Here is a 42,614-nt window from a genome sequence, read left to right as displayed (position 1 = left end):
ATACAAGGTCAGTACCAAGTCGAGCGTTTTACATTTAATTAGGTTGAGCTACTTATCAAGAATTATCTTTACCTAACCAACGTTTGTGGTTAGAAGAGATACAGCAAGGTTTGGGAGTGTGGCAAGGTTCTTACGAGAATATCACAGGTATATGGCTACGTTGGTACGATGCAAACAATCAATGGATACTAACATCTACACAACAAGTTGAACAAGAACGCCTACGAGCCGAGAGACTAGCTGAGTATTTGCGTAGTCAGGGAATTGATCCGGATAACTTGCCTCAAATGTGAAACAATGACTTGTTGGATCTTCAGCATCACAAACATAATTAATTAATAATGCTGGAACAGTTCCGATTTAAGGTAAGCGAGCCACAAGAGTTTAATTGAGTTCTTTTTAGCTGAAATAACAGACAACATATGCTGCAAAATATTCAATTAATCGTATAATTTACAAGGTAAATTCACAGCATTTTGACAAAAAACTTATTCTTCCAATACGAAGTACAGCGGGAACTTTAGTAGCTGTTGGGCTTCATTGAGAGAAATCTGGTGTGTCGGTAGTGAGCAAGGAGCAGCAATTGTTGCGAACAATGCGAGGAGTTGTCCGAAAGGCGGGGAAGCTAAAGCGTATCTTGCCGTTTCATGAACAGTGGTTGGCAAAGTTTGATTTGTTGAGAACTTTGGTGCGACGGGATTTAGAAGCACGCTACAAAGGTTCTGTTTTAGGGAATTTATGGCCTTTGTTGAATCAGCTATCCCAGTTACTGATTTATACTTATGTGTTCTCAATTGTACTAAAAGCAAAGCTAAGTCTCAAAGGTTTTCCAGAAAACAATTTTACCTTTGGTTTGTGGCTATTTGCAGGGTTACTGCCTTGGATTGCTTTTAGTGGTGGTTTGATGCAAGCCTCTACTTCGGTGATAGGACAGCCTAACTTAGTAAAAAAAGTTGTGTTTCCCTTATCTTTGTTACCCCTGGTGCCAATTTTATCAACGTTTATTGAGAGTTCCTTTGGTTTAATGGCGTTGATTTTTTTTGTGGCGGTACAAACTCAGACTTTACATACAACTTTGGCGCTCTTACCGTTGGTTTGGCTACCACAGTTGTTGTTGACAGCAGGATTAGGTTATTTGACAGCAGGACTAACGGTATTTCTGCGAGATATACCGCAGACTTTGGCAGTTATTTTACAGCTTTGGTTGTATCTAACACCAATTGTTTATCCAGCATCGTCCATACCACCAGAATTCCGGGAGTGGGTATTTTGGTTAAATCCTCTGACAGCTATTGCTGAAATTTATCGTGACTTAATTTTAGTCGGACAAGTTAAACATTGGGGCGAGTGGGGAGTTGCTTTTGTGACTTCTACAGTTATATTTTGTTGCGGTTTTTGGGTGTATAAGCGGTTGCGTCCAGCGTTTGCTGACGTGTTATAGCAAAATGCGGCCACTTAACGTTATTATTTTCGCCAGAGTTTACTAAGTTTTATAGCTTAATTGATGATTTCTGATTCAAAATCTTATAAGAGTTTCAGATGTCGTAGGAATATGCGTGTGTGCTATGGGTGAGGAAATTGCAATATCTCTCAAGAATGTCTCAAAGTGCTACAGGCGCTATGCTCGCCCGGTAGATAGGCTCAAAGAAGTTTTACTACCAGGTAAAAACCATGCACAAGAGTTTTGGGCATTGCAGGATATTAACCTCAAGGTTTCTAAGGGAGAAACTGTGGGGATTATAGGTCAAAATGGCTCTGGCAAAAGTACGCTGTTACAAATTATTGCCAAAACGCTGACACCCACTACAGGAGAAGTACACGTCAATGGTCGTGTTTCTGCACTATTAGAGCTTGGTAGTGGGTTTAATCCTGAGTTTACAGGACGGCAGAATGTATTTTTCAACGGGCAAATTCTAGGGTTAACCCGAGAAGAGATAGAAACTAAGTTTGACAATATTGCTACTTTTGCTGAAATTGGCGATTTCATGGAGGAGCCAGTAAAAACCTATTCAAGTGGGATGTTTGTCCGCCTAGCGTTTTCAGTAGCAATCAATGTTAATCCTGAAATCTTGATTGTAGATGAATCATTAGCTGTAGGTGATGGTGTTTTCGTGCATCGCTGCATGGCAAAAATTCGAGATTTTCAAGATGCAGGAGGGACAATTTTATTTGTATCCCATGATGTAGGTGCTGTTTCCCGGCTTTGCACAGAAGCACTCTGGATGAATCAAGGTGTAATAGTAGATACCGGAAAGCCAGCAGAAGTATGCAAACACTATCAAGCTTGGATACATGAAGAAGTCAATAAAAGAACTGCAATACATAATATAGAGTCACAACAACAAGTTTTACAAAATACCACAGAAGAAAAAATTGATATCAATAAAATCACTCATAAAGAATTCAACCCTTTTACAGGAAAGGCATATATTGCATTTAATGGATTTGAAAGATTTGGTACAGGGCGTGCGGAAATTGAAAGTGTGTATTTAATAGATGCAGATAATCAGCCAATTAATTTAGTTTATCCAGGAGATATAGTAAGAGTCAGAATAACCACATTAAGACATGATCAAATTAGAAAACCTAATGTAGGTATAGCTCTTCTCGATAGACTGCGGACTGTTTTATCTGGATGGAGTACTGAATTGATAGATAAAAGCTTTGCCAATTACTGGTTATCTCAATCAGAAATAGGAAGATCTGTAGTTGAATTTGAGTTTGTTTGGCCTCATCTTGTAGGAGGAAGCTATGCTTTCGACATAGCTTTTGGTGATGGACCACACGAAAATTTGGAAATGTTGGATTGGATTCAAAATGCAACTGTAATACAAGCAGCTGTCAAGGATTTTGTAGATGGTATTTTTCAAGTTTCTGGAAGGAAAGTCAGATTATGTGAGGAATCATCATTATGTATAAAAGGATAAACAGTTTTTTCAAATCAAGGCTAGAAATAATGATAAAAAGAACTGTGGATAATTATCTCGTTCAATATTTAGCTCAAGGCTATTTTGATGAACGTATTAAAGAGGTTATGCTAAACCAACATTTAGTTTTTGGTGACCCAAAAAAACTAAACTTATCAGAAACTTGCATTGTTAATAATGCTACATTTAACTTATCTTCTGGAAATATAGTGATTGAGGACTATGTTTTTTTTGGTCATAATGTGAGTTTAATAACCGGAACTCATAATTATAATAAATTTGGTATTGATAGAAGAAATGATTTTCCGAAGCAAGGGAATGATATTATCGTTGAGGAAGGTGCATGGATAGCAAGTAATGCAACAGTACTTGGTCCATGCAGGATTGGAAAGCATTCTGTAATTGGTGCAGGTGCTGTAGTCAAGGGTGATATTCCTAGCTATCACATTGTGGCAGGTATTCCTGCTAAAACAATAAAGGATATCAAACCATTGACTGAGAAAAATTAAAAAAAATTAAATCTTAAATAATAGATAAGTAGATAAGAATGATGGATGCAAATAATCCGAAAATTAACGTCAATGAATTAATGGATAAAATTCGCGAGGAAGTCGCTAGTCGTCCCAGACAACCTCAACAAAGGAACGTAACGACATACAAACCAGAAAATTCCAATGGCACAGGAACACTTCATCATATATTCAATCATCTTAACAATTTGCTTTCTAATGCTGAGTCTAGAGCTATTATCCGCACTCAATGGCCTGAAAACCTTAAAAAATTTCCTTTTAATTTAAGTCAACCTTTACAAAAACTTGCTTTAAAAATACTAAATTTTATCTTCAAAGATCAACGAGAAGTCAATTTTAATGTCATCCGCGCTTTGAAAGAATCTGTGGCACTGAATCAACAGATGACAGAGCAAATAAGAAATTTAAAAATTCAGATGGATGAGCGCTATGATGCTGTGAATACTCGATTCAATGGTATAGAAACTCGTTTACAAGAGATAGATGAGCGTTTAGATATTGTTTGTAACTGTGTTTCAATTATAAATGATGGTTGGGATGATACTAATACCAAGGTAAATAGTTGGAGAACTAGTATACAAGAGCATTTTGATGCTGTAAATAGTCAAAAACAGTTAATAGATGAGCATCTCAAAACTCTAGAAACACAAGTCCAAGGAGGAGATGAGCGTTTGCGTAGTGTGGATACTCGCCTGCAAGGAATCAATGAACAGCTAAATGCTGTAAGTACTCGTGTAGAAAACCTGGATACGCATCATCAAACAAACGATAACTATCTGAAAAATGATTTTATGCAGCAAAAGCGTATAATAAGCATGTTTTTGGAAGAAGCACACAAACGATTACCAGAACCTTTTAACCAAGAACAGTTGAAAGCTTTTGCTAATGAAGAACAACATTCACTTGATGCTTTTTATGTAGCTTTTGAAGACCAGTTTCGAGGTAGCCGTGAAGATATTTTTAACAAGTTAAAAGTTTACTTACCCTTAATTCAAGAAGCAAAGGTTGGTACACCAGACTTACCTATTTTGGATGTGGGTTGTGGACGCGGCGAATGGTTGGAGTTGCTGGGTGACTCTGGATACACAGCAAGGGGTATTGACATCAATCGAGTCATGATAGAACAGTCTAAAGCCAGAGGACTGGAAGTAATGGAATCAGACGTCATTGCATATCTGCACTCTTTACCAGATAGAAGTTTAGGTGCAGTCACTGGGTTCCACATTATAGAGCATTTGCCATTTGAAGTCTTGATTAAATTGTTTGATGAAACTGTCAGGGTTCTTAGTCCTGGAGGTCTTGCTATTTTTGAAACACCCAACCCGGAGAATATATTAGTAGCTACTCATACATTTTATGTAGATCCAACTCATCGCAATCCCTTGCCCAGTACCATGATAAAGTTTACAGCCCAGGCTCGCGGTCTGTCCAAAGTCACAATTATGAAGCTTAATTCTTATCCAGAAGATCAAAAATTGAGTGGTTCTCCCATAGTTGAACGCTTAAATAGTTTCTTTTATGGTTCACAAGACTATGCTGTGATTGGGTACAAAAATGAGTAGGAACAAAATATTTTTGTAATACAACGGAATAGCATAACTCAAGTACTAAACTCGGCTGAAATGTTCATATAAAATAATACATTCTCGCAATTCCCTATTATTAGGATATTAACTGTGACTAGGATTGCTATTTTAACCCCGTGTCTTGTAGATGGAGATGCAGTCGGTAATGATGTTATAGCAATGCAGAAATCTCTCATGAAAAATGGGTATGAAGCCCAGATATTTGTAGAGGGAGGAAGCTTTGATAAACATCAAATCAAACATATAAAAGATATCAGAAACTTTTTACAGAAAAAATCTGATGTCTTAATTTATCACTATTCTGTAGGTTGGGAGTTTGCTCTTAATCTTTTAAGAGAAATAAATTGTAAAAAGGTGGTAAGATACCACAATGTGACGCCAGCAAAATTTTATGAAAATATTAACGCAGAATATACAGTTGTTTGTAGAGACGGACGAGAACAACTGAAATATATTGCTGCTATACAAGACATATTTTACCTACCGGCTTCCGAATATAATGCTTCTGAATTATATTCCCTAAAAATTCCTCAAGAAAATGTTGTGGTATTGCCTCCTTTCCATCATATTCAAGATTTGCAATATATAGATGCAGACCTTAGTGTTTTAGATAGATACATAGATGGCACAGTCAATATTTTAATGGTTGGTCGTTTAGCACCAAATAAAGGACACGCTACACTGATTGACGCTTTTGATATTTACCACAATACCTACAATCCACACAGTCGTCTTTTCATCGTTGGAAAAGAAGATGAACGCTTAAAAGACTATAGTAATTTGATTCATCAAAAAGTAAACGATGTCGGTTTACAAGATTCAGTCGTCTTTACAGGAGGAGTTTCTAATGAAGCTCTAAAAGCCTACTATCTTGTCTCCAATGTTTTTCTGATGACAAGTGAACATGAGGGGTTTTGTGTACCACTGGTAGAAGCTATGGCAATGAAACTGCCAATAGTAGCTTATGGTTCAACTGCTATTCCTTACACGGTAGGAAAAGCAGGTTTGGTTTGGGATCAGCCAGATCCTTATTTATTAGCTGGATCGATAGACTGTATCGCTCGGGACGAAGTCGTTAGTGCCAATCTAGGTGAACTAGGATGGCTGCGATACAATGAAGCTTTTACAAATGAACGGATCGAAACAAAGTTTATAGAAATTATCAAAAACATAGAATGAAAAAGGTTGCAATTGTTGTTCAACGATGGCATGAAAGCATAGTAGGCGGGTCAGAAGCTTTAGCATGGCAATATGCCACTTTATTGAGTGATGAATACAAAGTTGATGTCCTGACAACAACAGCATTAGAGTATACAAGCTGGGCTAATGTCCTACCTGCGGGTTCTGAGGCAAAGCAAGATATCAACATTTATCGCTTCCCAGTAACTATAGGACGAAGTAACTACTGGCACAATTTACATGCAAGACTTTTACGAGAGTTTCATTACCGCAAGCATATTCAATTAAAGAATAGCAAACTCATACCTTGGAATATTGCACTTCAAGAAGAGTTTATTCGCCGTCAAGGTCCCTACTCAGAACCCCTGCTATCTTTTTTAAAAGAGCGGTGTCATGACTACGAAGCTATTATATTTACAACTTATCTTTATCCAACCACTTACTTTGGAGTCACTCAGGTTCCCTTAGCCAAGGTTCTACTAGTACCAACACTTCATGATGAACCACTGGCATACTTAACCGCTTATAAGCATATGTATGAAAATGTTCGCGGTTGGATATGGTTGACAAATGCTGAAAAAGTACTTGGAGAAAAGTTATGGGGAGAATTGCCAGGTAGTGTTGTATCTATGGCAGTTGAAACATTACCTTGTAGTCCTTTTCAAGCTGAATATCCATATTTACTTTACTGTGGTCGTATTGATCCAAGTAAAGGATGTAGCGACTTAATAAATTTCTTCATTGAATTTAAGAAAAGTTACCCATCGAACCTGCGTTTAATTTTGACAGGTAAAGCTGAAATAGAAATACCATCTCGTCCAGATATTGAATTTCGTGGATTTGTTTCAGCCGAAGAAAAATTCCAACTCATGGCTGGGGCTTCTATTTTTGTTATGCCTTCACCTTATGAAAGTTTTAGCATAGTCACTTTGGAGGCTATGGCTCAACGTACACCAGTATTAGTCAATGGCTGTTGTCAAGTTTTAGTTGAACATGTTGTACGTAGTGGGTGTGGTCAAATTTACCACGATTACGCGGGCTTTAGTGAAGGAATACAACAAATCATGGCACAGGAACATAAGTCAAGTAAAATGGGTCACATAGCCAGGAAATATGTGGTAGAAAATTATGCTTTTGGCAGTGTGAAAAAGAATCTTTCAGAAACTATTAAAAAATATATCTAACAGAGTCACATATAGGACTCTTATTTGATTTTTGCGAAGCTTCGTGCATCTTTATTGCCTGTTCCCTGTTGGCTCTTTTTACAAGTCATTCAGGGATAAAATCGGATTGCTATATTTATTTTTGTCAATTTTTTTCAAAAAGAGTCTAGTTTTCGGGAAAAGGCTAGTTTTCTAGTGGTTTTATAAACCAGTTGCTTTTTCTCTATTAATAATGAGTTCCAGAATAAATTGACATTCTAATTTTTTTTGGTATAACTATATACTTAAACACGGCTGAAAAAATATTGGTTAGAGTTACTGCCTTTCAGCAGTTTCCTCATAACTTCAGATTTGACTGAACGGTTTCTATTTGTGGTGTAGGAGGCTTTGTCATGAAACTTTCTGTAGTTATACCTTGCTATAACGAAATCGGAACAATTGGACAGGTTGTTAAGGCTGTTCAAGCATCTCCAGTTACAGATTGTGAAATCATCATTGTTGATGATTGTTCAACAGATGGTACACAAGAACTTTTAAGAACAAAATTAGAATCGCAGGTTAACCAAGTTATTTATCACTCAAAAAATCGAGGTAAAGGAGCTGCCTTGCGTACTGGATTTACTGCTGCAACTGGTGATATTGTCATTGTTCAAGATGCTGATTTGGAGTATGACCCTCAAGAATATCCTATAATGATTCGACCTATTTTACACAACAAGGCTGATGTCGTATTCGGCTCTCGTTTTCAAAGTGGTAGGCCTCATAGAGTTGTGTACTATTGGCATAGGATAGGAAATGGATTTCTGACAATGTTGTCTAATATGTTTACAAATATCAACATAACAGATATGGAAACATGTTATAAAGCGTTTCGACGGGAAGTGATTCAATCTATCAAAATAGAAGAAAATCGTTCAAGGGCTAAGTGGGATCATCAAACAAGTGACAGACGAAAAAGGTCAACCTCTCAATTCAATAATAAGTAGAACGGCGCAAAAAAACCGAAGTATGTAACGGAAAGTAAAGTTGCCCAAAAAGCTCTTCTCTTCTGCCTTCTGCCCTCTGCCTCCTGCCTTGTCATAACGACAATTTTCAACACCGACCTACTTATCAGTTCAACCTGGTTATGAAAAAGTTCTTAAAACTTATTTAGAAAATACAGGTATATCAAGCTGGTATGGTTACCAGTCTGCACTTGAAAAAGGCGAAACGCGTGTAAGAGGAATATTCTACAACAGCAATAATCAGGCATTTCAAGAGGTGCGTCTTGATGTTTCTGGTATCACAAAAAAATATGAAATCGCTAATGTAATTAGTTCTATTTCATTTCCTAAAGAAATAGGTACGTACAAACTTACATTTGATTTGATAGCTGAAGGAGTCGGTGAGTTTCCAAAAAACAATAATATCAACAGTTCTTATACAATCACGGTAATAGTTGGAGAAAAACGCCACTTTTATCAAGAAATACAAGTCTTAAAACCATTCAAATCTGGTAAGGTTAGGGAGATAGTAAAAATTCCAGTAATAGTAAAAAATATTAGTGATTTTACATGGCAGAACGCAAGTGCTCATCCTGTGAATCTTGCCTATCACTGGTTAGATGCTAATGGTAAAGTTATTGTTTTTAAAGGTGAGCGTACTCCTTTAGCAAAAAGTGTGGCTGTACAAAGCTTCCAAAAGTTCAACGCAACTATCAAATTTCCTGATCAGCCTGGAAAATATTACTTAGCTTTGACAATGGTTCAAGAGGGTGTGGCTTGGTTTAGTGATCAAAATACAACTTTTCTAAAAATTCCTATAGAAGTTGTCGCTCAGTAGTGTAAAAAAATAAAACAAGCTCCTCAAAAAACTTATTTTTAAAAAGTCTTTATTACTGTAAGAACTGACTCACTTAATCATGTAAAATTTTTTACATATTATACGTATACAGCAAGGAAATATTTGTGACACTACAAGAATTGAGTTTATTACTGATGTCAGTCATCGCTAGTGTAGCAGGTCAATTTTTTTTAAAAACAGGAGCACTCAAATTAGGCAAAGTTCATGTAGGGAATGTAGTTGCTCATATTCTCAGCATCTTGACAACGCCTGAACTTTTAGTAGGGCTAAGTTGCTACGCTTTAGGTGCTCTGGCTTATATTTTACTTTTAACCAGAGTCAACCTGAGCGTTGCCGGTCCATCTGTTTCTCTGGTTTATGTTTTTTCCGTTATACTGGGTTATTTCATATTAAAAGAACCCATTCCTCTAACTCGTCTTATGGGTTTGAGCTTGATTATAGGTGGAGTTATTTTGGTAGTCTGGAAAAAATAAAACCATTTTACTTCTGTTAGTACAGCATTTCATAAATTTACAACGTATTGAGTAACATACTGCTTAAGCCTAGAAGAACTCAATAACGCTATAAACTTCTTGTGAAATCTTGTACTTGGTTTTTCCAAACACATCCTCTGCTTTCACAAGCACAATGGTAAATCAATGACTAAAAAAGCCCTGATTACTGGACTCACTGGACAAGACGGTTCTTATCTTGCGGAACTTCTTTTATCCAAAGGCTACCAAGTCTTTGGTTTAGTCCGTCGTTCTAGCACAAGTAACTTGGAACGTGTCAGCCATCTGTTCAACCAGATTCAAATTGTCTCTGGCGATCTGCTGGATCAAACTTCGCTAATGGATGTCGTCGCCGAAACTCAACCAGACGAAATTTACAACCTCGCCTCCCAAAGCTACGTCCCCCTTTCTTGGACACAACCAGCTCTGACTGCTGAATATACTGCTCTCGGTGTCTCTCGCCTGCTAGAATCGATCCGTCGCTGCAAACCAGATGCTAAATTCTACCAAGCCTCTAGTAGCGAAGTTTTTGGTCAACCTGACGAATCACCCCAAACCGAACGCACCGCCTTTCGCCCTCGTAATCCCTACGGTGTCGCCAAAGCATACGCCCACTGGATGACTATCAACTATCGCCAACAATATAACCTTTACGCCTGCTGTGGTATAACTTATACCCATGAATCACCGCGACGTGGTACTGAATTTGTGTTTCGGAAAATTACTCAAGCAGCTGCCACTGTAAAACTTGGTCTAGCTAATGAACTAAAATTAGGCAACCTTGATGCTCGTCGTGACTGGTGCTACTCCAAAGATGCTGTTTATGCTATGTGGCTAATGTTGCAGCAAGAACAACCTGATGACTATATCATAGCAAGTGGTGAAACGCACTCGGTTAGACAACTCGTTGAATGTGCTTTTAGCTGTGTTGGACTCAATTGGGAAGATTACATTTGCGTTGATCCAGCATTCTACCGCCCTGATGAACCAGTGCAGTTGGTTGGTTGCATTGATAAAATTAAGAGCAGACTTGGTTGGGAACTTCAGTCCTCTTTTAAGGAATTGGTGGAGTTAATGGTTGATTATGACCTGAAACAACTAAACGAAAATAAGTAATTGCATAATATGAATTCAGAACCAGAAATTTCACCATTTGCTGCAAGTTTTTTACCTGGTGTTAACATCGCAGGTTATGTAAACAGTGAATTTGGTTTGGGCGAAGGGGTGCGTTCAACTATTAGAGCACTCGAAGCAGTTGATATTCCTTTCGTACTTAACAACTGCACTTTCAATACGTTTCATAGAAAATTAGATGATACTTATACAAATTTCTCAGACGATAATCCCCATCCAATTAATATTGTTCATGTGAATGGGGATATGATAAATTTGTTTATGAACTCTGTAGGGATTGAATATTTTAAAAATAAGTACAATATTGGATTGTGGGCATGGGAGCTTCCTGATTTTCCCAAAGAATGGCTAAGAGCATTCAATCTTTTTGATGAAATATGGACTCCCAGCAGTTACAGTGTGGAGGCAATCAGCGAAGCTTACTGCCAAGGGCAGATCGCACCACTATCACCTGTGCCAGTCCTTAAAGTCATGCACAGTATCTCGTTACCACAACCTACAGTAAGTAAACAATCGCTGGGGCTACCAGATAATAAGTTTATTTTTCTGTTGATATTTGATTTTTACAGTGTTTTTGAACGCAAAAATCCTATAGCAGTGATTGAAGCTTTTCAGCGAGCCTTTGGTAAAAATGATCAAGTATTGCTTGTTATTAAATTTTCTAATGCTCACAAGTTCCCTGATAAATATAAACAGTTAAAAGATTTAGTACAAGATTTTAAAAATATAAAAATTATTGATAAATATTTGCTCAAAAATGATGTCAATGCTCTGATTTACCATTGTGATTGTTATGTATCTCTACATCGCTCAGAAGGGTTTGGCTTAACTATTGCTGAGGCTATGTTCTATGGAAAACCAGTCATAGCCACTGCTTACTCTGGAAATACTGACTTTATGAATGTTAATAACAGTTTTCCTGTCAAGTATTCTTTAACTACCTTAACAGAAGATTATGCACATTATAAGAAGGGAAGTACATGGGCAGAACCAGATGTTGAGCATGCAGCATATTTAATGCAACATGTGTTTAAAAATTATGAAGAAGCAAAGCAGATAGGTGCAAAAGCATCTGAAGACATTAGGTCTTGCTTAAGCCCAAAAGTGATTGGTCAAAAGATGAAAAATAGATTGGAATATATAATCCAGAGAAGTAAGAACTTGATAGAAATTTCTCAATTACACACAGAATTTAAACACAAAGATGCAGAAATTGAACGATTAAAAGCTTTAGTTGACTACATGGAAAGAAGCAGTTTTTGGCAACTGAGAAATCAGTGGTTTAAGCTAAAAGGAATATTAAAATCAAAATTCAATTGATGCGTGAATTAGAAAACATAAAACGTCCACACCTACTCATTGTCAGTAATGATGTGGTAGACACTAAAATGGCAGGTCCAGGGATGCGTTACTTGGAATTAGCACGTGTCCTTAGTCAGGATTTGGATGTCACCCTTGCTATCCCCTCGGAAACAACTCTCGAAGTCCCCAATATTAAATTGGTGCGTTACTGGGATGAACGCCCAAAAAGTTTACAAGTGTTGGTGGAAAGCAGTGACATCGCCTTAGTGTCTGGTTACATGGTAGAAAAATTTCCCTTTCTGCACCAGACACAAAAACGCATCATCGTTGACTTGTATGATCCGTTTATTTTAGAAAATTTACACTACCATCTCAACAAGCCGATCGCCGCACAAGAAAGCTTAAACAACCGCGCAGTAGATGTCACCAATAACCTAGCGCGTTTAGGTGATTTTTTCATTTGTGGAAGCGATCGCCAGCGAGATTTTTGGATCGGTTTACTCGCTTCCAATGGACGCATCAACCCGCGCAACTTTGCCAAAGATAGCACCCTGCGTTCTTTAATTGATGTTGTCGGAATTGGCTTTCTTAACCGAGAACCTCGTCCCAATCCTACATTACGCGGTATACATCCTGGATTTCCAGAAGATGCTCGTATTGTACTGTGGGGCGGCGGCATTTGGGACTGGCTCGACCCCCTAACTTTGGTAAAAGCTTGGACTGGTGTGATTGCTGAATACCCACAAGCACGACTCGTATTTTTAGGAACACGTCATCCCAATCCTCAGGTTGCTCCACATAAAATGGCGGAACAAGTTCAAGTGCTTGCTGCTGAAATTGGGGAAAAAGACCGTACCATTTTCTTTTACGAATGGATACCATACGAACAAAGAGAAGCGCTGTTGTGTGAAGCGGACATCGGTGTGACTCTTCATCCCCCACACATCGAAACTCGTTATTCCATTCGCACACGAGTATTAGATTATCTCTGGGCGCGTTTACCTGTACTTGTGAGTGAGGGAGATGTCACGAGTGAATGGGTAAAAGAGTATGGTGTTGGTAAAGCTGTACCACCATTGGATGCGGAAGCAGTGCGAGTGGCGATCGCCCAAATATTAGAACGCCCCAAATCATCTTGGGCTTCAGCATTTGAACCCTTACGCGACTCCTTAAATTGGTCACAAGTCGTCGAACCTCTGCGGCGCTACTGTTTACAGCCAGAGTACGCACCTGACCGACAAACACGTAAACTCGTCACCCCGACCGTAGTAAAACGTGGTAAATTAGCCCGAGTCATTGAAATTTGGCGTACTGAGGGAAGTCGCGAACTTCTGCAACGCATCGGGAAAAAGTTTCGGCGGTAACTAAGCAATTCAAATTTAAAAAATCTAAAAGTCAATAGAAGCTACTAACTTGACATAAGTATATAGCAATCCTAAACCATTAGTGAAGTTCTCTTTTCTCTCTTTTCTTGGCGTCCTTGGCGACTTGGCGGTTCGTTCAAATTATGAAAATTCTGCACGTTACTCAAGGTTATACCCCAGCAATTGGGGGTACAGAATTGCTCATTCAACGAATTTCTGAAGAATTAGTTGAGCAATTTGGCGATGAAGTCACTGTTTTCACGACAAATTGCTTCAATGGAGAAGGTTTTTTTAATCCAAAGCTACCACGTTTACAACCAGGTGAAGAAGAAATCAACGGTGTCAAAGTGCGGCGGTTTCCAGTCAATAGCCGAATCAGCCAAATGTTTCGATTTCCTCAAAAAGTTGCTTATCGTCTACACTTACCATTCAACGAGCATTTAAGAACAATAGCAGGAGGACCAATCATTCCTGGGTTAAAAAAAGCTATCCAAGAATTTCCGGCTGATATTATTGCTGCTTCATCTTTTCCATTACTACATATGTACGCAGCACTTAACGGTGCAAAACAATCTGGAAGACCATGTATTTTACATGGGGGGATACATCCACAAGATAATTGGGCATTTCAACGCTCTAGAATTTATAGTGCTATTGAGCAATCTACTTATTATTTATCTAATACAAAATACGAGGCAGATTATGTTATTCAACAAGGAGTTTCACCTCAACGTGTAGCTGTCGTGGGAGTTGGAGTTGATCCAGAACCTTTTGCACAAATTTCCTCAACCCAAGCCAAAAAGCATTTCGGTTTTAAAGAACAACCAGTCGTAGGTTTTATTGGACAATTTGGAGGACATAAAGGAGTAGATACTCTTGTACAAGCGATGACACTTGTCTGGCAAAAATTTCCTGATGTGCAGCTTCTATTAGCAGGAGCAAAGACAATGTTTGCAGAAAAAGTAGAAAATATTATTGATCAATTACCAGAGTTATATAAAAAGCAAGTCAAGCTTTTTTATAACTTTTCTAATCAGGAAAAACCTCTCTTATTTTCTGCCGTAGATGTGTTTGCTTATCCTTCTGGTTTTGAGTCTTTTGGAATTGCATTTTTAGAAGCTTGGGCTGCGAGTAAACCTGTGATTGGTTGTCGCGCTGGAGCAATACCTTGGGTGATAGATGAGGGAAGAGATGGGCTTTTGGTAGATTATAAGAACCAGGAAATGCTGGCAGAAGCAATTATAGATTTATTAAAAAACTCTTCTTGGGCAAAAACTTTGGGTAATGCTGGTCGTGAAAAAGTCTTATCAAGATACACTTGGAGTAAAGTTGCTCAAAAGTTTAGAGAAGTTTATGTTGAAGCTATGAGATGACATGGAATATAAAATGAGTACTAGCGGACAATCAAATCATTAGCCCTGTTAAGCGTTCCCTAAACTTCAGTACCTATTGCCAGCCGAACCCCCCAGAATAAGATTAAAATTGCGATCGCCAGCCAATCACCTCTTCTCAATCGTAAATGGTGCCATTGCACACGATGTTCACTAGGAGTTGTAAACCCTCGCACCGTCATTGCACTTGCCATTTGCTCTGCTCTAAGTAGCAAATTTTCCAACAGGCGTTCTGCAACCAACATCCAAACTTTAACGGCTCCTTTCAATCCTAACTTTTTCCAATTAATAGCCCTTGTCATCACAGAACGAACTAAATTCTGGATTTCTTCTAAAACCAGGGGAATAAACCGCAAAGACAAAGTTAAAGTTAAAGTTATTTCCGTCACAGGTAACTTCAACCGTCGCAAGGGTTGCATTAAACTTTCTATAGCCGCGGTGATTTCCTCTGTTGCGGTTGTCAACAGATACAGATTGCAACTGTAGATCAGGGTAAACCACATCGTACTCACACTGATTGCCAAATCCAATGAACGCCGAGTCACCTTAACTGGGCCTTTGTCAAACAGCACATACTTATAATCTTGCTGCTTATTGGCGGACATTGGTGCTGGAGTAGACTGAGTAGAAGCTGATTGTTCTGTTAAAACTTGTTGGTTATTCGGCAGGCGCGGTTGATATTTGATACCAAGCCCATCAGGAGTGATAGCTATAACGACCAAAATAAAAAAGCAGAATGTCAACAGCCAGCCCATTTGCTGCTGCCAAACTCTTCGGGGGATTCGCGCTATTAAAGTAGCAAAAATCAACAGTACCACCAACAGCACGCGCCATAAGTTATTGGCAAAAATGTAAGTTGTCAAAAAGCTCATCAACCAGATCAACTTGACTCGTGGATCGAGTTTATGTAACCAAGTTTGAGGTTGTTCTAAGTAAAGCCCAATTGGCAGCGATCGCAGTAAATCCATAAAAAAGGTAAAAGTTAAAAGGCAAAAGGCAAAAGGCAAAATTTCTTATCTTTTACCTTTTTACCCTTCGGGAACGCCCGTCGCCTAGGTCGGGAAAACGCCACATGCTACCCTATGGCTGACGCCACGCCTTACGGCTATCGGGAAGCCCTTCGGGTTCGGGGGTTCGCAATCGACGGGAACCGCCAAGACCGCGACCCCCTCACCGCCTCCGGGCGTCTAAGCCTGTGAAACCCGTCCAACGTAGTGGCTCCCCTCCTGCAGCGCTGGCTCACTTTATTACACGCGGGTAGCCCGATTTGCATTAGTACCTTCGACTTCACGGGCTTTTTTACTCCGCCATAAAATACGGATAGGAGTTCCTTGAAAGCCCAAATGTTGGCGAAATTGTCGCTCGATATAGCGCCGGTAGTTATCGTTAAAGCGTTTGGAATCGTTGACAAACAATGCTATTGTAGGCGGTTGACTACTAACTTGTGTGCCATAGTAAATTTTGCCTTGGCGTCCAGCACGAGAGACTGTCGGCGAGTGCCAACCTATTGCTTCTTCCAAAACTTCGTTGATCACCGCTGTACTCACACGACGTTTGTGTGACTCGGCTGCTTTATCAACCAATTCCAAAATTTTTTCTACCCGTTGTCCAGTCAAGGCGCTGACAAAAATCATTTCTGCCCATTCAGTAAAATGCAGTCGTTCTTGCAGATGTTTTTCGTAATCATATATGGTGTAAGAGTCTTTTTCGACAGCATCCCACTTATTGACCACAATAATACAAGCTCGACCTTCTTCAGTAATCCGCCCAATTAATTTTTGGTCTTGCTCGGTGACACCATCAAGGGCATCTATCACCAATAAAACCACATCAGCGCGACGAATTGCTTTAAAGGCACGGTTGATGCTAAAGAATTCCGGACCATATTCTACATTCTTCTTTTTGCGAATTCCTGCCGTATCAATCAAGCGGTAAATTTGCCCGTTTCGTTCTACTACGGTATCAATCGCATCACGGGTTGTACCAGAAATTGGGCTAACAATTGCCCTTGTTTCTCCCACAAAAGTGTTCAATAAACTGGATTTACCCACATTGGGACGTCCCACAATTGCCACTTTAATCTCGTTGGTTTCTGGGACTTCTGGTGTAGCAGGAAGATAGTTAATCAGTACGTCAAGTAAGTCTCCTGTACCACTTCCATGAATAGCAGAGATTGGGAAAGGTTCGCTCAATCCCAATTCCCAAAATTCGGCTGCTTGAATCAAACCTTGTTCTGGGGATTCGCATTTATTGACAGCTAGCAAAACAGGGACTTTTTGTTGTCGCAACCACTCAGCAATTTCTTCGTCAGCGGGTGTTGGTCCTGTGCGACCATCTACTAAAAAAATAGCAACACTTGCCTCTGCTAGGGCTGCCATTGCTTGTTGACGAATCAATGGTAAAAATTCGGTATCATCATTAAAGACTAAACCACCAGTATCAACAACTGTAAAGTCGCGATCGCGCCAGTATGCTGGTTTATAAGTGCGATCGCGCGTCACACCTGGTTGATCATGAACAATAGCAGATTGTTCCTCGGCAAGACGATTGACCAAGGTAGATTTGCCCACATTCGGGCGACCAATAATAGCAACTATAGGAAGACTCATAACCGGATGCACAATGCTCCAAATCTCTATTCTAGCGGTTTTAGCTGATACTATTGTCTGTTGCAGAAAAAACTTGGGTTACTTAGTTCACAGACAATAACTCACTTAAAGGGAAAAGTTTTCTTAACTTTGGGTAAGAAATTCTAATTATTCGTAACTACAATTGCACCAGCAACATTCAAAGCAATTCTGCCTCTTCAAAAACTTGTCTAACTGTTAACTCCAAACCAGGAAGCAGAGTATCTACAATCGGCATATTATCAGTGTAAACTTGAGTATCTTCGACCGAGACAAAGACTTTGATAGTTATTGCTTCTGGATCGACAATCCAAACCCGTGACACCCCAGCATGAAAATAATCTCGTGCTTTGTCTTCAAATTCCTTGATTGTTTGGTCTGAAGAAATAATTTCAATTACCAATTCTGGAGGAACAGGACAAGCTTCATTGCGCTTCCACACTTTAGGTAAACGTTTATAAGAAATATAAGTCAAATCGGGTACAGGTGCCCAATCTTGCCCCTGACGCTTTAAAATAATTGCCCACTCTGAACCGATTCGACCTTTTCCTTGACACCAAGTACGAAGCAAGAGTCCCAGAGTCAACTGTAAAGTCGAATGAAAGAATTTGGGAGACACTTTAGGCACTGCATAACTATCTACAAACTCATAGTTGACATCTCCTTCTGGAAGCGCCAGAAATTCTTCTAAGGTGAGTTTTTTTCTTGTACTTGTCTTAACCATAAGAAGGTTACCTGTCGCTGATAAACATATTTTCAAAGAGAGTTTTGAAAATTTTATCGTTAAATACTTTTCAGATAAGAATAGTTATCTGTTTTTTCACAAACGCCGAATCCCACTTTCCAAACCTTGACAAACACCAGTGAGAAAATTTAAATCTAAAGTATCAATAGTATCGCTGGGTTTATGATAGTTTGGATTTCGCAGATTGGCTGTATCTGTCACCATCATTGCAGGATAACCTTGATCCCAAAAGTGTGCATGATCACTTCGTCGAGTCAGTGGAAGTATTAAACCTCTGTTAGGTACTGGTAGCCAATGGCTAGGTACGCCAACTTTACGAATACTGCGGCTAATAGAAATTAAGTCACGAATTGTGCGCCAATTGCCAATTAAAGCAATAAAATCGCCACGATTTGGGTAAAAGCGTTCTAAAGGAGATGGGTAAGTTTGCGAACCAGGGGTACGATCGCAATAGCCCAACATTTCTAGAGAAATCATTAAGCGTAGCGGCTGGTCTTGTTGTCGCAACTCGGCTGCATACTCAGAAGCACCAGAAGGACCTAGCAACCCGTATTCTTCCATATCAAAAGCCACCAGTTGCAGGGGATATTTTGTTGGAACGGATGCAAAGATTCTTGCCAATTCCAGCAAAACTGCTATACCTGTAGCATTATCATCTGCGCCTGGTGTTCCAGGAACAGCATCATAATGGGCACCAATTAAAATAGGAGGCAAATCTCCCTTTTGGAACTCAGGTTGTGAAGGTAAATTCAAAATGAGGTTTTGACAAGTTTTGCTCCTGACTTTAAAGGTGTGGATTTCCACACTTCCCCATTGAGCAAATTGTTGACGAATGTATTCTTGGACAAAGAAATGTCCAGCAGTAGCAAGATAGGGATCGCGATCGCGGGCTATCGAGGTGAGGTGATTTTCGATATTGTTCTTTAGATTCACAAATTAACTAACAAGGAACACTGTTTGACCATGTAATTCTCAACAGCAAGATACAATAAATCAAGCATTAGATCTAAACAAATTAATTTATAAGACACTACAGGAGAACAAAAACGCATGGGCAAGGTAGTCGGCATTGACTTGGGTACAACCAACTCAGTAGTTGCCGTCATGGAGGGTGGCAAGCCGGTGGTGATTGCCAATGCAGAAGGAATGCGAACGACTCCCTCCGTAGTTGGCTTCACCAAAGAAGGCGAAAGAGTTGTTGGGCAAATGGCACGACGCCAAACCCTCCTCAACCCACAAGATACCTTTTTCGCAGTTAAACGCTTCATTGGGCGTAGGTATGGTGAACTCAGCCCAGATTCTAAGCGAATCCCATATACTATCCGCAAAGATGAGGTTGGTAACATTAAAATTTCTTGTCCTCGTCTAAATAAAGATTTTGCTCCAGAAGAAATTTCCGCAATGGTGCTAAAGAAACTGGCAGAGGACGCCAGTAAGTACCTGGGTGATCCAGTGACAGGCGCAGTAATCACCGTTCCTGCTTATTTTAATGATTCTCAGCGACAAGCAACACGAGATGCTGGTAGAATAGCAGGTTTGGAAGTGCTGCGAATTCTCAATGAACCGACAGCCGCTTCTTTGGCTTACGGATTGGATCGCGGCAGCACTGAAACTATATTAGTCTTTGACTTGGGTGGTGGCACGTTTGATGTGTCGATTTTAGACGTTGGAGATGGAGTGTTTGAAGTCAGATCCACTAGTGGAGACACGCAACTCGGTGGTAATGATTTTGACAAAAAAATAGTAAATTGGCTGGCAGAAAAATTTTTGGAAACTGAGGGGGTAGATTTAAGACGCGATCGCTCAGCTTTACAACGTTTGTTAGAAGCCGCGGAAAAAGCCAAAATCGAACTTTCCTCTGTTAGCGTCACCGATATTAACTTACCTTTCATCGCTGCTGATCAAGAAGGTCCAAAACATCTCGAAACTCGTTTGACTCGTTCTGAGTTTGAAGGTTTGTCTGATGATTTACTTGGACGCGTACGCCTTCCAGTCAAACGCGCTATGAAAGACGCTGGTTTAACACCTGCAGATATTGATGAAGTTGTGCTAGTTGGTGGTGCTACGCGTATGCCAATGATACAGCAGCTTGTGCGGGCAATGATTGGCAAACAACCCAACCAAAACGTCAATCCAGATGAAGTTGTGGCGGTAGGTGCAGCAATACAAGCGGGTATTCTTGCTGGTGAACTAAAAGATGTCCTGCTGTTGGATGTCACACCCCTGTCTTTAGGATTAGAAACCGTCAACGGCGTCATGAAAAAACTGATTCCCCGCAACACCACCATACCAGTACGCCGCTCTGATATTTTTTCCACATCAGAAAATAATCAAAATACAGTGGAAGTTCACGTCGCCCAAGGCGAACGCGAGATGGCAGTAGATAATAAGTCTCTGGGACGGTTTAAACTGTATGGTATTCCCCCAGCACCACGTGGTATTCCGCAAATACAAGTATCATTTGATATAGATGCTAACGGGATTTTACAGGTGACAGCTCTGGATAGAACCACAGGTAGAGAACAGAGTATTACAGTTCAAGGTGCTTCTACCTTGAGCGAAGGGGAAATCAGGCAAGCAATTCAAGATGCTGAAAGATACGCTGAAATTGACAGAGAACGCAAAGAACGGGTAGAAAAACGCACTCGTGCTGATTCATTGATTGGACAAGCAGAACGACAACTCAGAGAAGTAGCGTTGGATTTTGGGATGCAACTTGCTCGCAGCCGCCGCCAAAGAATTGATAATATCTGCCGAGAACTGCGCGAGAGTTTGAAAGAAAATGATGACAGAGGCATTGACCAAGCTTACGCCGACTTGCAAGATGCTTTGTATGAGCTAAATCGTGAGATCCGCCAGTACTACGTTGATGATGAAGAAGATGACTTGTTTGGTACTATCCGTGAAATCTTCACTGGCGAAAAAGACCGAGATTCTCCTGGAGGAAGCCGCCCAAGAGGCGATAATCGCGAATTCCAAAGGGATACATACCGCGATTCCCTCGGAGGAAGCCGCCCAAGAGGCGATGGTCGCAGCGATTATTATGACAAAGACTATGACAGAGATTATAACAAGGACTACAACAGAGATTATGACAGGAGAGGTCGTTCCTCTGATAAGAGCGAGTATTCACGCAAACCCCGTCCTAGCTACCAGGAGAACTGGGATGATGACGATGATAATTGGTTATAACGTCTGATAGAAATTAAGGCGGGAAACCCCGCCCCTAGTACCTCAAAAAAAGTATTAACAGATAAAAGAAACCGAAAAAAAAGGTTGATTTTAAATTCGGATTTAGTAGTTTGTAAGAGGTAATAGGTAATTAGTTAGTCGTTAAAGAATTAATGAATAGCCAGTAAAAAAGTTAAAATTTAAAACTTAAAGATAAATAGCTGAAACTATGCCAAATTTGCAGAATTTTCGGGATTACTACGAGATTTTAGGAGTAACGAAAGATGCGTCCAATGAAGATCTCAAAAAGAACTATCGACGGTTAGCGCGTCAGTATCACCCAGACCTCAATCCAGGAAACAAAGCAGCAGAAGAAAAATTTAAAGATATCGGAGAGGCTTATGAAGTTCTTTCTGATACAGCTAAACGGGCGCAATACGACCAATTTAGTCGTTTTTGGAAACAAAAAGGTTTTGACAAACAAGCAGCATCACGAGAGAACGGCTGGAATCGTACAAACGGTCGTACGCGCAATCAAGAGGTAGATCCTGGTAGATATTCTGATTTTGATAGTTTTATCAATCAAGTCATAGGTGTCGGTGTTCGCAAAGACACCAAAAATGGAACTTCCACAACTGGAGTGGAGAGTGATCCCTTTAGTTCCACAAACAGAAAAGTTCAATACACAGTAAATTCTCGCCCCACTCGCCGAGATATAGAAGCAAGACTAACGTTACCATTGGAAAAAGCATACAAAGGTGGAAGCGAGAGGATTCGGCTTGAAGATGGGCGATCGCTCGAAGTCAATATGCCTCCTGGTATGGTCACAGGTCAAACCATCCGCCTGAAAAACCAAGGTATCAATGATGGCGATTTATACTTAAAAATTACAGTAAACCCTCATTATTTATTTAAAATAGAAGGCTCCAATGTTTTTTGTCAGGTTCCAGTCACTCCCACCGAAGCAGTTTTAGGAGGACAGATAGAAGCGCCAACCTTAGACGGACCAGTAAAAATGTCTATTCCCCCTGGTGTACGTTCAGGTCAACGCTTCCGTCTTGCCAACAAAGGTTACCCCAAGGAAAACGGTGAACGTGGTGACCAATTGGTAGAAATTCAGATCGTAGCCCCAAAAAATATTACTGACCAAGAACGTGAACTCTACGAAAAGTTACGACAGATAGAAACCTTTAAACCCCGCGCCGATTTGGTAAAATAGCGATGATCAATCGTTATTGTTGGTAGTCGTTTTTGACAACTGACAACCAACAACCAATCACAGACTCGTGACGGCTTTAAACTGCTGAGGGAATAATTAGGTTTAGAATATTAGAAAAAACGTTTAGCTAGGTGAGTGAAACGGCTGTGAATCAAAATGGGGCAATGCCACAAAGCAGCAAACCAACCTATTACTCCCTTCTAGGACTGCATCCCTCAGCATCGGTAATTGAAATCCGTCGTGCTTACCGAGAATTGAGCAAGCACTATCATCCAGATACGACAAAATTACCCACTGCTGTAGCAACTGCCAAATTTCAGCAACTTAACGAGGCGTACGCTACCCTAAGCAGCCCAGAACGACGGCTTAGCTACGACCTTAAAATTGGCTATTCCCGCTTTGGAGTCATCCAACCACCCCTCGACTTGAACCACCCAGTTTCCTATTCTTACGACTGGTCTAAATCAGCTTACCTTGACGCAAGCGATCGCCCACTCAGCGCTGGTGAAATCTTTGCTTTATTTATTCTAGGATTAACCCTTTTGGGTTGTTTGTTGTTGGCGATCGCGATCGGCTTAACTCGTGGTGAAGGTGCTTTTCAAACAGAACTACTACACACCTCAGCAATACAACAACCCAATACCAGTATTTCTCAACCAAGTATCCCTTCAGAAATTCCAAATAAAAAATAAAATTTTAACTTTTTACAATTGACTATTTACTGAAATTATGCGTCTTCCTCCCCCGGAAACACCGTTATACAACCATCCCCTCCCCCAAATTGAATATTGGTTGAGAGAGCAAGGCTGTGAACGAGATGAAAAACAACTGCATTGCTGGCGGCTACAGCGATCTACTTGGCAAGCAGAACTCTCGCTAGATATTGAGCAAATCATCGTGCGATATCTCCAAGCCGGAGATGATGGACAAGATATCCAACGTGCTTTCAAGTATTCTCTGAGTCGAGAGGACATAGAAGGGGCTGTTTTTTCCGGACCATAACAAGAAGGATACAGGAGATCAAGGAGTGTGGGAGTGCGGAAAATATCTCTCCTTCCCTCTTTCCCTCCTCGCCTCCTTTTCTCCTCATCCCCTCTTCTCACACTTTGCCAAACCTACGCTCTCGTTGCTGATAAGCGCATAGGGCGCGATAAAATTCATTGCGGTTAAAATCAGGCCACAAAGCTTCTGTTATATAAATTTCTGCATAAGCGATTTGCCAGAGAAGGAAATTCGAGATCCGCATTTCCCCACTTGTACGAATTAATAAATCTGGGTCACAAACGCCTTCTGTGTAGAGGTGACGTTCAAATGTTGCCTCATCAATTTCATCTGGTTGAAGCAAACCTTGCTGTGCTTTCTGAGCTATTGTACGGCACGCCTGTAAAATCTCCTGTCTACCTCCGTAATTGGTTGCGACTGTGAATTTTATACCGTGATTGTTTCTTGTTTCTTCCATTGAATGAGAGATTTCTTTTTGAAGCCCAACAGGTAAAACGCTCAAATTACCCACAAATCTAATTTGAACATTCTCCTTCATCATTTCCCGCAGTTCTTGGCGCAAAACTCGCTGAAATAAAGTCATCAAAAAATCGACTTCTTCGGTCGGTCTTCCCCAGTTCTCAGTTGAAAAAGCATAAGCTGTTAGCGCCCCAATTCCCCAATCATCACAACAACGTAGTAAATTTTTCAGCGCATCTACACCAGCTTTATGACCCATAATCCGGGGAAGACCTTGACGCTTAGCCCATCGACCATTGCCATCCATAATGACTGCAACGTGTCTGGGCAAGAATTCTTGTTTCAAGTCAGAGGGCAAATCTCGTAGTTCAGTGTGTTGTGCTGTCATTTTTTATCTCGTCGCGAAGCGGTCGATGGTAATCCGAGTAAACGTGAAATGAGTGCTAGTACCTTACTACGAATTTGACGACCCAAACTTAACAAACCAGGAGCACCAGGTTCCCGATCCACATTTGGGGAAAAGCGAGTATCGAGAGACTCTTTGAGCTTTGTGATGGTCAGCGGTCTATTTAAGGTTCCTCGTTCCGCTAAGGAAATAGAACCCGTTTCTTCTGATACAACGACACAAATGCAATTTTCGACCCGCTCAGTAATTCCCATCGCCGCTCGGTGGCGTGTTCCCAACTGACGTGAGGCTGTGCGTCCCGATAGCGGTAAAATTATACCTGATGCCACAATCCGTGAGCCACGAATTAACGTCGCCCCATCGTGTAATAAAGTTTTCGGCTGAAAAATTGTCTGTATAAGTTCTTTTGACACTTCGGCATTCAGCTTTACTCCTGGCACAGAAAAATCCCGCTCATCCATAGGACCAGTGGTTTCCAAAATGAGCAAAGCTCCAATTCGATTTTTTGACAGTTCTCTAACAGCATCAACAATTTCATCAATGACACTATTGTATTTGGGAACCGCCAGACGGGACGGTTGAAACAACTGCTGGAATTCACCACGTCCTAATTGTTCCAAAAATCGTCGGAACTCTGATTGGAGAGCAACCGCCATTGCCACAGCACAGCCAATTACTAACTTTTCCAGTACAAAGTTCAGCAGTAGTAGATGCAATCTGCTGCTGATTGCTGATGCGAGCATCAGAACAATAAATCCTCTAACCATCCACAATGTTCGGCGCTCACTAATAATAATAAGTATCATGTACGTGAGCGCTAGTACTAACCCAATATCCAGAGTCCCAATCAGCAAGGACTGTGACCTTCCTAGGTTTGTCAGCCATTGCGTCCACCAATCTCCCATGACTCTGGATTTAACCTTTTGCCTCTAATAAAGTAAGTCAACAGTTAACAGCTCATAGCGTGATTAATTAATAAACGCCACTTGCGTGCCTTCTACAGTCTACTGGCACGGGCTTTGCTTCTAAGCATTGCTTCTGTGTTCACGTGCCTCCTCTAGCAGGAGTTAACACGCTACGCGAAAGGACGCTTGTGCTTATGCTTTTGGCGTGCACTTGCGGCTAGGGCAGTTGCGCGACTGTCAGAAAATCCGCAAGGGCGCACTGCCTAATACCACGGCGATCTTTGGAGAAAACCTCCAAGGACGCAGTGGCTCCTAATAACTAGCTTTTAAGTCTTTGCGGTAGGCAGTCCTGTCGAATTAAATCCTGATAAGTTTCACGTCGCAAAATCAAATTTGCTTCGCCATTCGCTACTATAACAGCTGCCGGTCGGGGCAAGCGGTTGTAGTTAGATGCCATACTGTAATTGTAAGCACCAGTGGCAAGAACTACAAGAATATCCCCAGATTCAGTTTTTGGCACTTGGGCATCTTTTATTAGAATATCCCCAGATTCACAGTGTTTGCCAGCTATTGTTACAGTTTCTGTAAGTGGAGCAGACATTCGGTTAGCAACGACTGCGCGATAGACAGACTGGTATGTGATTGGGCGTGGATTATCAGACATTCCCCCATCAACTGCTACGTAGGTACGTATTTCTGGAATAACTTTGGATGATCCAATAGAGTATGCTGTTACACAAGCTGTTCCAATCAGTGAACGCCCTGGTTCAGATAATAATTTGGGCAAAGGCAAATTGTTTGCTTCACTTGCTTGTTGAATAACTTCACAAATCGGTTTCACCCACTCTTCAATGCTAGGTGGATCATCCGATTCTGTATACTTAATTCCTAAGCCGCCTCCCACATTTAACTCTTTGATCGATAAACCATATCCAGCAGCTTTATTTAACCACTGCACCATTACCGCAGCTAAATCTTGATGCGGTTGGCGTTCAAAAATTTGGGAACCTATGTGAGCATGTAATCCTAGACAGTTAACTACAGATTGTTGACTTACAAAAGTAAACAATTCATCTAGTTGATTGGGATCAAAGCCAAATTTACTATCCAAATGTCCCGTGCGAATATATTCATGTGTATGACATTCAATACCTGGTGTTAATCGCAACATGATGCGGATAGGAGATGAGGAAGTGACTTCTCCTCCTTGCTTCGCTATCTCCACCAAAGTACGTAACTCATACCAGTTATCTACTACAATGATACAGCCAGACTCTATGGCAAAAGTCAGTTCTTGGTGGGATTTATTATTGCCGTGGAAATAAATTTTATCGGGACTGACACCCGCACTCAGGGCTGTATAGAGTTCACCCCCAGAGACGACATCTATTCCTAAACCAGCATCGTGTGCGATCGCGCAAACAGAAATACAACTCCACGCCTTGGAAGCATACAGAACCTGAGATTCACCCTTGTAGTAACGCTTGAAGCTATCTTGATACTGATGGCAAGCTGTTCGCAGGGTTTGCTCATCTAAAATATATAGCGGTGAACCAAATTGTTCCACTAGGGTTGTGACATCACAACCGCCAATTTCGAGATGATCATGATTGTTAACTGTGCCTGTTAACGGCAGAAGTTGCTGATTTGGTGAAAGACTTATGTTTTGAGCGTTTGCTTGTGGTAAATACTGATTACCAGAATGTTGAACCCCAGCAGGGTGTGTCGATACCATAACTATAACAGTTGTCCTTCTCTAAAATTATAGGCGTGACAAATTCCTCCGCTTCCCAGTTTACAAAGGCGTTGTACTTTTACGAATAAGTGTGAGCAAATTAGAATTAGAAATCAAACACCTGACTGAAGCAGATTTGAGTGCAGTGCTGGAATTAGACCAAATCTGCTTCGGTGGTTTATGGACTCTCGAAGGCTACCAACGCGAGTTAGATAGCCCTAACAGTGATTTACTCGGTTTGTTCTCCGGTGTCTCTGTTGTAACAGAAGCCCACGAGAAGGGAGCAAGGAGAGAAGACTCCACAAATGAATATACTCCCATGAATGATCAGGGGAATTGGGGTTGTTCCACAAATGAATTTGGGGGCACCACTGACAGCAGGAGTACAGAAGAACTTCTAGTTTTCAAAAATTCTTCTTTCTCCCTTACTCCCTGCCCCCTGTCCCCTGCCTCTTCTGTCAGGCTACTGGGGATAAGTTGTTTTTGGTCAATTTTAGATGAAGCTCACATCACTATCTTGGCGGTTCATCCTCAATACCACCGTCAAGGCTTTGGACAGGTTCTTTTGTATTCTGTGCTCAAGAGCGCTTGCAAACGCGGTTTGGAGCGAGCGACCCTTGAAGTGCGAGCTTCTAACTCAGCAGCTATTTCCTTATATCAAAAATTTGGCTTTAAAATAGCTGGTCGGCGGCGGCGCTATTACAATGATGAAGATGCGCTGGTATTTTGGCTTGGAAATTTGCAACAGCCACAATTTCAGAAAACTTTACACGACTGGAATACAATCATTAACGATCGCTTGACAAAGGCGTCTTAATCATAAATTAGTCATCATCCGTTTCTTACATGGCTTGTTTGATGAAATTTTCTGTCTTATTTCTAATTTATCTATAAGAAATTCTCATAAAGTTCCAAAAAAGCTTGAGATGAGATTGAGAATATGATATTAGGTGTTATTTGGGATTGAATAAAAAACTTTTCAATCCAGCCACTAAGTGTCCGTGGTCAAGCCTGAAAAGGTAAACAAGATTACGCTCCTCAGCACACTGACCGTAGAAAAGTAAAGAAAATTAAATAAAAGTCATGAAAAATTAGCAATTGCCCCACCAACCTGGGTCAAGTCATGTCGGATGTCTATTTGTTTATACAAGCATCCGCAATCTTAGCCTGTGCTAAAATCAGCGTACCGGCACGACGCAGGTGATGGGATGAATGCCATATGTTTGAACGCTTCACAGAAAAAGCCATAAAGGTAATTATGCTAGCCCAAGAAGAAGCTCGCCGTCTTGGGCATAATTTCGTAGGTACCGAGCAGATCCTCTTGGGTCTGATTGGAGAAGGTACCGGAGTTGCGGCTAAGGTACTGAAGTCTATGGGTGTCAATCTCAAAGACGCTCGGATTGAAGTAGAAAAAATCATAGGTCGAGGCTCTGGCTTTGTCGCTGTGGAAATTCCGTTTACGCCACGGGCAAAGCGGGTTCTGGAACTATCCTTGGAAGAAGCGCGCCAATTAGGGCATAACTACATTGGCACCGAGCATCTGCTATTGGGCTTAATCCGAGAAGGGGAAGGTGTAGCAGCCAGAGTCCTAGAAAACCTAGGAGTTGATCTTTCTAAGGTCAGAACCCAAGTGATCCGAATGCTGGGAGAAACAGCTGAGGTAAGCGCTGGTGGTCAACCACGTGGAAACAAAACCCCAACATTGGACGAGTTTGGCTCAAATCTGACCCAAATGGCAGCAGACGGCAAACTCGATCCTGTAGTAGGACGCGCCAAAGAAATTGAACGCGTGATCCAGATTTTGGGTCGCCGGACAAAAAATAATCCTGTCCTGATTGGGGAACCAGGGGTAGGTAAAACCGCGATCGCCGAAGGCTTAGCACAACGCATTGCTAATAAAGATGTCCCTGACATCTTGGAAGACAAGCGTGTGGTAACCCTGGATATCGGTTTACTTGTCGCCGGAACCAAGTACCGGGGTGAATTTGAAGAGCGCCTGAAGAAAATCATGGATGAAATTCGTCAGGCAGGTAATGTCGTCCTCGTGATTGACGAAGTCCACACCTTAATTGGTGCAGGTGCGGCAGAAGGCGCAATCGATGCAGCAAATATCCTCAAACCCGCCTTGGCGCGAGGTGAATTGCAGTGCATCGGAGCCACAACTCTAGATGAATACCGCAAACACATCGAGCGGGATGCAGCCCTAGAGCGTCGCTTCCAGCCAGTGATGGTGGGTGAACCGTCAGTAGACGAAACGATTGAGATTCTCTATGGACTGCGCGAACGCTACGAACAGCACCACAAGCTGAAAATCTCCGATGAAGCTTTGCTTGCAGCGGCGAAGTTATCTGATAGATATATCAGTGACCGTTACCTTCCAGATAAAGCAATCGACTTGATTGACGAAGCCGGAAGTCGGGTTCGCTTGATTAACTCGCAATTACCCCCTGCAGCTAAAGAATTGGACAAAGAACTGCGTCAGATTTTGAAAGAAAAAGACGATGCAGTTCGCGCTCAAGACTTTGATAGAGCTGGGGAGTTGCGCGATCGCGAGATGGAAATCAAAGCCGAAATTCGCGCTATTGCTCAAAGCAAGACGAATTCTACCCGCACTGAAGGTGACGAACCTGTCGTTACGGAAGAAGACATTGCTCACATTGTCGCTTCCTGGACTGGAGTTCCGGTGAACAAACTCACCGAATCTGAATCCGAGAAGCTGCTCCACATGGAAGACACCCTGCATCAACGCTTGATTGGTCAAGAAGATGCTGTCAAAGCAGTTTCACGTGCAATTCGTCGCGCTCGTGTCGGTTTGAAGAATCCCAATCGACCCATTGCTAGCTTCATTTTCTCTGGTCCAACAGGTGTAGGTAAAACCGAGTTAGCAAAAGCTTTGGCTTCTTACTTCTTCGGTTCCGAAGAAGCGATGATTCGCCTAGATATGTCGGAATACATGGAGCGCCATACCGTCAGCAAGCTGATTGGTTCGCCTCCTGGTTATGTCGGATATAACGAAGGCGGTCAACTGACCGAAGCCGTGCGCCGTCGTCCTTACACTGTCGTGCTATTCGACGAAATCGAAAAAGCACACCCTGACGTCTTTAATATGCTATTGCAAATTTTAGAAGACGGTCGCTTAACCGATGCAAAAGGTCGCACTGTAGACTTCAAGAACACCTTACTGATTTTGACTTCCAACATCGGTTCCAAGGTGATCGAGAAGAGTGGTAGCGGCTTCGGCTTTGATGTCGCTGAAAACCAAACAGAAGCGCAGTACAACCGGATTAAATCCTTGGTTAACGAAGAACTCAAGCAATACTTCCGTCCTGAGTTCCTCAACCGACTGGATGAAATCATCGTCTTCCGTCAATTGAGCAAAGAAGAAGTATCTCAAATCGCTACTATCATGCTCAAGGAAGTGTTTGGTCGCCTGACAGAAAAAGGCATCACACTGGAAGTTACCGATAGATTCAACAACCGTCTGATCGAAGAAGGCTATAGCCCCAGCTACGGCGCAAGACCATTACGTCGGGCAATTATGCGGCTGTTAGAAGATAGCCTTGCCGAAGAGATTCTGTCTGGTCGCATTAAAGATGGTGATACAGCCATTGTTGATGTCGATGACACTGGTAATGTGGTTGTCAGAGCTGAACAGCGCCGGGAATTGTTGACCCCTGTCGTTGAATAGAAACAAAGAAGACTTAATATTTCTTTATTCTTCTGATAAAACAAAGGTAGAGCATCCAACCGCTCTACCTTTTTTTTGTATTTCATCATTTGATTAGTTGAATTTATAAATTGGAATAAAAATAATATTTGATTCTATCAATGAATTTATTTAAAGTGAAAACATCAAGTACTTTAGTGGCGGCTTCATAGAAGTAAAGCCGCCGAAGTCTAGTGAAAAAATCAAACTCAAAAAAATTAACTAACTGCCTCGTAACCACAGTATTTTTAGTTCTTGTAGTCGCATTTTCTCTGCTTAACCAGCCCAATGCGAGTGCTCAATCACAAACACCATCTATAACCACGCAATCTACACCTGCTCCCATAACATCAGTAGCCGCAAATGTTAGGCATTTACTACAAACCAACGAATGCGTAGGGTGCAACCTTATTGGAGCAAAGCTCAAAGATACAAACCTGCAAGCTGCAAACTTAGAGAATGCGAACTTGCAAGGTGCTGATTTAGAAAGAGCAAACTTACAGGGAACTAACCTGGCTGGTGCTAACCTGCAAGGAGCTGATTTAGGTAAGACAAATATAATAGGAGCAAACTTAGAGAGAGCAAACCTCTTTGATGCGGACTTAGAGAAAGCAAATCTCACAGATGCAAATATAGTAGGGGCAAACCTACAAGGGGCTGATTTGGAAGACTCAATAAGACCCCAAGGATTCACCATTCAGTAATTAAGTGTTTTTGCGCGAAATAAAGGCTAATTCAATATTTTTCCCATTGACTCCAACTGATTGCTCGTGTCAGTTGGGGTTTTTGTTGGTAAAGAAGCTATAGAAGCTGTAGGAGCTAAAACGAACACGAGTAGGTGAAGGAAGTCCTGTTTTTTTCAGAATTTCACTTGCTCACAGCTTAATAGCCAATATCTACTCGTCTATCTGCCAAAAGTCTTTGGTCACATTTTCATCCAAAATCTTCTTTGGTCGGAGAATCACAATAATTTTCCCAAGTATGGGAATTTCCGGTGCTGTTTCAAACCACTGGAAATCTAATTCACCAGAATTATCAACCACGAAGTAACTGTTAGAGTCCCACTCTCGCTCTTGCCGATCTACAACAACTAACACTTGTGAATGACTTTGTGTTTGGTTGGGAAAGCGATCGCTCTTGCACAAAATCACCACTGGATCTTCTGCACTCAACAAAATCTGCCAACCTGGTAACGGTACCCAAGCTTGCTCTCCAGCAAACTTGACTATACCAAATGGTTCTATACCTTCTACTATGGGTACTGCTTTCAATTCTTGTGGTGTTAATGGCAACTCACCCACAACTGGTATTATACGCGGTAATTCTTCCTCTGAATCCAGGCGATAAAAGGGCAACAAGGGAGCGGGACGTTTGGGGACTACCGTAAAATCTGTTAATAATTGTTCGATTTGTTTCCTTGCTGTTTGTGAGTGAGCAAAACGCAAACCTTTTGCTATGAGTCGGGAGCGTTCTTGTAAGTCTGAGTTTTGGCGGGCGAGTTTCCAAGAATGATATGCGACTGCATCTCCCGGATGACTTTCAAACCCCTCTGGTAGGGTACCAAAGCGAGAGAAATCCTTCACTGCTTTGGCGACTTCCCGCGCCTCATCAATGTCAAGTTTGTGCTGGAAGGTGAGTTCTGCAGCTGCTGCGCGTTCTTCTTGAGTGAGTAGGCGTAGTTCGTACAAAACATCACTACCTCGTGTTGAGTAATGCGATCGCGCTGCTTGGGATGCACCAACCTTTTCTATGGAATTGTACACTTGAGCGCCAACAACGACTTGATTTTGTTGTATCGGCTCAAATCCAGTTCCTTCAAAGATGGCTTGGGGATCATAACCAAGTTTTTGCAGTTGGGCGATCGCAATTCCCCATTCCACCCAGGTGCCTTGCTTTTGTCTGAGCTTTCGCACCAATTCTTGTGCGATTTCACTATTATCCGAATTTTGAGTATTGGGTGGTAGGTCAGTCATGATGATTTTCCGGGAGTGTGGAAACCGTGCGTCAAAAGACCACGGAGGAAACACGGTACTCGCTTCGCTCTCTACGGCTTCAAGGGAGAGCAGTTCATTGCTTGTTGCATTTTACCAAAAACGGCGATTTTAATCGCCTCCGTCCTCATACGCTCAACCGATGTTTCTTTATCTTTCCTATAGCTGAGTACTTCTATCGATTCAGCAAGTGAAGTTTTACAATCTTATTGCTTACATCTTATTGCCAATTATTTTTTGTTTTTTGAATTACGTTTTTACACTGACAAATCAAAATTAGTCGCCTAATTTTTTTCGTATAAATAAGTAAAAAAGATTTAGATAGTCAATTTCTTCACAAATAATCCGGGTATCTACTGCTTCTGCTTGTATGATGTTTCCAAGCGAAGCTGGTATGAAATATAACAAAAGTGTCCGAGAAGGATTTAAAAAGTTTTTATGGATAATCAAACTCCTGAACTGGATAAGATTCGCCATCCATTACTGACTATAGAAAAACCAAAAAAGCAAAAAATTTTGGTAGTTGATGACGAACAAGATAATCTCGATTTACTTTACCGCACCTTCCGCCGCGATTTTCATGTCTTGAAAGCAGACAGTGGTATGAAGGCTCTGCAAATCTTAGCAACTGAAGGGGAAGTAGCTGTAATTATATCCGATCAACGAATGCCCCAAATGAAGGGAACTGAGTTTCTAAGTAAAACTGTGCCTCAGTTTCCAGATACCCTAAGAATTATCCTTACAGGTTTTACTGATGTTCAAGACTTAGTAGAGGCGATTAATACAGGACAGGTTTATAAGTTTATCACCAAGCCTTGGGATCCAGGGCAATTGAAGGCAGTTGTCCAACAAGCAGCCCAAACTTACGATTTGCTCAAGCAACGTACAGAAGAATTGCAACGTGCTCATGCTCAAATAGCACTACTTAGTGTTTTAGTGCAGGTTACTCAAGAATATACTTGTTTGGAAACAACTCTCAACTCCATCGCTAAGGCATTTGGTGAAAATTTTGCAACTCATAACTGTATATTGCAGTTAGTAGAGGATAATGCCCTGGTTGCAAATCAAGGAACTTACAGTACGACAGGTAAAGTGAAAAACTGGCTCGCTCAAGATCCACTCACAATTGAGGCGATAAGCCCAAGGCTTGATGCACAGCGTATCATCACTCACGAAATACAAGTCTCGCTCAATGTACTTAATGACCAAAAGTTACTTAGTGTTGCTCACTACTCAGATAACAAAGTTCAAGCACATCTGGTTATTCCGATAACCTATCGCCAAGAAGTATTGGCGGTGTTATCACTACAGTGGCAACAACCCCAGACTTTGAGCGAAAATGAACTTAAATTTCTTGATTTGTCTGCTGAAGTGATAGCGATCGCCCTACGCGCAGTGTCTGCTCATGATGAAGCTCCAGCAGGAAGCGCTACCATTGGCTATGAATGACGCAAAGTCGCGATGAAACAACAAAATAAACACTAATCCAAATTCAAGTTTACAGGAAATTTATAGAGATAGCTCCAAAAAGTTCGTTTTGCAGCAGCAACACATTACCCTGTTGCAAACGATATGATGGGAATGCTAGTAATAACGAAAGCTTAGTTGTTAATGATTAGTTATTAGTACTTTGCTTCTAATGCTAATGACTAATGACTAATGAACGCCACTTGCTACAACGGAGGCAACCTCCGCAACGCAGTGGCTCCTAATAACTAATGACTAATGACTTTGGATTGGTCTCATCTTTGGCTTTATGTCTCTCCCCCAATAGTGGGTGGAATTATTGGCTACTTCACCAACGATATAGCCATCAAAATGTTATTTCGTCCCTACCGTGCAATTTACATCAGTGGACGAAAGATACCTTTTACACCTGGATTGATTCCCCGCAACCAGGAACGGCTTGCTAAGAATGTCTCAGATACAATTATGGGGTCGCTATTGACACCCCAAGAGTTGCAAAAACTAGCGCGACGATTGTTGCAAACAGAACGGATCCAAGGAGCAATTCTCTGGATCTTGCGACTGGCAATTGACCAACTAAAATCCGATAAAGAGCAGAAAACTGCTAAAATATTGTCGGGAATTTTACGGGATTTGTTAGGGGAATCCTTACCGCGTCTTTTGAAGGTGTTGGCGCGGCGGGAAGACTTTTTAGAAGCGCAAGTTAATCAAATTTTTGACCAGATATTACTAGATTTTCAATTAACTGAAGAACAAGCAATTCGTCTGGCTGATTGGTTGTTACAAGTTGTCATACCGCCGGAGATTTTGCGACTAGCAGTTATTGACTTCTTGACGGATCGCACAATTCAAACTATTGACGAAAGTTTTCGCGAAAAAACCAGCGGTACCTATTGGGTTGTGGCAAATCTATTTGGTTTACGCAATACTTTGACGCGCCTACGGACTTACTGCTTGGATGAAAAAGACGCTACCAATACTCGCTTGCAGGAATTGATTCAACAGTTACAGCTGCGCGATCGCCTCAAGCAACTTCTACAAAGTTTTTCTTTGGAAAGTTTACCAATAGGTACAGTACGACAGCTGCGAAAGACAACACGCGAAACTGTGCGTAATTACGCGCAAACACGTGGTAGCGACTTACTCCAAGGATTAGGTAGTTCCGTTGACTGGGAAAATGTTGCTATGTTGCTGGTGAATCGCCTCAGTTCCTCTCCTGTTGTGAATGCTTCACTAGAAGTAGTCAGTAAAGAACTGGCTCTTGTTTTAGAGCGGTATTTGGAGAAAGACTTGGAAGCAATTGTAGCTCAGGCAATTCCCATTTTGGCAATTGACCAAGTGATTGTTGACCGCGTCAAATCAACTTCACCTGCTGATTTAGAAGCAGCAATAGAAGGAATTGTCAAAAATGAGTTGCAGGCAATTGTGAATTTAGGCGGTGTTTTAGGGTTTGTTGTGGGATTGGTGCAAACAATGTTTTTGTTATTTAGTCAACAGTTAGGGGTGTAAGGAATATAGGAGGGTCTTGCCGGGACACCAGGGGTGGCGATGTTTCAAAACAATCTTTAACTGAACAGTACTGATTTTTAAGCCACTAAGTGCTGTTGAACCTGCATCACCAATTCATTTGTCCAGTAATTGACGAGTTCTGCGGCTTCGGCTTCTACCATAACTCGGATGAGTGGCTCTGTACCAGAGGCGCGGACTAAAACTCTACCAGAATCTCCCATTGCTGCTTCCGCGCGGGCGATCGCCTGTTGCAGGGGTTCACATTCTTTCCATCCCAAACGCTTGGATTTGTCTTCGACTCGGACATTTTGCAACAGTTGCGGATAGGTTTGAAAGCTTTGAGTCACCATTTCTGATAGGGGAACGCCGGCTTGTTGCACCAAAGCAGCTAGATGTAAGGCTGTGAGTAAGCCATCTCCAGTCATACCATAGTGACGGCAGAGGATATGACCGGATTGTTCACCCCCAAGCATTCCTCCAGTCCGCAGCATTTGGACCTGGACGTACTGATCACCAACTGCTGTGCGAATGAATTGACCACCAACTTGCTTCCATGCTCTCTCAAAACCTAAGTTTGCCATAACAGTGGAAACAATCAGGTCACCTGGTAGTTGTTGGTTTTGCTTTAGGTTTTGTCCCCAGAGGTAGAGGATGTAATCTCCATTGATCGCTCTTCCAGTGTTGTCTACAGCCAAAACGCGGTCTGCATCACCATCAAAAGCAAAGCCTAAATCGGCATTGTGTTCTTGTACGGCGGCTTGGAGAATTTCTAGGTGAGTGGAACCGCAGTTGACGTTGATGCGATCGCCATCTGGTTCGTTATGTAAGTAGATAACTTCTCCCCCCATCTCCTTAAAGACCGATGGTGCTAAACCAACAACTGCTCCCCATGCCAAGTCTAAAACAATTTTCATACCCTGAAAATTCATACCACCGTGCAGGGGTTTTTTCAAGGCCTCAACATAACTTCCCACTAAGTCCAAGCGCGAGTAATACCGTCCGCAATCACTACTATTTGCAGAAGCCATACCACGCACTCCTGCTTCTACTTCCGTTTGCAAAGCTTGGGATAGCTTCATCCCATCCGCGCCAAAAAATTTAATGCCGTTGTCTTCTGGCGGGTTGTGGCTAGCAGAAATCATCACCCCACCTATGGCATCGGTGACGCTGGTAAGATATGCAACGCAGGGGGTAGGACATAGTCCTAAATGCCACACTTCTAATCCTGCGGCTGTTAACCCTGCACTTAACGACATCGCCAGCATATCACTAGAGTTTCTGGAGTCTTGGCCGAGGATGACTGGTCCTGGGTTGGAAGCATGACTACGCAAAACAGTACCTGCCCAAAAGCCTACTTGCAATGCTAGGGGTGCACCCAGCAAGTCTCCCACTCGTCCGCGAATACCATCTGTACCAAATAGAGGTGTTGCCAGAAGTGATGTTAAGTTCAACCCAAAACCGCCCTCATTAAGTTTGTTTTCCGATTCATCAACATTAGTTGTTGAATTTTCTGAGACAGTACCTTGAGTTCGAGTTATGTATGAAACCATAAGTAGAAAAACCCCACACACTCACACTGGAGAATAGCACTTTCAACAATATTCAAGAATATTCAACTATTCTTGCTGAATGCCTTTCAATCGGCACACTTTACTGTTTATTGTTTCATTTTTACTCAAAGTCGTTGTAAGTATTTTTTAAGTATTTTTTTGTATTTATAAAGATATTGTAAACTACAGGGTGACATCAAAAATTGCTCTCAAGACTTATCACTAGGAACTTACAAATATCTCAGATGGTCTCAACTTAAACATTTTTAATATAATTTCTCATCAAATAGTTCTACTGTAACGTTTTAGTGGCTTGTGTAGCCGTTCGTAAATTAGGCTTCAGCAGTTGACATTTTATAGTCGAGCAAATTTAGCATGAGCAGCAATTTAGCAACAAAATTACGTGTCGGAACCAAAAAAGCCCATACAATGGCAGAAAATGTTGGTTTTGTCAAGTGTTTTTTAAAAGGAGTCGTAGAAAAAAACTCCTATCGGAAGCTGGTAGCTAACTTTTACTTCATCTACTCAGCGATGGAAGAGGAGATGGAGAAGCACGCCAATCATCCGATTGTTTCAAAAATCAATTTTCCTCAACTTCACCGTAAGGAAACTTTAGAGCAAGACCTCACTTACTACTATGGGGCAAACTGGCGCGAGCAAATCAAACTATCTTCGGCTGGTGAGGCGTATGTACAACGCATCCGGGAACTATCTCAAAAAGAACCAGAACTATTAGTTGCTCACTCTTACACCCGATACTTAGGGGATTTATCTGGTGGACAGATTCTCAAAGGCATTGCTCAAACTGCGATGAACCTTTCTGACGGAGGAACCGCCTTCTATGAATTTGATGAGATTCCTGACGAGAAGGGGTTCAAAGCAAAATACCGTCAAACTTTGGATGAACTAGCTATAGATGATGCGACAGGCGATCGCATTGTCGATGAAGCAAACGCTGCCTTTGGCATGAACATGAAGATGTTCCAAGAGTTGGAAGGCAATCTTATTAAAGCCGTTGGAATCATGCTTTACAACAGCATCACACGTCGTCGCACACGCGGTAGTACCGAACTCGCAACTGCTGAGTAAATACAATTAGCACAATCTTTTGATTAATTGCTAGGGGCAGCGCCTCTGGGATTACCCTTGTAGAAAGGGTAATCGCGGGGAAGTTGCCCCTTGTCGCGTCTTGAGCACAATTCACGCATTCAAAAATCAACAGGTTTAGATTCTGACTTTTCACATTCTGTGAAAAAGGACGATTTGATCGCGAAAGTCGTTCGCGAATAAATTATCTACTACAACTTTATTTTGACAGGTGTAAAATTCTTCATCTGTTTGACACAACTCCTACACATTGAGATTCTAAATTAGAAATAGCAGTTTTAGCTTACTTATGTCGTTGTATCACCTGAAAACAACCCTCTTTTTGAATAAAACAAAGAGCGCTGAATTTTTGATGAATTAACATAATTTAAATTTCACATTTACATACTTTTTACTTTTGATTCATACTATGTCTCATATTCCTCAACAAAAAAAAGAAAAACAAGAAAATATTTTTATAGAAGGAATAAAAACTGTTGGTTTAAGCCTAGTTCTTGCCTTTGGTATTCGCACCTTTATTGCTGAAGCTCGTTATATTCCTTCTGGTTCTATGGAGCCAACACTCCAGATTAATGATCGCTTAATTATCGATAAAGTTAGCTATGACTTTACCTCTCCTCAGCGAGATGATATTGTTGTTTTTAATCCAACCAAAACACTACAATCGCAGAATTATCACGACGCTTTCATAAAACGTATAATTGGCTTGCCAGGAGAAAAAGTGGAAGTCAAAAATAGACTAGTTTATATTAATGGCTCGCCTTTCAAAGAAAATTATATTGAAGCTAAACCAGACTATAAATGGGGTCCTGTAATTGTACCAGAGAATTCTTATCTAGTTTTAGGAGACAATCGCAATAATAGCTATGACAGTCACTATTGGGGTTTTGTCCCCCGTAATAAAATCGTAGGTCGAGCAATTGTTCGCTTTTATCCACTCAACCGAATTGGATTTATCAATTAACCTGTTTCTGTTTTCAGATTAACCAAAGTAAAGAAAAATGGAAAAAATCAGAGAGAAAATGTGCGCGTATATAATTTGAGAAATTATGAAAATAAATATCTATCAATTATCAAGTATTTAGCCATCCTGAAAAACCTATGAAAAACCTATCTCATAAATCTATAAAAGTAAGCGATAAACATGAAAAATATTTATCGACTGCTGATCTGGTGCATATCTATCTTCTTGAAATTGGACGTACACCTTTGTTAACTTATGATCAAGAAAAATATTTTGGCAAGCAAGTCCAACAAATGATGGCTTTACTTGCTGTCAAAGAAAAATTAGCTATTCAATTAAAGCGTCAACCAACACAAATAGAATGGGCTGAAAATATAAATATTAGTGAAGACTCATTAGTGCAACAACTCCAGCAAGGACATCAAGCCAAGCAGAAAATGATTGAGGCTAATTTACGGCTTGTAGTATCTATTGCCAAGAAATATCAAAGACGTAACCTAGAATTTCTCGACTTAATTCAAGAAGGAAGTTTGGGTTTAGAGCGAGGGGTTGAGAAATATGACCCTAGCAGAGGATACAAGTTTTCAACTTACGCCTATTGGTGGATTCGTCAGGCAATGACACGGGCGATCGCCCAACAAGGACGCACTATCCGCTTGCCTATCCATGTTACTGAAAAATTAAATAAAATCAAACTTATTCAACGTGAATTAGCTCAAAAATTAGGTCGTATTCCCACCGCTACTGATATCGCCCAAGCACTATCTCTAGACCCCAAGGAAATTCGAGATTATTTAGTCTTAGCACGTCGCCCTGTCTCTTTGGAATTGCGAGTTGGCTCAGAAAAAGATACAGAATTACAGGATATGTTGGAGGATGATGGACTCTCTCCCGAATTATACACTGAGCAGAAATTTATCCAACAAAACCTTCAAAATTTATTGTCAGAATTAACTCCTCAGCAACGGGAAATATTAACTTTACGTTTTGGTTTAACAGATGGAAAAGAACTGTCTTTAGCACAGATTGGTCAATGCATGGGTATCAGTCGAGAACGAGTGCGACAAGTAGAGCAACAGGCTTTGGGTATCTTACGACGACATAAAGATAAGATAAGCAGCTATCTAACTAGTTAATGTTGACCAAATCATTCAGATACAGCCTTCCTAAATAGGATATGAACATCCTCCTCTTCTTCTCTTTTTTTTCTTTGCGTCCTTTGCGGTATCCTGCGGGAAGCTGCTCCGCGTCTACGTTTTTTTTTACGACTTATCTAGGATTGCTGTATAAAGTTGCTCAGCAACTTTATATCATTTTCTAATTAAGAAATTGCCGCGATTTGAAAACTATCTCTAGAAATACTTTTAATCATGACTAACATTTGGCTTTGTTTAATTTTGGGACTGGTAGCGGGTACTATTAGTGGTATGACAGGTATTGGTGGTGGAATAATCGTCTTACCTGCTTTGATTCTTTTCCTAGGATTTTCTCAGCATCAAGCGCAAGGAACTACATTGGCATTGTTAGTTCTACCTATAGATTTATTAGCAGCATGGACTTACTATCAGCAGGGATATGTAGACTTAAAAGTAGCCGCGCTTCTCTGTCTTGGATTTATTTTTGGTGGGTGGTTCGGTGCTCAAATAGGAACGAGTTTACCGAATGGAGTTTTAACTAAAATATTTGCTTTTCTACTAATTCTCAGTGCTGTTAGAGTTTTATTCATGACTAGTGCTGATTCAGTATAAATAATTTATAATTTTTTTGATTCACTGAAAAATTAGGAAATTGTTTTAATATACAATCCAAACATTGCCATTGAGCTGTTCGAGAACCAACGTTTCATTCAAAAGCGAAGGTGCGATTGCTTGAATATTTTAGAATTTACTCTATTGGTTTGGCTTAGTTCTGCTACCGCAGGCTTTTTGGGAGCGCTGACAGGCTTAGGCGGTGGAGTGGTACTTGTCCCCTTGTTAACTTTAGTCTTTGGCGTTGACATTCGTTACGCAATAGGTGCTTCTCTTGTATCGGTAATCGCAACTTCTTCAGGTGCTGCTTCTGCATACGTTAAAGAAGGCTACACTAATTTACGCTTGGGAATGTTCTTGGAAGTCGCAACAACATTTGGAGCCATTGCAGGTGCAACTATAGCCGCTTTTGTTTCCACCAGAATACTCGCTGTAGTTTTTGGATTTGTTTTACTTTATAGTGCCTACCTCTCACGTCAATCTCGTTCTGAACATTTAGATAACACTCCACCTGATTCTCTAGCAACTCGTTTAAAGTTAAATAGCACTTACCCAACGCCTGAAGGTGAACAAGCCTACAATGTCCGTGCTGTTCCTGTAGGATTTAGTCTCATGTTTGTCGCCGGAGTGCTTTCCGGGTTACTTGGTATTGGTTCTGGCGCACTCAAGGTACTAGCGATGGATCAATTTATGCGGATTCCGTTTAAGGTTTCCACTACTACCAGTAATTTTATGATTGGGGTGACAGCAGCAGCTAGCGCGGGTGTATACTTCAAACGAGGTTACATCGATCCTGGACTAGCAATGCCTGTCATGTTAGGAGTACTTTTAGGCGCATTGATCGGGGCTCGGGTATTGGTAAAAGCCAGAGTAGGCGTTTTAAGAAATATTTTTAGTGTAGTTATTGTGCTGCTAGCTATTCAAATGATTTATAACGGCTTCCTAGGGAGGATTTAAAGTGTCCCAAACTCGACGTAATTTGAGTGAAAGACAAGTCGAAATTTTGGTTGGTAATTTATTGAGATATGGGGTCCTGCTCGCTACTGCGATCGTTTTATTAGGCGGGGTGTTGTATCTAATTTATCATGGTAAGGAAGCTCCAAATTATCAAATTTTTCGCGGTGAGCCTCCAGCTTTTAGCTCTCCTGAAGGAGTTGCAAATTCCGTATTATCAGGTCGTCGTCGTGGCATTATTCAACTTGGATTGTTGTTATTAATTGCTACTCCTGTTGCTAGAGTTGCTTTTTCTCTATTAGCTTTTATGCGTCAGCGAGATATCACCTATATTATTTTGACTGTGATTGTTTTGACTGGGCTGATTATTAGTTTTATAGGTGGTTAAGTAGAACGAGGTGAAAAAACCAAAGTGTGTAAAGATAAGTAAATACGTACAA

Annotated in this window: 38 protein-coding genes and 1 pseudogene; 30 read left to right on the top strand and 9 right to left on the bottom strand. The window is 41.1% G+C overall.

Features of this window, described 5'->3' with window-relative positions; translation table 11 throughout:
- The first annotated feature begins 83 nt into the window (after positions 1–83).
- The 14 genes from AC5JM2_RS10410 (at position 84) to AC5JM2_RS10345 (ending at position 14,891) form a co-directional block, all read left to right on the top strand.
- Positions 84–293, top strand: coding sequence for a hypothetical protein (locus AC5JM2_RS10410; RefSeq protein WP_495834810.1), 210 nt, complete (start codon positions 84–86; stop codon positions 291–293).
- A 302-nt stretch (positions 294–595) separates the two neighbouring features.
- Positions 596–1,441 (top strand): ABC transporter permease, encoded by an 846-nt coding sequence (locus tag AC5JM2_RS10405; protein WP_495834815.1) that lies wholly within the window; start codon positions 596–598, stop codon positions 1,439–1,441.
- A 124-nt stretch (positions 1,442–1,565) separates the two neighbouring features.
- Positions 1,566–2,927, top strand: a complete 1,362-nt coding sequence (locus tag AC5JM2_RS10400) for an ABC transporter ATP-binding protein (protein ID WP_495834809.1) — start codon at positions 1,566–1,568, stop codon at positions 2,925–2,927.
- Between the two features lie 29 nt (positions 2,928–2,956).
- Entirely contained in the window at positions 2,957–3,436 is a 480-nt protein-coding gene (locus AC5JM2_RS10395; protein ID WP_495834808.1) for an acyltransferase, read from the top strand.
- Positions 3,437–3,474: 38 nt separating this feature from the next.
- Positions 3,475–5,019, top strand: coding sequence for a class I SAM-dependent methyltransferase (locus tag AC5JM2_RS10390; protein ID WP_495834807.1), 1,545 nt, complete (start codon positions 3,475–3,477; stop codon positions 5,017–5,019).
- Between the two features lie 114 nt (positions 5,020–5,133).
- Positions 5,134–6,222, top strand: coding sequence for a glycosyltransferase family 4 protein (locus tag AC5JM2_RS10385; protein ID WP_495834806.1), 1,089 nt, complete (start codon positions 5,134–5,136; stop codon positions 6,220–6,222).
- Positions 6,219–7,406 (top strand): glycosyltransferase family 4 protein, encoded by a 1,188-nt coding sequence (locus AC5JM2_RS10380; RefSeq protein WP_495834805.1) that lies wholly within the window; start codon positions 6,219–6,221, stop codon positions 7,404–7,406. The genes AC5JM2_RS10385 and AC5JM2_RS10380 overlap by 4 nt, the downstream gene beginning before the upstream one ends.
- A gap of 371 nt (positions 7,407–7,777) precedes the next feature.
- Positions 7,778–8,371 carry a glycosyltransferase family 2 protein gene (locus tag AC5JM2_RS10375; protein WP_495834804.1) on the top strand — a complete coding sequence of 198 codons (594 nt, stop codon included), beginning with the start codon at positions 7,778–7,780 and terminating at the stop codon, positions 8,369–8,371.
- Between the two features lie 274 nt (positions 8,372–8,645).
- Positions 8,646–9,206, top strand: coding sequence for a hypothetical protein (locus AC5JM2_RS10370; protein ID WP_495834803.1), 561 nt, complete (start codon positions 8,646–8,648; stop codon positions 9,204–9,206).
- 125 nt (positions 9,207–9,331) lie between these two features.
- Complete coding sequence (locus AC5JM2_RS10365; protein ID WP_495834802.1) at positions 9,332–9,700, top strand: EamA family transporter; 369 nt, start codon at positions 9,332–9,334, stop codon at positions 9,698–9,700.
- A gap of 165 nt (positions 9,701–9,865) precedes the next feature.
- Positions 9,866–10,834, top strand: a complete 969-nt coding sequence (locus AC5JM2_RS10360; RefSeq protein WP_495834801.1) for a GDP-mannose 4,6-dehydratase — start codon at positions 9,866–9,868, stop codon at positions 10,832–10,834.
- A gap of 9 nt (positions 10,835–10,843) precedes the next feature.
- Positions 10,844–12,172 carry a glycosyltransferase gene (locus tag AC5JM2_RS10355; RefSeq protein ID WP_495834800.1) on the top strand — a complete coding sequence of 443 codons (1,329 nt, stop codon included), beginning with the start codon at positions 10,844–10,846 and terminating at the stop codon, positions 12,170–12,172.
- Positions 12,172–13,518 (top strand): glycosyltransferase family protein, encoded by a 1,347-nt coding sequence (locus tag AC5JM2_RS10350; protein WP_495834799.1) that lies wholly within the window; start codon positions 12,172–12,174, stop codon positions 13,516–13,518. Before AC5JM2_RS10355 ends, AC5JM2_RS10350 begins: the two co-directional genes overlap by 1 nt.
- A gap of 143 nt (positions 13,519–13,661) precedes the next feature.
- On the top strand, positions 13,662–14,891 hold the full coding sequence (locus AC5JM2_RS10345) for a glycosyltransferase family 4 protein (RefSeq protein ID WP_495834798.1): 1,230 nt from the start codon (positions 13,662–13,664) through the stop codon (positions 14,889–14,891).
- A gap of 59 nt (positions 14,892–14,950) precedes the next feature.
- Here AC5JM2_RS10345 and AC5JM2_RS10340 read toward each other — a convergent pair whose 3' ends face one another.
- From AC5JM2_RS10340 to AC5JM2_RS10325, 4 genes are all read right to left on the bottom strand, one after another.
- Positions 14,951–15,877, bottom strand: a complete 927-nt coding sequence (locus AC5JM2_RS10340; protein WP_495834814.1) for an energy-coupling factor transporter transmembrane component T family protein — start codon at positions 15,875–15,877, stop codon at positions 14,951–14,953.
- A 279-nt stretch (positions 15,878–16,156) separates the two neighbouring features.
- Positions 16,157–17,518 carry a ribosome biogenesis GTPase Der gene (gene der / locus AC5JM2_RS10335; RefSeq protein WP_495834797.1) on the bottom strand — a complete coding sequence of 454 codons (1,362 nt, stop codon included), beginning with the start codon at positions 17,516–17,518 and terminating at the stop codon, positions 16,157–16,159.
- Positions 17,519–17,696: 178 nt separating this feature from the next.
- On the bottom strand, positions 17,697–18,260 hold the full coding sequence (locus AC5JM2_RS10330; protein ID WP_495834796.1) for a Uma2 family endonuclease: 564 nt from the start codon (positions 18,258–18,260) through the stop codon (positions 17,697–17,699).
- Positions 18,261–18,356: 96 nt separating this feature from the next.
- Positions 18,357–19,214, bottom strand: coding sequence for a M28 family peptidase (locus AC5JM2_RS10325; protein ID WP_495834795.1), 858 nt, complete (start codon positions 19,212–19,214; stop codon positions 18,357–18,359).
- A 117-nt stretch (positions 19,215–19,331) separates the two neighbouring features.
- On the opposite strand from AC5JM2_RS10325, the gene dnaK reads away from it, so the two are divergent.
- The 4 genes from dnaK to AC5JM2_RS10305 all read left to right on the top strand — a co-directional run bounded on the left by dnaK (position 19,332) and on the right by AC5JM2_RS10305 (position 23,673).
- On the top strand, positions 19,332–21,473 hold the full coding sequence (dnaK, locus tag AC5JM2_RS10320) for a molecular chaperone DnaK (RefSeq protein ID WP_495834794.1): 2,142 nt from the start codon (positions 19,332–19,334) through the stop codon (positions 21,471–21,473).
- A 208-nt stretch (positions 21,474–21,681) separates the two neighbouring features.
- The gene (locus AC5JM2_RS10315; RefSeq protein ID WP_495834793.1) at positions 21,682–22,671 is read left to right on the top strand and encodes a DnaJ C-terminal domain-containing protein; all 990 of its coding nucleotides are present in this window, start codon (positions 21,682–21,684) and stop codon (positions 22,669–22,671) included.
- A gap of 164 nt (positions 22,672–22,835) precedes the next feature.
- The gene (locus tag AC5JM2_RS10310; RefSeq protein WP_495834813.1) at positions 22,836–23,363 is read left to right on the top strand and encodes a J domain-containing protein; all 528 of its coding nucleotides are present in this window, start codon (positions 22,836–22,838) and stop codon (positions 23,361–23,363) included.
- Positions 23,364–23,400: 37 nt separating this feature from the next.
- Positions 23,401–23,673, top strand: coding sequence for a DUF3143 domain-containing protein (locus tag AC5JM2_RS10305; protein ID WP_495834792.1), 273 nt, complete (start codon positions 23,401–23,403; stop codon positions 23,671–23,673).
- A 97-nt stretch (positions 23,674–23,770) separates the two neighbouring features.
- Here the strand turns inward: AC5JM2_RS10305 and uppS are convergent, their stop codons facing one another.
- From uppS to lysA, 3 genes are all read right to left on the bottom strand, one after another.
- Positions 23,771–24,520 carry an undecaprenyl pyrophosphate synthase gene (gene uppS, locus AC5JM2_RS10300; protein ID WP_495834791.1) on the bottom strand — a complete coding sequence of 250 codons (750 nt, stop codon included), beginning with the start codon at positions 24,518–24,520 and terminating at the stop codon, positions 23,771–23,773.
- Positions 24,517–25,443 carry a diadenylate cyclase CdaA gene (gene cdaA, locus AC5JM2_RS10295; protein ID WP_495834790.1) on the bottom strand — a complete coding sequence of 309 codons (927 nt, stop codon included), beginning with the start codon at positions 25,441–25,443 and terminating at the stop codon, positions 24,517–24,519. Before cdaA ends, uppS begins: the two co-directional genes overlap by 4 nt.
- Positions 25,444–25,762: 319 nt before the next feature.
- Positions 25,763–27,178 (bottom strand): diaminopimelate decarboxylase, encoded by a 1,416-nt coding sequence (gene lysA / locus AC5JM2_RS10290; protein WP_495834789.1) that lies wholly within the window; start codon positions 27,176–27,178, stop codon positions 25,763–25,765.
- Positions 27,179–27,269: 91 nt separating this feature from the next.
- Here lysA and AC5JM2_RS10285 point away from each other — a divergent pair.
- The 4 genes and pseudogenes from AC5JM2_RS10285 to AC5JM2_RS10270 form a co-directional block, all read left to right on the top strand.
- Positions 27,270–27,422: pseudogene (locus AC5JM2_RS10285) on the top strand (ribosomal-protein-alanine N-acetyltransferase RimI); the annotation flags it as partial.
- A 75-nt stretch (positions 27,423–27,497) separates the two neighbouring features.
- Positions 27,498–27,995: a ribosomal protein S18-alanine N-acetyltransferase gene (gene rimI / locus AC5JM2_RS10280; protein ID WP_495834812.1), complete on the top strand. Its 498-nt coding sequence runs from the start codon at positions 27,498–27,500 to the stop codon at positions 27,993–27,995.
- Between the two features lie 402 nt (positions 27,996–28,397).
- Positions 28,398–30,866 carry an ATP-dependent Clp protease ATP-binding subunit gene (locus AC5JM2_RS10275; protein ID WP_495834788.1) on the top strand — a complete coding sequence of 823 codons (2,469 nt, stop codon included), beginning with the start codon at positions 28,398–28,400 and terminating at the stop codon, positions 30,864–30,866.
- Positions 30,867–31,078: 212 nt separating this feature from the next.
- Entirely contained in the window at positions 31,079–31,588 is a 510-nt protein-coding gene (locus AC5JM2_RS10270; protein WP_495834787.1) for a pentapeptide repeat-containing protein, read from the top strand.
- Positions 31,589–31,780: 192 nt separating this feature from the next.
- On the opposite strand, the gene AC5JM2_RS10265 is transcribed toward AC5JM2_RS10270, so the two are convergent.
- On the bottom strand, positions 31,781–32,857 hold the full coding sequence (locus AC5JM2_RS10265) for a RuBisCO accumulation factor 1 (RefSeq protein ID WP_495834786.1): 1,077 nt from the start codon (positions 32,855–32,857) through the stop codon (positions 31,781–31,783).
- Positions 32,858–33,313: 456 nt separating this feature from the next.
- Here AC5JM2_RS10265 and AC5JM2_RS10260 point away from each other — a divergent pair, with 456 nt between their 5' ends.
- Both AC5JM2_RS10260 and AC5JM2_RS10255 read left to right on the top strand, forming a co-directional pair.
- Positions 33,314–34,324 (top strand): response regulator, encoded by a 1,011-nt coding sequence (locus AC5JM2_RS10260; protein WP_495834785.1) that lies wholly within the window; start codon positions 33,314–33,316, stop codon positions 34,322–34,324.
- Positions 34,325–34,606: 282 nt separating this feature from the next.
- Positions 34,607–35,851, top strand: coding sequence for a DUF445 domain-containing protein (locus tag AC5JM2_RS10255; RefSeq protein WP_495834811.1), 1,245 nt, complete (start codon positions 34,607–34,609; stop codon positions 35,849–35,851).
- 77 nt (positions 35,852–35,928) lie between these two features.
- Here the strand turns inward: AC5JM2_RS10255 and glmM are convergent, their stop codons facing one another.
- Positions 35,929–37,401 carry a phosphoglucosamine mutase gene (gene glmM / locus AC5JM2_RS10250; protein WP_495834784.1) on the bottom strand — a complete coding sequence of 491 codons (1,473 nt, stop codon included), beginning with the start codon at positions 37,399–37,401 and terminating at the stop codon, positions 35,929–35,931.
- A gap of 375 nt (positions 37,402–37,776) precedes the next feature.
- On the opposite strand from glmM, the gene AC5JM2_RS10245 reads away from it, so the two are divergent.
- From AC5JM2_RS10245 to AC5JM2_RS10220, 6 genes are all read left to right on the top strand, one after another.
- Positions 37,777–38,490: a biliverdin-producing heme oxygenase gene (locus AC5JM2_RS10245; RefSeq protein ID WP_495834783.1), complete on the top strand. Its 714-nt coding sequence runs from the start codon at positions 37,777–37,779 to the stop codon at positions 38,488–38,490.
- Positions 38,491–38,917: 427 nt separating this feature from the next.
- On the top strand, positions 38,918–39,472 hold the full coding sequence (lepB, locus tag AC5JM2_RS10240; protein WP_495834782.1) for a signal peptidase I: 555 nt from the start codon (positions 38,918–38,920) through the stop codon (positions 39,470–39,472).
- Positions 39,473–39,609: 137 nt separating this feature from the next.
- Positions 39,610–40,608 carry an RNA polymerase sigma factor, RpoD/SigA family gene (locus AC5JM2_RS10235; RefSeq protein WP_495834781.1) on the top strand — a complete coding sequence of 333 codons (999 nt, stop codon included), beginning with the start codon at positions 39,610–39,612 and terminating at the stop codon, positions 40,606–40,608.
- Between the two features lie 234 nt (positions 40,609–40,842).
- Positions 40,843–41,220 carry a sulfite exporter TauE/SafE family protein gene (locus AC5JM2_RS10230; protein WP_495834780.1) on the top strand — a complete coding sequence of 126 codons (378 nt, stop codon included), beginning with the start codon at positions 40,843–40,845 and terminating at the stop codon, positions 41,218–41,220.
- 120 nt (positions 41,221–41,340) lie between these two features.
- Complete coding sequence (locus AC5JM2_RS10225) at positions 41,341–42,177, top strand: sulfite exporter TauE/SafE family protein (RefSeq protein ID WP_495834779.1); 837 nt, start codon at positions 41,341–41,343, stop codon at positions 42,175–42,177.
- A gap of 1 nt (position 42,178) precedes the next feature.
- Positions 42,179–42,562, top strand: coding sequence for a DUF1634 domain-containing protein (locus tag AC5JM2_RS10220; RefSeq protein ID WP_210612655.1), 384 nt, complete (start codon positions 42,179–42,181; stop codon positions 42,560–42,562).
- Positions 42,563–42,614 lie beyond the last annotated feature (52 nt).

The sequence above is a fragment of the Brasilonema angustatum genome, assembly GCF_059505445.1.
Note: the sequence above shows the minus strand (reverse complement) of the source record. Positions and strands in the feature narration are given on the sequence as shown.

Bases quoted from the DNA above. Each gene is read 5' to 3' on its own strand.
- AC5JM2_RS10260 (WP_495834785.1), top strand. From the start codon at position 33,314: ATGGATAATCAAACTCCTGAACTGGATAAGATTCGCCATCCATTACTG.
- der (WP_495834797.1), bottom strand. From the start codon at position 17,518: ATGAGTCTTCCTATAGTTGCTATTATTGGTCGCCCGAATGTGGGCAAA.
- AC5JM2_RS10380 (WP_495834805.1), top strand. From the start codon at position 6,219: ATGAAAAAGGTTGCAATTGTTGTTCAACGATGGCATGAAAGCATAGTA.
- AC5JM2_RS10350 (WP_495834799.1), top strand. From the start codon at position 12,172: ATGCGTGAATTAGAAAACATAAAACGTCCACACCTACTCATTGTCAGT.
- AC5JM2_RS10375 (WP_495834804.1), top strand. From the start codon at position 7,778: ATGAAACTTTCTGTAGTTATACCTTGCTATAACGAAATCGGAACAATT.
- AC5JM2_RS10355 (WP_495834800.1), top strand. From the start codon at position 10,844: ATGAATTCAGAACCAGAAATTTCACCATTTGCTGCAAGTTTTTTACCT.
- AC5JM2_RS10245 (WP_495834783.1), top strand. From the start codon at position 37,777: ATGAGCAGCAATTTAGCAACAAAATTACGTGTCGGAACCAAAAAAGCC.
- AC5JM2_RS10400 (WP_495834809.1), top strand. From the start codon at position 1,566: ATGGGTGAGGAAATTGCAATATCTCTCAAGAATGTCTCAAAGTGCTAC.
- AC5JM2_RS10390 (WP_495834807.1), top strand. From the start codon at position 3,475: ATGATGGATGCAAATAATCCGAAAATTAACGTCAATGAATTAATGGAT.
- AC5JM2_RS10360 (WP_495834801.1), top strand. From the start codon at position 9,866: ATGACTAAAAAAGCCCTGATTACTGGACTCACTGGACAAGACGGTTCT.
- AC5JM2_RS10230 (WP_495834780.1), top strand. From the start codon at position 40,843: ATGACTAACATTTGGCTTTGTTTAATTTTGGGACTGGTAGCGGGTACT.
- AC5JM2_RS10330 (WP_495834796.1), bottom strand. From the start codon at position 18,260: ATGGTTAAGACAAGTACAAGAAAAAAACTCACCTTAGAAGAATTTCTG.
- glmM (WP_495834784.1), bottom strand. From the start codon at position 37,401: ATGGTTTCATACATAACTCGAACTCAAGGTACTGTCTCAGAAAATTCA.
- AC5JM2_RS10345 (WP_495834798.1), top strand. From the start codon at position 13,662: ATGAAAATTCTGCACGTTACTCAAGGTTATACCCCAGCAATTGGGGGT.
- AC5JM2_RS10305 (WP_495834792.1), top strand. From the start codon at position 23,401: ATGCGTCTTCCTCCCCCGGAAACACCGTTATACAACCATCCCCTCCCC.
- lepB (WP_495834782.1), top strand. From the start codon at position 38,918: ATGTCTCATATTCCTCAACAAAAAAAAGAAAAACAAGAAAATATTTTT.
- AC5JM2_RS10395 (WP_495834808.1), top strand. From the start codon at position 2,957: ATGATAAAAAGAACTGTGGATAATTATCTCGTTCAATATTTAGCTCAA.
- cdaA (WP_495834790.1), bottom strand. From the start codon at position 25,443: ATGGGAGATTGGTGGACGCAATGGCTGACAAACCTAGGAAGGTCACAG.
- AC5JM2_RS10315 (WP_495834793.1), top strand. From the start codon at position 21,682: ATGCCAAATTTGCAGAATTTTCGGGATTACTACGAGATTTTAGGAGTA.
- lysA (WP_495834789.1), bottom strand. From the start codon at position 27,178: ATGGTATCGACACACCCTGCTGGGGTTCAACATTCTGGTAATCAGTAT.
- AC5JM2_RS10340 (WP_495834814.1), bottom strand. From the start codon at position 15,877: ATGGATTTACTGCGATCGCTGCCAATTGGGCTTTACTTAGAACAACCT.
- dnaK (WP_495834794.1), top strand. From the start codon at position 19,332: ATGGGCAAGGTAGTCGGCATTGACTTGGGTACAACCAACTCAGTAGTT.
- uppS (WP_495834791.1), bottom strand. From the start codon at position 24,520: ATGACAGCACAACACACTGAACTACGAGATTTGCCCTCTGACTTGAAA.
- AC5JM2_RS10405 (WP_495834815.1), top strand. From the start codon at position 596: ATGCGAGGAGTTGTCCGAAAGGCGGGGAAGCTAAAGCGTATCTTGCCG.
- AC5JM2_RS10265 (WP_495834786.1), bottom strand. From the start codon at position 32,857: ATGACTGACCTACCACCCAATACTCAAAATTCGGATAATAGTGAAATC.
- rimI (WP_495834812.1), top strand. From the start codon at position 27,498: ATGAATGATCAGGGGAATTGGGGTTGTTCCACAAATGAATTTGGGGGC.
- AC5JM2_RS10275 (WP_495834788.1), top strand. From the start codon at position 28,398: ATGTTTGAACGCTTCACAGAAAAAGCCATAAAGGTAATTATGCTAGCC.
- AC5JM2_RS10310 (WP_495834813.1), top strand. From the start codon at position 22,836: ATGCCACAAAGCAGCAAACCAACCTATTACTCCCTTCTAGGACTGCAT.
- AC5JM2_RS10235 (WP_495834781.1), top strand. From the start codon at position 39,610: ATGAAAAACCTATCTCATAAATCTATAAAAGTAAGCGATAAACATGAA.